Annotated in this window: 50 protein-coding genes (2 of these 50 only partly in view); 32 read left to right on the plus strand and 18 right to left on the minus strand. The window is 73.1% G+C overall.

The annotated features are described in order from the left end of the window. Together K8U61_RS00775 and K8U61_RS00780 are read right to left on the minus strand one after the other, a co-directional pair. On the minus strand, positions 1-597 hold the beginning of the coding sequence (locus tag K8U61_RS00775; protein ID WP_224121049.1) for a cation-translocating P-type ATPase. Its footprint begins 2,130 nt before the window's first position; only the first 597 of its 2,727 coding nucleotides appear in the window; it begins with the start codon at positions 595-597; the stop codon falls past the left edge of the window. A 69-nt stretch (positions 598-666) separates the two neighbouring features. Further along, positions 667-1,623 carry a zinc-binding alcohol dehydrogenase family protein gene (locus K8U61_RS00780; protein WP_224121050.1) on the minus strand — a complete coding sequence of 319 codons (957 nt, stop codon included), beginning with the start codon at positions 1,621-1,623 and terminating at the stop codon, positions 667-669. A 79-nt stretch (positions 1,624-1,702) separates the two neighbouring features. Here K8U61_RS00780 and K8U61_RS00785 point away from each other — a divergent pair, with 79 nt between their 5' ends. The 6 genes from K8U61_RS00785 (at position 1,703) to K8U61_RS00810 (ending at position 7,914) form a co-directional block, all read left to right on the plus strand. Beyond that, complete coding sequence (locus K8U61_RS00785) at positions 1,703-2,125, plus strand: MarR family winged helix-turn-helix transcriptional regulator (protein WP_224121051.1); 423 nt, start codon at positions 1,703-1,705, stop codon at positions 2,123-2,125. A gap of 30 nt (positions 2,126-2,155) precedes the next feature. Continuing rightward, on the plus strand, positions 2,156-2,959 hold the full coding sequence (locus tag K8U61_RS00790) for a GNAT family N-acetyltransferase (protein WP_224121052.1): 804 nt from the start codon (positions 2,156-2,158) through the stop codon (positions 2,957-2,959). A 47-nt stretch (positions 2,960-3,006) separates the two neighbouring features. Beyond that, positions 3,007-3,537: a Dps family protein gene (locus K8U61_RS00795; protein WP_224121053.1), complete on the plus strand. Its 531-nt coding sequence runs from the start codon at positions 3,007-3,009 to the stop codon at positions 3,535-3,537. A gap of 131 nt (positions 3,538-3,668) precedes the next feature. Beyond that, positions 3,669-4,919, plus strand: a complete 1,251-nt coding sequence (locus K8U61_RS25285; protein ID WP_224121054.1) for an EfeM/EfeO family lipoprotein — start codon at positions 3,669-3,671, stop codon at positions 4,917-4,919. Further along, positions 4,916-6,160, plus strand: a complete 1,245-nt coding sequence (gene efeB, locus K8U61_RS00805) for an iron uptake transporter deferrochelatase/peroxidase subunit (RefSeq protein ID WP_224121055.1) — start codon at positions 4,916-4,918, stop codon at positions 6,158-6,160. The genes K8U61_RS25285 and efeB overlap by 4 nt, the downstream gene beginning before the upstream one ends. Before the next feature lie 53 nt (positions 6,161-6,213). Next, positions 6,214-7,914: a phospholipase C gene (locus tag K8U61_RS00810; protein WP_224121056.1), complete on the plus strand. Its 1,701-nt coding sequence runs from the start codon at positions 6,214-6,216 to the stop codon at positions 7,912-7,914. Here K8U61_RS00810 and K8U61_RS00815 read toward each other — a convergent pair whose 3' ends face one another. The 3 genes from K8U61_RS00815 to K8U61_RS00825 are packed head-to-tail and all read right to left on the minus strand — an operon-like array spanning position 7,915 to position 10,303. Next, positions 7,915-8,472 carry an isochorismatase family protein gene (locus K8U61_RS00815; RefSeq protein WP_224121057.1) on the minus strand — a complete coding sequence of 186 codons (558 nt, stop codon included), beginning with the start codon at positions 8,470-8,472 and terminating at the stop codon, positions 7,915-7,917. Next, a complete protein-coding gene (locus K8U61_RS00820; RefSeq protein ID WP_224121058.1) occupies positions 8,472-9,878 on the minus strand; it encodes an MFS transporter in 1,407 nt (468 codons plus the stop codon). Before K8U61_RS00820 ends, K8U61_RS00815 begins: the two co-directional genes overlap by 1 nt. Continuing rightward, positions 9,875-10,303, minus strand: coding sequence for a MarR family winged helix-turn-helix transcriptional regulator (locus tag K8U61_RS00825; RefSeq protein WP_224121059.1), 429 nt, complete (start codon positions 10,301-10,303; stop codon positions 9,875-9,877). Before K8U61_RS00825 ends, K8U61_RS00820 begins: the two co-directional genes overlap by 4 nt. Positions 10,304-10,504: 201 nt before the next feature. Here K8U61_RS00825 and K8U61_RS00830 point away from each other — a divergent pair, with 201 nt between their 5' ends. Together K8U61_RS00830 and K8U61_RS00835 are read left to right on the plus strand one after the other, a co-directional pair. Then, a complete protein-coding gene (locus K8U61_RS00830; RefSeq protein ID WP_224121060.1) occupies positions 10,505-12,163 on the plus strand; it encodes an acyl-CoA synthetase in 1,659 nt (552 codons plus the stop codon). Positions 12,164-12,231: 68 nt separating this feature from the next. Continuing rightward, positions 12,232-12,657 (plus strand): VOC family protein, encoded by a 426-nt coding sequence (locus tag K8U61_RS00835; protein WP_224121061.1) that lies wholly within the window; start codon positions 12,232-12,234, stop codon positions 12,655-12,657. Here K8U61_RS00835 and K8U61_RS00840 read toward each other — a convergent pair. Beyond that, positions 12,629-14,095 (minus strand): flavin-containing monooxygenase, encoded by a 1,467-nt coding sequence (locus K8U61_RS00840; protein ID WP_224121062.1) that lies wholly within the window; start codon positions 14,093-14,095, stop codon positions 12,629-12,631. The two genes, K8U61_RS00835 and K8U61_RS00840, sit on opposite strands and share 29 nt — an antisense overlap. Positions 14,096-14,145: 50 nt before the next feature. Between K8U61_RS00840 and K8U61_RS00845 the strand changes: the two genes are divergently transcribed. After that, on the plus strand, positions 14,146-15,132 hold the full coding sequence (locus K8U61_RS00845; RefSeq protein ID WP_224121063.1) for a helix-turn-helix domain-containing protein: 987 nt from the start codon (positions 14,146-14,148) through the stop codon (positions 15,130-15,132). 62 nt (positions 15,133-15,194) lie between these two features. Further along, on the plus strand, positions 15,195-16,874 hold the full coding sequence (gene phoA / locus K8U61_RS00850) for an alkaline phosphatase (RefSeq protein ID WP_224121064.1): 1,680 nt from the start codon (positions 15,195-15,197) through the stop codon (positions 16,872-16,874). A gap of 66 nt (positions 16,875-16,940) precedes the next feature. Here phoA and K8U61_RS00855 read toward each other — a convergent pair whose 3' ends face one another. Genes K8U61_RS00855 through K8U61_RS00870 form a run of 4 tightly spaced genes read right to left on the minus strand, consistent with a single transcriptional unit; the run spans position 16,941 to position 21,188 of the window. After that, complete coding sequence (locus tag K8U61_RS00855; RefSeq protein ID WP_224121065.1) at positions 16,941-17,714, minus strand: SDR family NAD(P)-dependent oxidoreductase; 774 nt, start codon at positions 17,712-17,714, stop codon at positions 16,941-16,943. Beyond that, entirely contained in the window at positions 17,711-19,246 is a 1,536-nt protein-coding gene (locus tag K8U61_RS00860; protein ID WP_224121066.1) for an acyl-CoA synthetase, read from the minus strand. The genes K8U61_RS00855 and K8U61_RS00860 overlap by 4 nt, the downstream gene beginning before the upstream one ends. Before the next feature lie 15 nt (positions 19,247-19,261). Continuing rightward, positions 19,262-20,392 (minus strand): DUF5938 domain-containing protein, encoded by a 1,131-nt coding sequence (locus K8U61_RS00865; RefSeq protein WP_224121067.1) that lies wholly within the window; start codon positions 20,390-20,392, stop codon positions 19,262-19,264. A 1-nt stretch (position 20,393) separates the two neighbouring features. After that, positions 20,394-21,188, minus strand: a complete 795-nt coding sequence (locus K8U61_RS00870; RefSeq protein WP_224121068.1) for an SDR family NAD(P)-dependent oxidoreductase — start codon at positions 21,186-21,188, stop codon at positions 20,394-20,396. A gap of 195 nt (positions 21,189-21,383) precedes the next feature. Between K8U61_RS00870 and K8U61_RS00875 the strand changes: the two genes are divergently transcribed. The 6 genes from K8U61_RS00875 (at position 21,384) to holA (ending at position 29,821) form a co-directional block, all read left to right on the plus strand. Then, complete coding sequence (locus K8U61_RS00875) at positions 21,384-22,019, plus strand: TetR/AcrR family transcriptional regulator (RefSeq protein WP_224121069.1); 636 nt, start codon at positions 21,384-21,386, stop codon at positions 22,017-22,019. A 153-nt stretch (positions 22,020-22,172) separates the two neighbouring features. Next, positions 22,173-24,653, plus strand: a complete 2,481-nt coding sequence (gene leuS, locus K8U61_RS00880) for a leucine--tRNA ligase (protein WP_224121070.1) — start codon at positions 22,173-22,175, stop codon at positions 24,651-24,653. A 23-nt stretch (positions 24,654-24,676) separates the two neighbouring features. Beyond that, entirely contained in the window at positions 24,677-25,531 is an 855-nt protein-coding gene (locus K8U61_RS00885) for a DegV family protein (RefSeq protein WP_224121071.1), read from the plus strand. A 96-nt stretch (positions 25,532-25,627) separates the two neighbouring features. Further along, positions 25,628-26,521: a helix-hairpin-helix domain-containing protein gene (locus K8U61_RS00890; RefSeq protein ID WP_224121072.1), complete on the plus strand. Its 894-nt coding sequence runs from the start codon at positions 25,628-25,630 to the stop codon at positions 26,519-26,521. Positions 26,522-26,536: 15 nt separating this feature from the next. Then, on the plus strand, positions 26,537-28,822 hold the full coding sequence (locus K8U61_RS00895; protein ID WP_224121073.1) for a ComEC/Rec2 family competence protein: 2,286 nt from the start codon (positions 26,537-26,539) through the stop codon (positions 28,820-28,822). A 12-nt stretch (positions 28,823-28,834) separates the two neighbouring features. Beyond that, positions 28,835-29,821, plus strand: coding sequence for a DNA polymerase III subunit delta (gene holA / locus K8U61_RS00900; protein WP_224121074.1), 987 nt, complete (start codon positions 28,835-28,837; stop codon positions 29,819-29,821). Between the two features lie 84 nt (positions 29,822-29,905). Here holA and rpsT read toward each other — a convergent pair whose 3' ends face one another. Beyond that, positions 29,906-30,166 carry a 30S ribosomal protein S20 gene (rpsT, locus tag K8U61_RS00905; RefSeq protein WP_224121075.1) on the minus strand — a complete coding sequence of 87 codons (261 nt, stop codon included), beginning with the start codon at positions 30,164-30,166 and terminating at the stop codon, positions 29,906-29,908. 122 nt (positions 30,167-30,288) lie between these two features. Further along, positions 30,289-31,254 (minus strand): phosphotransferase family protein, encoded by a 966-nt coding sequence (locus K8U61_RS00910; protein WP_224121076.1) that lies wholly within the window; start codon positions 31,252-31,254, stop codon positions 30,289-30,291. 40 nt (positions 31,255-31,294) lie between these two features. Between K8U61_RS00910 and K8U61_RS00915 the strand changes: the two genes are divergently transcribed. The 12 genes from K8U61_RS00915 to K8U61_RS00970 all read left to right on the plus strand — a co-directional run bounded on the left by K8U61_RS00915 (position 31,295) and on the right by K8U61_RS00970 (position 48,945). Further along, complete coding sequence (locus tag K8U61_RS00915; protein WP_224121077.1) at positions 31,295-31,933, plus strand: TMEM175 family protein; 639 nt, start codon at positions 31,295-31,297, stop codon at positions 31,931-31,933. A gap of 34 nt (positions 31,934-31,967) precedes the next feature. Then, positions 31,968-33,842 (plus strand): translation elongation factor 4, encoded by a 1,875-nt coding sequence (lepA, locus tag K8U61_RS00920; protein WP_224121078.1) that lies wholly within the window; start codon positions 31,968-31,970, stop codon positions 33,840-33,842. Next, complete coding sequence (locus tag K8U61_RS00925; protein ID WP_224121079.1) at positions 33,839-34,339, plus strand: hypothetical protein; 501 nt, start codon at positions 33,839-33,841, stop codon at positions 34,337-34,339. The genes lepA and K8U61_RS00925 overlap by 4 nt, the downstream gene beginning before the upstream one ends. After that, positions 34,336-35,160 carry an aminoglycoside phosphotransferase family protein gene (locus K8U61_RS00930; RefSeq protein ID WP_224121080.1) on the plus strand — a complete coding sequence of 275 codons (825 nt, stop codon included), beginning with the start codon at positions 34,336-34,338 and terminating at the stop codon, positions 35,158-35,160. Before K8U61_RS00925 ends, K8U61_RS00930 begins: the two co-directional genes overlap by 4 nt. Beyond that, a complete protein-coding gene (locus K8U61_RS00935; protein WP_224121081.1) occupies positions 35,160-35,765 on the plus strand; it encodes an MOSC domain-containing protein in 606 nt (201 codons plus the stop codon). Before K8U61_RS00930 ends, K8U61_RS00935 begins: the two co-directional genes overlap by 1 nt. A 50-nt stretch (positions 35,766-35,815) precedes the next feature. Beyond that, positions 35,816-37,648: an AMP-dependent synthetase/ligase gene (locus K8U61_RS00940; protein ID WP_224121082.1), complete on the plus strand. Its 1,833-nt coding sequence runs from the start codon at positions 35,816-35,818 to the stop codon at positions 37,646-37,648. 30 nt (positions 37,649-37,678) lie between these two features. Beyond that, a complete protein-coding gene (imuA', locus tag K8U61_RS00945; protein ID WP_224121083.1) occupies positions 37,679-38,356 on the plus strand; it encodes a DnaE2-dependent mutagenesis accessory factor ImuA' in 678 nt (225 codons plus the stop codon). After that, a complete protein-coding gene (locus K8U61_RS00950) occupies positions 38,356-39,900 on the plus strand; it encodes a DNA polymerase Y family protein (protein ID WP_224121084.1) in 1,545 nt (514 codons plus the stop codon). Before imuA' ends, K8U61_RS00950 begins: the two co-directional genes overlap by 1 nt. Positions 39,901-39,912: 12 nt before the next feature. Continuing rightward, positions 39,913-43,317 (plus strand): error-prone DNA polymerase, encoded by a 3,405-nt coding sequence (locus tag K8U61_RS00955; protein WP_224121085.1) that lies wholly within the window; start codon positions 39,913-39,915, stop codon positions 43,315-43,317. Positions 43,318-43,703: 386 nt separating this feature from the next. Beyond that, a complete protein-coding gene (hemW, locus tag K8U61_RS00960; RefSeq protein WP_224121086.1) occupies positions 43,704-44,939 on the plus strand; it encodes a radical SAM family heme chaperone HemW in 1,236 nt (411 codons plus the stop codon). Positions 44,940-44,963: 24 nt separating this feature from the next. Next, positions 44,964-45,419 carry a TM2 domain-containing protein gene (locus K8U61_RS00965; RefSeq protein WP_224121087.1) on the plus strand — a complete coding sequence of 152 codons (456 nt, stop codon included), beginning with the start codon at positions 44,964-44,966 and terminating at the stop codon, positions 45,417-45,419. Positions 45,420-45,426: 7 nt separating this feature from the next. Beyond that, positions 45,427-48,945, plus strand: a complete 3,519-nt coding sequence (locus K8U61_RS00970; RefSeq protein WP_224121088.1) for an adenylate/guanylate cyclase domain-containing protein — start codon at positions 45,427-45,429, stop codon at positions 48,943-48,945. On the opposite strand, the gene K8U61_RS00975 is transcribed toward K8U61_RS00970, so the two are convergent. Together K8U61_RS00975 and K8U61_RS00980 are read right to left on the minus strand one after the other, a co-directional pair. After that, a complete protein-coding gene (locus K8U61_RS00975) occupies positions 48,934-49,587 on the minus strand; it encodes a Crp/Fnr family transcriptional regulator (RefSeq protein WP_224121089.1) in 654 nt (217 codons plus the stop codon). The genes K8U61_RS00970 and K8U61_RS00975 overlap by 12 nt on opposite strands. A 12-nt stretch (positions 49,588-49,599) precedes the next feature. Then, on the minus strand, positions 49,600-51,267 hold the full coding sequence (locus K8U61_RS00980; RefSeq protein ID WP_224121090.1) for an MFS transporter: 1,668 nt from the start codon (positions 51,265-51,267) through the stop codon (positions 49,600-49,602). Positions 51,268-51,316: 49 nt separating this feature from the next. Here K8U61_RS00980 and K8U61_RS25290 point away from each other — a divergent pair, with 49 nt between their 5' ends. Then, entirely contained in the window at positions 51,317-52,534 is a 1,218-nt protein-coding gene (locus K8U61_RS25290) for a S8 family serine peptidase (protein ID WP_224121091.1), read from the plus strand. A gap of 96 nt (positions 52,535-52,630) precedes the next feature. On the opposite strand, the gene K8U61_RS00990 is transcribed toward K8U61_RS25290, so the two are convergent. The 3 genes from K8U61_RS00990 to K8U61_RS01000 all read right to left on the minus strand — a co-directional run bounded on the left by K8U61_RS00990 (position 52,631) and on the right by K8U61_RS01000 (position 54,732). Further along, the gene (locus K8U61_RS00990; RefSeq protein WP_224121092.1) at positions 52,631-53,482 is read right to left on the minus strand and encodes a DUF3097 domain-containing protein; all 852 of its coding nucleotides are present in this window, start codon (positions 53,480-53,482) and stop codon (positions 52,631-52,633) included. Positions 53,483-53,530: 48 nt separating this feature from the next. After that, positions 53,531-53,713, minus strand: coding sequence for a hypothetical protein (locus K8U61_RS00995; protein ID WP_224121093.1), 183 nt, complete (start codon positions 53,711-53,713; stop codon positions 53,531-53,533). Positions 53,714-53,871: 158 nt separating this feature from the next. Next, on the minus strand, positions 53,872-54,732 hold the full coding sequence (locus K8U61_RS01000; protein ID WP_224121094.1) for an MBL fold metallo-hydrolase: 861 nt from the start codon (positions 54,730-54,732) through the stop codon (positions 53,872-53,874). A 116-nt stretch (positions 54,733-54,848) separates the two neighbouring features. Between K8U61_RS01000 and K8U61_RS01005 the strand changes: the two genes are divergently transcribed. Further along, positions 54,849-55,067, plus strand: a complete 219-nt coding sequence (locus tag K8U61_RS01005) for a hypothetical protein (protein ID WP_224121095.1) — start codon at positions 54,849-54,851, stop codon at positions 55,065-55,067. Positions 55,068-55,095: 28 nt separating this feature from the next. Here the strand turns inward: K8U61_RS01005 and K8U61_RS01010 are convergent, their stop codons facing one another. Continuing rightward, on the minus strand, positions 55,096-55,842 hold the full coding sequence (locus K8U61_RS01010) for a hypothetical protein (RefSeq protein ID WP_224121096.1): 747 nt from the start codon (positions 55,840-55,842) through the stop codon (positions 55,096-55,098). A gap of 169 nt (positions 55,843-56,011) precedes the next feature. Between K8U61_RS01010 and hrcA the strand changes: the two genes are divergently transcribed. Together hrcA and dnaJ are read left to right on the plus strand one after the other, a co-directional pair. Next, on the plus strand, positions 56,012-57,037 hold the full coding sequence (hrcA, locus tag K8U61_RS01015; RefSeq protein WP_224121097.1) for a heat-inducible transcriptional repressor HrcA: 1,026 nt from the start codon (positions 56,012-56,014) through the stop codon (positions 57,035-57,037). Positions 57,038-57,084: 47 nt separating this feature from the next. Further along, positions 57,085-57,671: the beginning of a molecular chaperone DnaJ gene (dnaJ, locus tag K8U61_RS01020; RefSeq protein WP_224121098.1), read on the plus strand. Its footprint extends 598 nt past the window's final position; the window shows 587 of its 1,185 coding nt (coding positions 1-587); it begins with the start codon at positions 57,085-57,087; the stop codon falls past the right edge of the window.

Here is a 57,671-nt window from a genome sequence, read left to right on the forward strand (position 1 = left end):
CGGCACGTCGGAGCCGGTCACCGGATCGGCCGTCTTGCCCACCGGCAGGCTCTCGCCCGTGAGGGCCGCCTCCTCGATCTCGAGGGTGGCGGCGAGTGAGACCCGTCCATCGGCCGGCACGCGGTTGCCGGCCTCGACCAGGACGACGTCGCCCGGGACCAGCTCGGAGGCGTCGACCTCGATGGCCTGCCCGTCGCGGCGCACGCGCGCGATCGTCCGCATCATCTGCGAGAGCGCCTTCACGCTCTCCTCCGCCTTGGCCTCCTGCCGGAGGCCGATCACCGCGTTGAAGACGGTGAGGCCGGCCAGCACGACCGTGGTGCCGGTGTCCTGGGTGACCAGCTGGTTGACGAGGGCCGCGGCGAGCAGCACCAGCTGCATGAAGTCCTCGTACTGGCGCAGGAAGGCGCGCCACGGCGGCTCCCGGTGGCCTCCCTCCAGCTCGTTGCGGCCGTACGACGCGAGCCGGGCGGCCGCCTCCTCCGCCGAGAGTCCCTGCGCGGGCGTGACGCCGAGGCGGGAGGCGACGTCCCCGGCCGGCGCCGAGACCGGATCCATCGCCTCCGGTACCGCGGCGAACCGGGTGTCGCTGGCCATCGGTCCCTCCGTCCGCGGGGTGGGGGCACACCGCGCTGCGAGGGTCCCGTCGGGGTGGGTGGTTCCGCCTCACCCCGCCCGGGGTGGTGACGGGGTGACCACCAGCCGCTGCCGCGAGGTCGCGGCGTCGACCCACGCCTGCTCGACGTCCGCGAGCGGGACGGCCACCGCGTCCACCGCGAACGTGCCGCGGCCGATCTCGGCGGCGAGCTCGCCCAGCTCGGCGACGATGTCGCGGGCGGCGACCGAGCCCTGGCCGCTGCCGACCAGCTCCAGGCGCGTGGCACGCAGCGCGGCGGAGGGGATCGGCGCCTCCAGTCCGGCGACCGAGCCGATCTGCACCCACGTCAGCCGCTGGGCGTCGTCGACGCGGCGCGGGACGATCGCGTACATCGCCTCCACGGTCGCTGGGCCCCACAGGTAGTCGAGGACGACGTCGGCGTCGCCGCCGGCCGCGCCCAGCGCGTCCCGGTCGGCGAGGAGCACGGCGTGGTCGACGCCCTCCAGCTCCGCGAGCAGCTCGGCGCGACGGCCGACCGCGGTCACCGCGCCGGCGCCGAGGTGCCGGGCGACCTCGACCGCCAGCCGTCCGGCGTTGCCGGTCGCGCCGAGCACGACCACCCGCTGGCCGGCCCGGAAGTCGATCCGCCGCCGCAGCGCCACCCACGACGACATGGCCGGGTTCATCGCGGCGGCGAGCAGGACCGGGTCGGCGTCGTCGGGCAGCGCGACGCTGCGGCGTACGTCGATCACGGTCCGCTCGGCCATCGAGCCGAGGGTCGTGTCCGGGAGGACGAAGTAGCGCAGCGTGCCGCCGGCGTCGCGGCCCACGCCGTCGATGCCGGGGACGAGGGGGAGCGTGTCGGTGCTCGTGTAGTGCGAGCCCGCCGCCTGCGACCGCACCCGCGGGTGCAGACCGGCGGCGAGGACGTCGACCACCGTCTCGTGCGGTCCGGTCGGCGTGGGGTCGGGGCAGTCCCGGTAGCGCGGGGCCTGGTCGAAGCTGGTGACGAGTGCTGCCCTCATGGCGGCCTCCGGAGAGAAGTAGTTGGTGATACCAATCAAAGTAGTTGGTACTCCCCATCAAATCAACTAGTCTTCCGGCGTGACCGACACCCAGGACGACCGGGCCCTGATGGATGCCGTCGTGCAGCTGTCCTTCGAGGTGATGGCGGTGCTGCACCAGGTCGGCGCGGCCCACGACCTCTCTGCCACCCAGCTGCGGCTGCTCGGCGTGCTCCGCGACCGCGAGCCGCGGATGGCCGACCTCGCGGACGGCCTCGGCCTCGACCGCTCGACCGTCAGCGGCCTCATCGACCGGGCGGCCGCGCGCGGCCTCGTCGAGCGGTTCCCCGACGAGCACGACCGGCGTTCGAGCCGGGTGCGGATGACGGCTGCCGGCCACGAGCTCGCCGTGCCGGTCGCCGCCGCGGTCGCCGAGCGGGTCGCCGCCCTCGTCGAGCCGCTGTCGCGGGCGGACCGCGCGACCTTGCGGGCGCTCGTCGAGCGCGCCCTCGCCGCCTGGTAATCCGCTCGACGCGGCCGCGAGGATGGAGGCGTGAGCACCGAGACCGCCGCCCTGCTCGCGGCGTACGACGAGCAGCTGCGCACCGACGCCGAGGTCGCGGGTGCGCTCGCCGTGCACCGCCTCGGACCCGTGCGACTGGCCACCTTCCCGGCCGGCCAGGGCTTCGTCACGACGCCGCGGCTGACCGGCGTCGGCGCGGACCAGGCCCGCGGCTGGGTGGCGGCCGCGGTCGAGCACTTCCGGCAGGACCCGGGGATCCGCGAGGTCGAGTGGAAGACCCGCCAGCACGACGACGCGCCCGGCCTCCACGACGCGCTGCTCGAGCACGGCTTCGAGCCGGACGAGCCGGAGTCGATCATGATCGGCCGTGCCGAGCTGCTGGCGGTCGACGTCCCGCTGCCCGACGGCGTCACCCTGCGCCGGATCGACACCGAGGCCGACGTCCGGGCGATGAGCGCGATGGCGGACGTCGCCTTCGGCGAGCCGGTCTCCGATGCCCATGCCGAGTTCGCCCTGAGCCGGCTCGCCTCCGGCGACGGCACCGAGCTCTGGGTGGCCGAGGCCGGCGGCGTGATGGTCAGCGCGGGCCGGCTGGAGCCGGTGCGGGACAGCGACTTCGCCGGCATCTGGGGCGGCTCGACCCTGGAGGGGTGGCGTGGCCGCGGGATCTACCGCGCGCTGACGGCCGCCCGCGCGCGGTCCGCGCTCGCGCTCGGCAAGACGCTGGTCAACAGCGACTCGACGGAGATGTCCCGGCCGATCCTGGAGCGCTCGGGGCTGGCGAAGGTGTCGACGACGACGCCGTACCTCTGGCGCCGGGGCGGTTCAGGCTAGCCTCACCTTTCTGGATCGGTTCAAGAAAAGGTGGTTGGGTAGGACCCATGACCGACATGCTGCACACCGAGAAGTCCACCCACGTCGCCCGACCCCCGTTCACCGCGTCCGACCAGCTCGCGACCCACCTGCAGCAGCTCTCCGTCGACCTGATCGACCTCCACCTGGTCGGCAAGCAGGCCCACTGGAACGTCGTCGGCCTCAACTTCCGCGACCTCCACCTCCAGCTCGACGAGGTCGTCGACGCCGCGCGCGAGTTCTCCGACCAGGTCGCCGAGCGGATGCGCGCGATCTACGTGACCCCCGACGGCCGGGCGCGGACCGTCGCCGAGCAGTCCAGCCTCCCGGACTTCCCGGCCACCGAGATCAACACCGCCGAGACCGTCGACCTCGTCACCGCCAGCCTGTACGCCGTCGCCGGCACCGCCCGCCGGATCCACGACGACGTGGACGCCGAGGACCCGACCACCGCGGACATCCTGCACGCGATCATCGAGCGCCTCGAGCAGCTCGCCTGGATGATCGATGCGGAGAACCGGGTCGCCAACGCGAGCCTGCCGCGCCCGATCCACCGCTGACCCGTCGCTGACCCGTCGCTGACCCGTCGCTGTTCACCTGACGGCCACCCGGCCGGCGCCGGCGCGTCGCCGAAGGAGCGGAGGCTCTCTCCGCTGGCGCGTGCCGGCACCGGACGGGAGCGAGGGCGAGCGTGGGGAGCTGGTGGACGCGGACCACGCGCCACGTCGCCCTGCTCGGCTGCGTCGCCCTCGCGCTGGTCGCCCTCGGCCCGGCGGTCCACGGCATCGGTCCGCGCGCCCACCGGATCCTGCACCGCCCCACCCGCGGCCTCCGCGAGACGGCCGACCTGGGTGACGACCCCGTCGTCGAGCTCGACGCCAGCGGGTGCGGCTCCGGGTGGACCGGCGGCGCTGCCGGTCCGGTGTCCCTCGACCTCCACAACGGCGGGCCCGCGACGATGGACGGCTACGTCGAGGACCTCGACGACGGGCGCATCTACCTCGACGCCGAGGCCGTCGGGCCGGGCGCGTCCCGCCCCGCCCGGGTGGTGCTCGGCGCGGGTCGCTACCGCATCGTGTGCGCCAGCACCGAGACCGGCTCGGTCGCAGGTCCGACGGTCGAGGTCACCGGCGACTACGCCGGGGACACCACGGTCGGCGTCCGACCCGTCACCAACGCCGACCTCGTGCGACCGGTGATCCGCTACCAGCACTGGGTGCACGGCCAGCTGCCGCGGCTGCAGCGACGGGTACGCCGGCTGACGCAGGACCTCGTCCACGGCGACTCCCGGGCCGCGCGACGGGACTGGCTGAGCGCCCACTGGACCTATGGCACGCTCGGTGCCGCGTACGACGCCTTCGGACGCTTCGACGCCGCCATCGACGGCCAGCCGACGAGCGGCATCCCGCCGCCCACCGACCCCGACCTGCACGGCTTCCACCAGATCGAGGCGCTCCTGTGGAGCGGTCGTCCGACCGCCCGGATCGTCCCGCCGGCCCGCCGTCTCGGACGTGCCGTCCGCGACCTGCGCCGGCACTTCGGCACCGATCTCGTGATGGCCCCGATCGACATCGGTCTGCGCGCCCACGAGATCCTGGAGGGCGCCCTCCAGCGCGAGGCGAACGGCGTCGCCGACGCCGGCAGCCACACCGAGCTCGCCACGGTCGACGCCAACATCGCCGGCACCCGCCAGGCCCTGCGGCCGCTGCTGCCGCTCCTCCGCTCCCGCGACCCCCGTCTCGCCGACCTCCAGCGCTCGCTGGACCGGCTCGAGGCCACCGTCCGGTCGCACCACGCCCACGGGCGCTGGACCCCGATGTCCGCGCTCGGCCGGACCGCCCGCGAGCGTCTCGACGCCGACCTGAGCCGCGCGGTCGAGCTGCTCTCCGACGTCGCCGTCATCACCGACCCCGTCATGCCGATGCCGGGAGGCGCGTCGTGAGCTGCCCTCACTCCGGAGCCCCGCAGGTCAGCCGCCGCGGTCTGCTCGGCACCGCCGTCGGTACGGCGGTCGGCGCGGCCGTCGCCGCGCCCCTCGTGCTCCGTGGGGCCGAGGCGGAGGGCGCTTCCGACCGGCACGCCGCCGCGTCGTACGCCTTCGAGGGCGAGCACCAGGCGGGCATCCTGACGCCCCTCCAGCGCCAGTCGAGCTACGTCGCGCTCGATGTCACGGCCCGCGGACGTGCCGAGCTCGGCCGGACCCTGCGCATCCTGACCGACCGGATCCGGGCGCTCACCGCCGGCGGCCCGACGCCGACCGGCGGCCTGGTCGCGACCGACGCCGACAGCGGCATCCTCGGCATCGACGCCCCGGCCGGCGGGCTCACCGTCACCGTGAGCGTCGGGGCGAGCCTCTTCGACGACCGGTTCGGCCTCGCCGACCGCAGGCCGGCCCGGCTGCGGACGATGCCGGCCTTCCCCAACGACGACCTCGACCCGCGCTGGTGCGGGGGAGACCTGCTGCTGCAGATCTGCGGCGACGAGCCCGACGTCGTGGTGCACGCCCTGCGCGACCTGATGCGGAGCACGCAGGGGCTGCTGCAGGTGCGGTGGCGGATGGACGGCTTCCAGTCGCCGCCACGCCCGTCGGGCACGCCGCGCAACCTGATGGGGTTCAAGGACGGCACCGGCAACCCGGACGTCGGCGACGCCGACCTGATGGACCAGCTGGTGTGGACCCACGGCGGGGGCGACGAGCCCGCCTGGGTCGAGGGCGGCACGTACCACGTGGTGCGGCTGATCCGGATGCTCGTCGAGTTCTGGGACCGGATATCCGTGCGGGAGCAGAACGCCATGTTCGGTCGGGACAAGGAGACCGGCGCACCCCTCACGGGGAGTGCCGAGTTCGACAGGCCCGACTACACCGGCCAGACGGGTGGGGGTGCGATCCGTTTCGACGCCCACATCCGTCTGGCCTCCCGCAGCGGGCAGGCCACCGACCAGCGGATCCTGCGCCGCTCCTACAACTACGACGCCGGCACCGACCTCAACGGCAACCTCGACATGGGGCACCTGTTCACCTGCTTCAACCAGGACCTCGACCGCCAGTTCGTCAACGTCCAGCAGCGCCTGGTCGACGAGCCCCTCGTCGACTACGTGACGCCCTTCGGCGGCGGCTACTTCTTCGCACTCCCCGGCGTCACCGGCGCCGACGACTGGCTGGGCCGCGTCCTGCTCGCGTGAGCGCCACCCACCCCGAGTTCCCACAAGGCAACGACTCAGAAAGGTCATCCAGCATGAGGACACCGAAGCTCACCCGCGCCCGCGGCGCGGGTGTCGGCCTGACGGCCGCCGCGCTCGTCGCCACCGCACTGGCGGCCGGCGGCGTGACCCAGGCGTCGGCCGCGGACCCCGTGGCCACCAGAGCCGCCGGCGCGGCCAGGGCCGCGGACGGCACGACGACGCCGATCAAGCACGTCGTCGTGATCTTCAGCGAGAACGTCTCGTTCGACCACTACTTCGGGACCTACCCGAAGGCCGCGAACACCGACGGGGTGCGCTTCACTGCCGGCAGGAGGACGCCGAGGGTCGACAACCTCCGGGCGCACCCGGAGCTGCTCAAGGCGAAGTCCGCGACCCACCCCGACGGCAACCCGAACTCGATGCCGCCCTTCCGCTACGGCCCGGACGAGGCCGTCACCTGCGACCAGGGACACAACTACACCCCCGAGGAGAAGGCGATCGACGGGGGCGCGATGGACAAGTTCGTCCAGAACGTCTCGGGCGACACCTGTGGCCTGCTCAACCGGGTCGGCCAGACCATGGGCTACTACGACGGCAACACGGTGACCGCGCTCTGGAACTACGCGCAGCACTACTCCATGAGCGACAACGCCTGGAGCGACACCTTCGGTCCCTCCACCCCCGGCGCCCTCGAGGTCGTCTCCGGGCAGACGCACGGCGTGATGAGCTACGACCCCGCCACCGGCACCGAGGACCCGACGCAGACCACCACCCCGGACACCTACGGCGTGCACGCGCCGGACGCCGACGGGGTCGGCACGGTGATCGCCGACCCCGACCCGGTCTACGACGACTGCGCCGACACCAACCACACCAGCAGCAACGCGCTCGCCGGCATGCAGGACAGCAACAAGAACATCGGTGACCTGATGAACGCCGGCGGAGTCAGCTGGGGCTGGTTCCAGGGCGGCTTCGCGCCCGACGTCGCGTACGCCGGGCCGGGCACCTACGCCCAGTGCACCCACACCTCGGAGAACATCACGGGCGCGCCGGACGTCGACTACAACCCGCACCACAACCCGTTCGAGTACTACAAGAGCACCTCGAACCCGCACCACCTCGCACCGGCGTCGATGGCCGAGATCGGTCACGACGGCCAGGCCAACCACCAGTACGACCTCAGCCTGTTCTACGACGCCCTCAAGGGCACGGGCGGCGCCACGATGCCGGCCGTCTCCTACGTGAAGGCCAAGAACGTCGAGGACGGGCACGCGGCGTACTCCGACCCGATCGACGAGCAGCACTTCATGGTGCGCACGATCAACGCGATCATGACCTCGAAGTACTGGAAGAACACGGCCGTCGTGATCGCCTACGACGACTCCGACGGCTGGTACGACCACGTCGCCCCGACGATCACCAACGCGTCGAGCACCGCGGACGACGTCAACACCTGCACGGACCCGGCCGGCTCCGGTGTCGCGATCCTCAGCGGCTACCAGGACCGGTGCGGCCCCGGGCAGCGGCTGCCCTTCCTGGTGATCTCGCCGTACGCGAAGCGGGACCACGTCGGGCACTCGCTCATCACCCAGGCGTCGGTCGTCCGCTTCATCGAGGACAACTGGGGCCTGGGCACGATCGGGGACGGCTCCTTCGCCGACACCGCCGGGAAGATCGACGGGCTCTTCGACTTCGGCAAGCACCACGACGCGGCGTACCTGCTGCGCGCGAACGGCACGCCGAAGAAGAAGTAGCTACAGCGCGGCCAGCACCTCGGCCGTCGTCGCGGTCTCCCCGAGCCGGGGGAAGACCGTGGCGACTGCCGTGTCGTGCGCGGCGGCGGACATGTCGGTCATCGCGTCGGTGGCGAGCACGACGTGGTAGCCGTGGTCGTACGCCGAGCGGGCCGACGACTCGACGCCGATGCTGGTCGCGACCCCGGTGAAGACCAGCTGGCTGACGCCGCGCGCGGCCAGCTGCTCGTGCAGGTCGGTGCCGATGAAGGCGCCCCAGCGCTGCTTGGTCACGAAGATGTCGCGGTCGGTGGCGCCGAGCTCGGGCACCAGGTCCGCCCAGTCCGGGGCGGGCGCCGGCCGCGGCGGGGCCGTGCGCTGCGCGTCGGTGCGACCCGGCGCCATGCCGCCGACGTTGACCAGCGCGACGGTCAGGTCGTGCTCGCGGAACGCCGCGGCGAGCCTGGCCGTGTTGCCGATGACCGATGCCACGGGGTGGGCGGTCTCGCGGGACACGATGCCATGCTGGAGGTCGATGACGACCAGGGCGGCGGTGGGCTCGATGTGGGTGAGGGGCATCAGGACTCCTGACGGGTAGGGGTGCCCACGCGACCCAGGCTGCGGTCGGCGAGGGCGAGGACGAGGGCGAGGGCGGCCGCGACGACCGCGCAGCCCGCGAGGCCGTGCAGGCCGGACGTGGTCGCACCGGCGTGCAGGAAGGTGCCGGTCGCGGCCGCGGCCAGCACCGCCCCGACGTACATGGAGGTGCGCAGGAGGCCTGCCGACGACGCGATCCGGGCGGCCGGTGCCTGGTGGTAGACGGCGTTCTGGTTGGCCAGGCTGACCAGGCCCTGCGGGACGCCGAGCGCGAGCGTCAGCAGGGCCAGCGCCCACAGCGGCGTGGCGCCCCCGACCAGCAGCAGGCCGGCGCAGACGCCCAGCTGGACCGCCGAGCCGACGAGCAGCTTCGCCCTGATCCGCGGGTTGCGGCCGGTCAGCGCCGAGACCGCGATCGCGGTGGCGAACATCGGCACGGACATCAGCCCGGCCGCGGCGGGACTCAGGTCGCGGCTCTCCTGGAGCCACTGGGTGAAGCCGTAGATGAAGGAGTAGGTGACGGTCGCCGACAGCATGTTGCGGGCGTACGTTGCGACCAGTGGCGGGGTGGCGCGCAGCAGCCGCAGGTCGACGAACGGGTCCGCGTGGCGCAGCTCGACGTACGCGAAGAGCGCGAGGCAGCCGGCCGCGACCACGAGCAGCGGCCACAGGTCGACCCGCCGCTCCATCAGGAAGAGCATGGTGGCGACCAGGGCGACGCCGAAGAGCAGCGTGCCGAGCAGGTCGAAGCGGCCGCGCTCGCGCGTCTCCTCGAGGGCGTCGTGCTCGGGCAGCCGCCGGGCGCCGAGCCAGAGGCAGGCGATCGCGATCGGGATGTTGACCGCGAAGGTCGCCCGCCACCCGGCCACGCCGATCAGCAGGCCGCCGAGGGTCGGGCCGACGACGGCGATCGTCTGGGCGGAGACGGCCAGGACGGTGAGGACGCCCGAGGGACTCTCCTGGCCGGTGCGCCGGCCCTCGGCGCGGATGAGGTACATCGCCGACGGGTAGCCGGCGCAGGTGCCGACCCCCAGCACCACCCGTGCGGCGACCAGCGTCCCGAGGTCCTGGGCGACGAGGCCGATGATCCCGGCCACGCCGACCAGGACCGCGCCGGCGAGGTAGAGGCGACGCGGGCCGAGCACGTCGACGAGCCGTCCGACCACCGGCTGGCCGATCGCGGTGGCGACGTACAGGGCCGAGACCAGCCAGGCGGTGCGCGCGGGGGAGGCGTCGAAGGCCCGGCCGATCGGGATCAGCGAGACCGTGATGATCGAGGAGTTGATCGGGTTGAGCATCGAGCCGAGGACCATCGGCGCGATCAGGCGCCGGTCGAACCTCGTGCTCTGCGCGGCCTCGGTCGAGGCGGGGGAGGACGTGCGGATCACATTCCCTTCGCGAGTCGTTCGAGCAGGGGTGCGGCGGCGAGCAGGGTGGCGCGCTCCTCGGCGGTGAAGTCGCGGGCGAGCACCTCCGCGACCCGCGCCCGCCGGGCGGACCGCTTGCTGCGCGCCTCGGCGTGGCCGGCCGCCGTCAGCTCGACGAGCATCCGGCGGCCGTCCGCGGGGTCGGGGCTGCGGGAGACGAGACCCTGCCGCTCGAGGCTGACGACGGTGGCGTGCATCGACTGCGGGCGGATGTTCTCGATGCGCGCGAGCTCGGCCGAGCTGGTCGCGCCGTTGCGTCGCAGGCTGGCCAGCGCGATCGACTCGGGCTGGCCGAGGTCCTCGGCCTCCCGGGTCTGACGCAGTCGCCGCGTGACGGCGCCGAGGGCGGTCACGAGCGCGTCGGCGGCCGGGTGAGGTGCGGACATGTCGTCAGGCTACCTGATCAGTCTCCCTGATCAACTCAGCCCCGGTGCCCCGCGGATGTAACGCGGAGTTATGGGGTCTGATGAGCCGGTAGAACGGCTCGGAAGACCCCATAACTCCGCGTTACATGCCGGGCCGGGGGCGCGGGGCTACGATCACCCAGAACGAGAACTTGTTCTACTTGTCTGGATGAGGTGCCGTCGATGCCCGTTCCCGAGCCCCAGGGCTTCAACCTCGCGTCGGTCTTCGGCGCGGTCGCGGCCGCGGTGCCCGACCAGGTGGTGCTGGTCTGGCGCGACCGCCGGGTCACCTACGCCGAGATGGACGCCCGGATCGACGGGTTCGCCCGCTACCTGGTCGGCCGGGGCCTCGGCGTCCGCACCGAGCGCGGCGACCTCCCCAACCACGAGTCCGGGCAGGACCACCTCGGCGTCTACCTGCGCAACGGGAACGAGTACCTCGAGGCGACGCTCGGCGCCCATCGCGCGCGGGTGGCGTCGTTCAACGTCAACTACCGGTACGTCGAGGAGGAGCTGCTCTACCTGCTCACCGACGCGCGGACCCGGGCGCTGGTCTACCACGCGGAGTTCGCGCCGACCGTCGCCTCGATCCGCGACCGGCTGCCCGAGCTGACCGTCCTCGTGCAGGTCGCCGACGACTCCGGCAACGCGCTGCTGCCCGGCGCGGTCGACTACGAGGAGACGCTGCGGGCGCCCGAGCCGGCCGGCGGGATGCCGACCCCCAGTGGCGAGGACCTCTACCTGCTCTACACCGGCGGCACCACGGGGATGCCCAAGGGTGTGCTCTGGAAGCACCACGACATCTACGTCTCGTCGATGGGCGGCACGCCGTTCGGCGCGGCCGAGCCGTTCGCGTCGTACGAGGAGCTGCAGGAGCACGCGCGCAACGCCCACGGCGGGCTCAGCCTGCTGATGGTGCCGCCCTTCATGCACGGTGCGGCGCAGTGGTCGACCTTCCACGCGATCAGCTCGGGCGGCAAGATCGCCATCCCGGACGACGTCCACTCCTTCGACCCGGTCAACGCGCTCGAGGTCGCCTCGCGCGAGCGGGTGATGAACATCGTCAGCGTCGGCGACGCCATCGCGAAGCCGATCATCGAGGAGGTCGAGCGCGGCTCCTACGACCTGTCCGGGCTGGTGAGCTTCGGCAACGGCGGCGCGGCACTGACCCCTGGTGTGCGCGAGCGGATCTTCGCGGCGCTCCCGAACGTGCTCGTGCTCGACTCGGCCGGCTCGTCGGAGACCGGGCTGCAGATGAGCCAGATGGCGGTGAAGGGCGGCGACGACGAGGCGATGGTCTTCACCCCGCAGCCCGACACGTGGGTGCTCGACGACCTGATGACCCGCCCGCTGGAGAGGGGCGAGGCCGGAGGCTGGCTGGCGCGGCGCGGCTACGTGCCGCTGGGCTACCTCGACGACCCCGACAAGTCGGCGCGGACCTTCCCGGTCGTCGACGGCGTGCGGTGGTCGGTCCCCGGCGACCGGGCGAGCGTGCTCGAGGACGGCCGGATCCGGCTGCTCGGCCGGGAGAGCGTCACCATCAACTCCGGCGGCGAGAAGATCTTCGCCGAGGAGGTCGAGCGCGCCGTCGCCGCGCACCCCGGCGTCCGGGACGTGGTCGTCGCCGGCCGTCCGTCGGAGCGCTGGGGCCACGAGGTGGTGGCCGTCGTCCAGCTCGAGGACGGCGCCGAGGTCAGCGACGAGGACCTGCTCGCCGAGGCGGCCCGGCACGTCGCGCGCTACAAGCTCCCGAAGGCGATCGTGCGCGTGCCCGCGGTCCAGCGCTCGCCGGCGGGCAAGGCCGACTACCGCTGGGCGAAGGAGCAGGCGACCGGCCGATGATTCCGGGCGCTGTCGGCGGTCGGTGACATCGTCGTCCCACAGCCGTACGCCGAGCAAAGGAGCTCCCGATGTCGACCTCGCTCAACCCCTACCTCAACTTCCGCGGCGAGGCGCGGGAGGCGATGACCTTCTACCAGTCCGTCCTGGGCGGCCAGCTCGACGTGATGACCTTCGCCGACATGGGCGGCATGGGCGTGCCCGACGCCGAGTCCGGCCAGGTCATGCACTCCGCCCTCACGGTCTCCGACTCCGTCGCCGTGTTCGGCGCCGACGTCCCGAGCCACATGGAGGGCGACTTCCCCAACGGCCGGATCGCGCTGAGCGGCGACGACGTCGACGTGCTCCGCGGCTGGTTCGACGGCCTCGCGGCCGGCGGCACCGTCAACGTCCCGCTCGACAAGGCCCCGTGGGGCGACTGGTTCGGCGACCTCACCGACGCGTACGGCGTCAGCTGGATGGTCAACATCAGCGGCGCGGGCGACTCGGGGGACTGACCTCCAGGTCCGCCCAGTCGACCCGGGCGAGCCGGGTGCGGTACTCGCCCACCGTGCCCGGCCAGTTGGTGGTGATCCGCGAGGCGTCGCGGTACCAGCTGTCGCAGCGCGACCAGATGCCCGCGCCGAGCCGCCCCTGCATCTCCTCGTCGTACGCCGCCCACACCTCGGGGCGGACCTCGACCGCCGGGCCGCGGCCGTCGGCGATCCCACGGACGGCCTGGGCGATCCAGCCGGCCTGGGCCTCGAGCATGCCGATGATCGAGCTGCCGCCGAGGTTGGTGTTGGGGCCGTAGACGCAGAAGAGGTTGGGGAAGCCGGCCACGGTGATGCCGAGGTGCGCGCGGGCGCCGCCGTCCCACACGTCGGCCAGCGCGACCCCGTCGACCCCGCGCACCGTGATCCCCGCGAGGAAGTCGGTGGCCGCGAAGCCGGTGCCCCACAGCAGCACGTCCGCCTCGTGCAGGCGCCCGTCGGCGGTGCGGACGCCGCCCGGCTCGATCGCGGAGATGGCCTCGTCGACGACCTGGACGTGGTCGCGGTCGAGGGCGGGGTACCAGTCGTTGGAGAAGAGCAGCCGCTTGCACCCCAGCGGGTAGTCCGGCACCAGCCGGCGGCGCAGCCCGGGGTCGCGGACCTGGCGGCGCAGGTGCAGCCGCCAGACCGCGCGGATCGCCGCCATCAGCGGCCTCCGGACCACGGAGGTGCCCTCGAGGGCGCGGTTGAAGAGCTCGGTGAGCTCGAAGGTCGCGCGCCGCTCGAAGGCCAGAGCGCGCGGGAAGCGCCGGAAGAGCCGGTGGTGGAGGCGGGAGTAGGCCCGGTCGGGGCGGAGCACGACGTACGGCGCGGACCGCTGGAATACCGTCATCGCCGCGACGTCGTCGACGATGCCCGGCACGAACTGCACCGCGCTGGCGCCGGTGCCGACGACCGCGACCCGCCGGCCGCGCAGGTCGACGTCGTGGCGCCACTGCGCCGAGTGGAAGGCCGGGCCGGCGAACGTGTCGGCGCCCGGGATCGCCGGGACGACCGGAGCCGAGAGCTGGCCGACGGCGGAGACCACGACGTCGGCGTCGTACGACCCGGTCGTGGTGTCCACCCGCCACCGGCCGTCGGTCCAGGTGAGCCCGGTGACGGTGACGCCGGTGCGGACCAGGTCACGGAGTCCTGTCTCCTGTGCGGTGCGCCGGACGTAGTCGAGGATCTCCGGCTGCGGGCTGTAGCGGCGCGACCAGTCGGGGTTGGTGGCCCACGACCAGGAGTAGAGCGGGGAGGGCACGTCGCAGGCGGCGCCGGGGTAGGTGTTCTCGCGCCAGACCCCGCCGACGTCGTCGGCGCGCTCCAGGACGGTCACGTCGTGGATGCCGGCCTCGAGGAGGGCGTGGGCGGCGCCGAGCCCGCCGAAGCCGGCACCGATGACGATCACGCGAGGGTCCATGGGGAGGACGCTAGATCCGGCGGCTCTCGAGCGGATCCATAATTTCGGCCATGGTCGACTTCGCGCCCGCGGCGGTGGGGGACTGGGACTACCAGCGCACCGGCGCCGGGGTGACGCTCCTCCTCGCCCACGGGATCGAGCGCGGGATGACGCCGAGGGCCGTGCTGGCCGGCTCCGGGCTCACGGGCTCCGACCCGGTCGTGACGGCGCGGCAGGAGCTGCGGGTGGTCCGCAACCTGCAGGCCTCCCTCGGCGAGGTCGGCGCCGAGGTCGGGCGCTGCTACCGCGCGGCGACGTTCGGGGCGTTCGGCTACGCCCTGCTCGCGAGCGCGACCGTGCTCGACGCGATGAACGTGGCGCTGCGCTTCCTCGACCTCAGCCACACCTTCGTGATCCCCGTCGCCGGCCTCGACGGTGACCGCGTGCGGATCGTCCTCGACGGCACACCCCTGCCCGCCGACGTACGCCGCTTCCTCGTCGAGCGGGACGCGGCGGCGATCCGGTCGGTGCTCGCGGAGCTCGTGGAGGGCGGGGTGCCGACCCGGCTGGTCGGCAGCGGTGCGATGCGGGAGATCGGCTTCGACGCGACCCTGCTCGACCGGCCGCTGCGCCGTTCCAGCCCCGACGGACGGGCGCTCGCCGAGGAGCTGTGCGCCGGGGTCGTCGCCCGCAGGCGGGACCGCTCGGGCCTCCCGGCCGAGGTGCGCGTGGTCGTCACCCAGCACCTCGGTCGCGGCGCCCCGATGCCGGAGGTCGCGGCCGCGCTCGGCCTCAGCGAGCGCACCCTGCGTCGTCGCCTCGGCGACGCGGGGACGTCGTACCGCCAGCTGGTCGACGAGGTCCGCGAGGCGCTGGCCGGCGAGCTGCTGGGCTCGGGTCGGCTGCTCGTCGCCGACGTCGCCGTCCGGCTGGGGTACGCCGAGGCCACCAGCTTCATCGCGGCGCACCGGCGCTGGACCGGCGCCACCCCGCGCTCGCGTCGCCGGGATGCCACGCGACAGACACCGGCGGAGGGCCGTCCGTTCACCCCGCACTGATCGGGTCGACGCGGACGCGCCGTGAACGGACACGGCGCGCACATGGGAAGGACCCGTTCAGCATGCATGCACGCACGACCCGGCCGTGGTTCGCGGCCGCCGGTATCGCGACCCTCGTCGTCGCCGCCTCTGCGACCTTCGCGGTCGCCAACGCCCCGGAGGCTGACCTGTCCGACCACGGAGGGGCGGCCCGCAACGACGGCGACCGCACCAACGCGGTCCGTTCGGCCGTCGTGGGCGGCCACGCCCGCAACGTCATCCTGCTCATCGGCGACGGCATGGGCGACTCCGAGATCACCTCGGCCCGCAACTACGCCGAGGGTGCCGCCGGCCGCTTCGCCGGCATCGACGCCCTGCCGCTGACCGGCCAGTACACGACGTACTCGCTCACCAAGAGCACCGGCCTGCCCGACTACGTGCCCGACTCGGCCGCGACCGGCTCGGCGTGGTCGACGGGCACGAAGACCTACGACAACGCGATCTCGGTGAACCTCGCCGGCGAGCCGCAGCAGACGCTCCTCGAGCTCGCGAAGCTCAACGGGCTCAAGACCGGCGACGTCACGACCTCCGAGCTCCAGGACGCCACCCCGGCGGTCCAGGTCTCGCACATCTCCGCGCGGTCCTGCTACGGCCCGGACCAGACGTCGACGACGTGCCCGGAGGCGGCGCTGGAGAACGGCGGCCTCGGCTCGATCACCGAGCAGCTGCTCGACACGCGTCCCGACGTCACCCTGGGTGGCGGCGCGACCACCTTCGCGCAGACCGCCAAGGGCGGCGAGTGGGCCGGCCAGACCCTGATGGAGCAGGCCGACGACCGCGGCTACCAGGTCGTGACGGACAAGTCCGGCCTCGCCGCGGTGTCCGACGCGGACCAGGATGCGCCGCTGCTCGGGCTCTTCGCCGCGGGCAACATGCCGGTGCGCTGGGTCGGCCCGGCCGCGACCGCCGGCGGCTCCAAGCTCCCCGCCGAGACGTGCACCGACAACCCGGCCCGCCCGGCCACGCAGCCGACCCTCGCCGAGATGACCGACAAGGCCATCGACCTCCTGGAGAACCCCGACGGCTTCTTCCTGCAGGTCGAGGGTGCGTCGATCGACAAGCAGGACCACGCCGCCGACGCCTGCGGGCAGTTCGGCGAGACCGTCGACCTCGACGAGGCCGTCCAGGTCGCCCTCGCGTACGCGAAGAAGGTCGGCAACACCTCGGTGTTCGTCACCGCCGACCACGCCCACACCAGCCAGATCATCGAGGTCGGCAGCGACTCGCCGGGCAAGACGGTCACGCTGACCACCGCCGACGGCGCGCCGATGGCGATCAACTACGGCACCTCGACCGGCAGCTCCCAGCAGCACACGGGCTCGCAGCTGCGGGTCGCGGGGTACGGACCGGGTGCGGCCAACATCGTCGGCCTGACCGACCAGACCGACCTCTACTTCACGATCCGCAACGCGCTCGGCCTGGTCGACGACACGGAGCACGGCAGCGACCACGGCAAGGTCAAGGCCCGGCCGGGCTCGGTGAAGCCGGGCCGGTCGGTGACCATCGCGATCACCGGCTTCGACGCCGACCGCCAGGTCTCGATCAAGGTGACCGGGGCGACGAAGGACAGCGCCACCCGCGACCTCTCCGGTGGTGACGCGACGCTCACCGTCAGCCCGAAGAAGACCGGGACCTACCACGTCACCGTCAAGGGCCTGCAGTCCGGTACGACGGCCACGACGTCGTTCAAGGTCAAGAAGTAGCCGACCCGGCACCAACGGAGCGCTGACCCGGCAGAGAGCTTCTGCCGGGTCAGCGCTGTCTCGAGATCAGGTGATCGTCAGCCCGCCGTCGACGGCGAGGGTCTGACCCGTGACATAGCCACCGGCGTCGGAGGCCAGGAACACCACGGCGGCGGTGAGCTCGGCGGGGTCGCCCTTGCGGCCGGCGGGAATCCGGAAGGCCATCTGGTCGAGGTAGCCGGGTGGGTACTGCTCGGTCATCTCCGAGGCGAAGAAGCCCGGGGCGATCGCGTTGACCCGGATGCCCTTGCGGCCGGTCCACTGCTGGGCCAGGTCGCGGGTCAGGCCGATCAGGCCGGCCTTCGACGCGGCGTACGCCGCCTGCGGGAGCCCGGCGGTGGTGAGGCCGAGGACCGAGCTGATGTTGATGATCGACGAGCCCGGCTGCATCACCCGGCCGCACGCCTGCGCCATCCAGTAGCAGCCGTTGAGGTTGACGTCGATGACGCCGCGGAACTCCTCGGGCTGCTCGCGGGTGGCCGGCACCGCGGTCCCGATGCCGGCGTTGTTGACCAGGACGTCGACCCGGCCGAACTCCTCCATCGCGAGCGCGACGAGGCGGGTGCACGAGTCGGGGTCGGAGACGTCGGTCTCGACCGTCAGCGCCCGTCGTCCGGCGCCCTCGACGAGCCGCGCCGTGTCGGCGAGCCGGTCGACGCGTCGGGCGCCGAGCGCGAGGTCGGCACCGGCCTCGGCGAGGCCCTGGGCGAAAGCGACCCCGAGGCCGCTGGACGCCCCGGTCACGACGGCCACCTTGCCGTCGAGGCGGAACAGGTCGGGGACGGTGCGGGTCTGGGTCATGCGAGCGACGATAGCGACGCCCGGATGTCGGACTTCAGCACCTTCCCGACCTTCGAGCGGGGCAGGTCGTCCCAGACCTCCACCTGCTTGGGCGTCTTCACGCTGCCGATCCGTTCCCTGACGAACGCCGTGATCTCGTCGGTGTCGCCGCGGGCACCGGGCCGCAGCTGGAGAACGGCGGTGACCCGCTCGCCCCACTTCTCGTCCGGCAGCCCGATCACCGCGCAGTCCTGGACGTCGGGGTGCGCCATCAGCGCCTGCTCCACCTCGGTCGAGTAGACGTTGAAGCCGCCGGTGATGACCATGTCCTTCGCCCGGTCGACGATGTAGAGGTAGTTGTCCTCGTCGAGGTAGCCGATGTCGCCCGTGTGGTGCCAGCCGTACGCCGACGCCTCGGCGGTCGCCTCCGGGTTGCGGTGGTAGCCGGCCATCACCAGCGAGCTGCGCACGACGATCTCGCCGCGCTCGCCGCGCTCCAGCAGGGCGCCGTCCTCGCCCATGATCGAGACCGTCACCAGCGGAGCCGGTCGCCCCGCTGATGACAGTCGCTCGGTGGCGACGCTCCCGTCGGGGCGGAAGTGGTCGCGGGGTGGCAGGGTCGAGATCATCATCGGCGCCTCGGTCTGCCCGAAGAGCTGCGCCATGACCGGGCCGATCCGCACCAGCGCCTCCTCGAGCCGGGTCGCCGACATCGGCGCCGCGCCGTACCAGAAGCACTGCAGCGAGGAGAGGTCGGTGGCGTCGAGCGCGTCGTGCGCCAGGACCATGTAGATCAGGGTCGGCGGCAGGAACGTGTGGGTGACGTGGTGGTGCTCGACGAGCTCGACGAACCGGCCGACGTCGGGGGAGCGCATCACCACGATCTCGCCGCCCAGCGCCAGGACCGGGAAGCACAGCACCCCGGCGGCGTGGGTCAGCGGCGCCAGCGCGAGGTAGACCGGCCGGCCCTCGAAGGGGTAGCTCATCAGCGTGATCGCGGTCATCGTCTCGAGGTTGGTGCCGGTCAGCATCACGCCCTTGGGTCGGCCCGTCGTCCCGCCCGTGCCGACGATCATGGCCACGTCATCGACGGGGGGAACGTCGACGACGTGGCCGGCCACGAAGTCCTCCCAGGAGAGCGCACCGGGCACCTGGGGGGAGGTGCCGTCGAGGCAGACCAGCGTGGCGAGTCGGGGGAGATCACCATGGATCTGCTGCACGAGCGGTGCGAACTTCTCCTGATAGAACAACGTGACGCACTCGAAGAGCTCGAGGAGCTCCTGGTTCTCGGCGGCCTCGTTGCGGGGGTTGATCGGGCACCACACGGCACCCGCGCGGCTGATCCCGAAGACGCAGGTGAAGGCCAGGGGGTCGTTGGCCGACAGGATCGCGACCTTCTCCCCGGGCCGGACGCCGCGCTCGACCAGCGCCGCGGCGATCCGGCCGCTGAGCTCCTGCACCTCGGCGTACGTCCAGGTCTCGCCGTCGGTCGTCAGGCAGGGCGCGTCCCGGGCCAGGGACGCCCCCTTGTCCAGATAGTCGACGAGTCGCACGTCCGGCCCTCTCGCTCAGCTCTCGATGGTGAGCACGGGCTCGGAGACGAGGCCGAAGCCGCGCAGCACCCCGAGCAGCTCGCGGTGGCCGAACGCCTGGCAGCCGGACGCGAAGCCGGCCCGCTTGGCCGGCTGCTGGAGCAGGGAGTACGCCGCGTAGGCCTGCAGCGCGCCCGTCTGCTTGTAGTTCTGGTTGCCGTGGATGACGCAGTGCGCACGCCCGAGCGGGCCGGAGGCGTGGACGGAGTCCATGGACTTGTTGACGCGCGGGTTCTCCCGCGGCGGCATCTCGCTCATCACCTGCGACGCGGTCGCGGTCAGGGCGGCGTACTTCTCGTCCGGCGGCATGTCCTTGGTCGCCTCGACGGCCGCGGCGACGATCTGCGGGACGCCCATCATGAGCGGCTTGTTGAAGACGCCGCCGAGCACCTTGCAGGTGGCGACACGAGGATCGCGCTTGTACCAGACCGGGTGGGAGGTGCCGCCCCACGGCAGCGCCAGCGCGAGCTCGTGCTGGCCGGGGATCGCGAGCTGGTAGAGCCCGGCCTCCGGGTCCCACGGCACGTACTGGTTCTGCTCGAGGTAGTAGGCGCCGGCGAGCGCGGCGTTGACCAGGATCGTCAGGGTCGAGGCGACCGTCGGGCTGCCACCCCAGAAGACGGCGATGTCGAGGGTGTCGAGGCCGGGCTTCTCGAGCGCCACCTCGGCGGCGATCTCGCCGGTCGTGTACATCTGCGCGATGCCGGGCGCGAGCAGCAGCCCCTTGGCGGCGTACGCCGCGCCGTACTGCTCGTCGCAGGTGATCAGCCAGTCCTGCTCGCCGGTGGTGTCGGTGTAGTGGACGCCGGCGGCGAGGGCGGCCTCGACGACCGCCGGGCCGAGCTGGCTGAACGGGCCGACCGTGTTGAGCACGACCGAGGCGCCGTCGAGCAGCTCGGCGAGGCCATCGGGACTGCCGTCGCAGGCGACGACCTCGTAGTCGGCGGTCTCGATGCCGGCGACGTTGGACTCCATCGAGCTCTTGAGCCGGCCCTCGTCGCGGCCGGCCGCGACGAAGGGGACGTGGTACTCGCGGAGGTACTCGCAGATCAGCCGGCCGGTGTAGCCGGAGGCGCCGTAGACGACGACAGGCTTGCTCGAGCTCATGTCACATCCCCATCCCGCCGTCGACCGGGAGGCCGATGCCGTTGACGAAGCGGGCCTGGTCGGAGGCCAGGAAGACGACGGCGTCGGCCATGTCGGCGACCTCGCCGAGCCGTCCGGAGGGCGTCAGCTCGACGACCGCGGCGACGGCCTCCTCGGGCGAGCCGAAGAGGCCGAGCTTCGCCATGTCGACGGCGAGGCCCTGGCCCATCGCGGTGGGCACCAGGCCGGGGTAGACGCAGTTGACGCGCACGCCGTACCCGAGCTTGCCGGCCTCCATCGCCGCGACGCGGGTCATCCGGTCGACGGCGGACTTGGTGGCGGAGTAGATCGGGATGCCGGGGAAGGCGATGGTCGCCGCGACCGACGCGATGTTGATGATGCTGCCGCCGTTGCCCGCGACGCCGTCGGGGCGCATGGCGCGCAGGCCCCACTTCAGGCCGAGGGCGGTGCCGAGGACGTTGACCTCGAGCATCGTGCGGATGTCCTTCGGGTCCACGTCGACGATGAGGCTGCTGATCTCGACGCCCGCGTTGTTGACCAGCACGTCGAGCCCGCCGAAGTCCTGGGTCGCCGCGGTGACCGCGTTCTCCCAGCTCGCCTCGTCGGTCACGTCGTGGTGGACGAAGCCGTGGCCCTCGCCCTCGAGGGCGTCGGCGACCTTCTCGCCGAGGTCGTCCTGGAGGTCGGCGACGACGACGCGCGCGCCGGCCGCCGCGAGCGCGTGGGCCATGCCCTCGCCGAGGCCCTGGGCGCCTCCGGTGACGAGGGCCGTGCGGCCGGTGAGATCGAGAGTCATGGGGTCTCCTCGGGAGGTCCGCGACGGAGCGCGGAGTGGTGGTCGTCACAAACGTAGGCCCGATCCCTTGACGACTGTCAAGACTTTGCTGGACATTCGTCAAGACAAATCCGGACACTCGTCAAGATCGACGACGGAGCGGGGCTCCGGGCGCGTACAGTGACGCCCGACCAGGGGCGAGGGAGGCGATCGGTGGTGCCCACCAAGGAGGCGCGTCGCGCGCCCGCGGACAAGTACGACGAGCGGCGCAACCAGCTCGCGGAGTCGGCGCTGCAGACGCTCGGCGAGCTCGGCTACGCCCGCACGAGCCTGCGCGAGATCGCCAACAACTCCGCGTTCAGCCACGGCGTCGTGCACTACTACTTCTCCGACAAGCTCGAGCTGATCATCTACTGCGTGCGCTACTACAAGGCGCGCTGCGTGACCCGCTACGACGCCGTCGTCGCCGAGTCGACCACGCCCGAGGAGCTGCTCGACGCCTTCGCGGCCAAGCTCGTCGAGACCGTGCAGGAGGAGGCGGCGATGCACCGCCTCTGGTACGACCTCCGCACCCAGAGCATGTTCGAGGAGAAGCTCCGCGAGGCCGTCCTGATGATCGACGCCACGCTCGAGGACATGATCTGGCGGATCGTCACCCGCTACGCCGAGCTGTCCGGCCGGCCGACGTCGATGACTCCCCACGCGGCGTACGGCGTGCTCGACGGGCTCTTCCAGCAGGCGCTCCTCGGCCACCTGACCGGCTCGGCCGACGCCGTGGACGCGATGGCCGCCCAGGTGCACGCGCTGATGCCGCTCATGCTCGCCCCGGCCGTGGACGCGGCCGGGGGCTGACCTTCGGGTACCCTGTGGGCATGCGCAGGACCCTGCTCCTTAGCCAGCCGCACTGATCACCTTCTCAGTGCGGCCACCCCTCACGCCCGAGGGGTTTTTTTGTGCCCCGGGCCAGGACGAGCAGGATCCCGACGAGACGTGGAGAGAGACGACATGACCGAGCACGACGAGACCGCGACGTACGACGTCGCCGCCGTCCAGGACAAGTGGCTGCCCGTCTGGGACGAGCTGCAGCCCTTCCGCGCCGACGACGACTCGCCGCGCGAGAAGAAGTACGCGCTGACGATGTTCCCCTACCCGAGCGGCGACCTGCACATGGGTCACGCCGAGGTGACGGCGCTGCACGACGTGATCGCGCGCTACTGGTGGCAGCGCGGCTACGAGGTCATGAACCCGATGGGCTGGGACTCCTTCGGGCTGCCCGCGGAGAACGCCGCGATCCGCAACGACGAGCACCCGGCGACGTACACCTACGCCAACATCGAGACGCAGTACGAGTCCTTCAAGCGCTACGGCATCTCCTTCGACTGGACCCGCCGGCTGCACACCTCCGACCCGGAGTACTACCGCTGGACCCAGTGGCTGTTCCTGAAGTTCCGCGAGCGCGGGCTGGCCTACCGCAAGAACAGCCCGGTCAACTGGTGCCCCAACGACCAGACCGTGCTGGCCAACGAGCAGGTCGTCGACGGCCACTGCGAGCGCTGTGGCGCGCAGGTGACCAAGCGCGAGCTGACCCAGTGGTACTTCAAGATCACCGAGTACGCCCAGGAGCTGCTGGACGACCTGGACCGGCTGGAGGCCACCTGGCCGACCCGCGTGGTCACCGCCCAGCGCAACTGGATCGGTCGCTCCGAGGGCGCCCACGTCTCGTTCGCGATCTCGGGTCGTGAGGAGCCGGTGACCGTCTACACGACGCGTCCCGACACGATCTTCGGTACGACGTTCATGGTGGTCGCCGTGGACTCCGCGCTGGCCGACGAGCTGGTGACCGACGCGCAGCGCCCGGCGTTCGAGGCCTACCGCGAGGAGATCCGCAAGGAGACCGAGATCGAGCGGCTGTCGACCGACCGCCCGAAGACCGGCGTCGACCTGGGCGTGACCGCGACCAACCCGGTCACCGGTACGCAGATCCCGGTCTGGGCGACCGACTACGTGCTGGCCGACTACGGCACCGGCGCGGTCATGGGTGTGCCCGGCGGCGACCAGCGCGACTGGGAGTTCGCCACGGTCATGGGGCTGGAGATCATCCGCACCACCCAGACCCCGGAGGGCTTCGACGGCGAGGCGTTCCACGGCGAGGGCCCGGCGATCAACTCGCCGGCGCCCGGCGTCGACGCGCCGCTGGACATCAACGGCCTGGGCGTCGCCGAGGCCAAGCGCGCGACCATCGACTTCCTGGAGCAGCAGGGCACCGGCCAGGGCGCGGTCAACTTCCGCCTGCGCGACTGGCTGCTGAGCCGCCAGCGCTACTGGGGCGTCCCGATCCCGGTCATCCACTGCGAGAAGGACGGCGAGGTCGCCGTCCCCTACGACCAGCTGCCGCTGACGCTGCCCGAGCTGCGCGGCGCCGACCTGAAGCCCAAGGGCGTCTCGCCGCTGGCCGCCGCGTCCGAGTGGGTCGACGTGGAGTGCCCGACCTGTGGCGGTCCGGCCAAGCGCGACAGCGACACGATGGACACCTTCGTCGACTCGTCGTGGTACTTCCTGCGCTACTGCTCCCCGTCGTACGACGAGGGCCCGTTCGACGTGGCGAAGGCGAACGCCTGGATGCCCGCCGACATCTACGTCGGCGGCGTCGAGCACGCGGTGCTGCACCTGCTGTACGCGCGCTTCTTCACCAAGGTGCTGGCCGACATGGGGATGCTGGAGACCCGCGAGCCCTTCGCGGCGCAGCTGAACCAGGGCTTCGTCATCAACCGCGGCAAGAAGATGAGCAAGTCGCTGGGCAACGGTGTCAGCCTGGGGGACCAGCTCGCGGAGTTCGGGGTGGACGCCGTACGGCTGACCCTGGTCTTCGCCGGCCCGCCGGAGGACGACATCGACTGGGCCGACGTGTCGCCGGCCGGGTCGCTGCGCTTCCTGCAGCGCGCCTGGCGGCTGTCGGGCGACGTCACCTCGGCGGCCGGCACCCCGGCCGAGGGCGGCGACGTCGCGCTGCGGCGCGTCACCGCGCGGACGGTGCACGACGCGGCCGAGCTGGTCGAGTCCTACCGCTTCAACGTCATGGTCGCCCGCGTCATGGAGCTGGTGAACGCCACCCGCAAGGCCATCGACTCCGGAGCCGGCCCGGCCGACCCCGCCGTACGCGAGGCTGCGGAGGCGGTGGCGATCCTGCTGTCGCTGGTCGCGCCGTACACCGCCGAGGAGATGTGGGAGCGGCTGGGCCACCAGCCCACCGTGGCCCGCGCCGGCTGGCCCGCCGTCGACCCGGCGCTGCTGGTCGAGGAGTCCGTGACCGCCGTCGTGCAGATCCAGGGCAAGGTGAAGGCGCGGCTGGAGGTCGCCCCCGACATCTCGGAGGCCGACCTGGAGCAGCTGGCGCTGGCCGACCCGGGCGTGGTGAAGGCGATCGACGGGCGGCCCGTGCGCAAGGTGATCGTGCGTGCGCCCAAGCTGGTCAACGTCGTCGTCTGACCCGGTCGTCTAACCTTCCCGGCATGCCGGTCGCGATCGTCACCGACTCGACCGCCAGCCTCCCTCCGGAGCTGGCGGCCGAGCGCGGGATCCTGGTCGTGCCGCTCCAGGTGGTGATCGGCGCGACCGTCTACGACGAGGGCGAGGGCGGGGCCACACCCGAGCTGGTCGCGGCCGCGCTCAAGGAGTGGAAGCCGGTCAGCACCTCGCGGCCCGGCCCCCGAGCGTTGCTCGAGGTCTACGAGCGCGCCGTCCGCGACGGGGCCACCGCGATCGTGTCGGTGCACCTCTCCGGCGACATGAGCGGCACCTACGAGTCCGCCCAGCTGGCCGCCCGCGACGCGTCGGTGCCGGTGATCCCCGTGGACACCCGGCAGGTCGGGGTCGCCACCGGGTACGCCGCGCTCGCTGCCGCCGACGTCGTCGCCGCGGGCGGGACCGCCGAGGAGGCCGCCGACGCCGCCCGAGCGCGCGCGGCCGCGTCGTCGTCGCTCTTCTACGTCGACACGCTGGAGTACCTCCGCCGCGGTGGCCGGATCGGCGCCGCCGCGGCCCTGCTCGGCGGCGCGCTCGCGGTCAAGCCGCTGCTGCAGATCGAGGACGGCCGGGTCGCCTCGCTCGAGCGGGTGCGCACCTCCGCGCGGGCCCTGTCGCGGCTCGAGGAGCTGGCCGTGCAGGCCGCCGGCGACGGTCCGGTCGACGTCTGCGTCGCCCATCTCGCCAGCCCCGAGCGGGCGGGCCAGCTCACCGAGAGGCTCGCCCAGCGCCTCGAGGCGAACCTCGACGGGCGCGAGGTCTGGTGCGGGGAGCTCGGCGCGGTCCTGGGCGCGCACGTCGGGCCCGGGATGATCGCCGTCTGCGTCGCGCCGGTGCTCTGACCACGTGTCGTCCACAGGGACGACCGGAACGGCGTTGTCCACAGGCGGGTGCCGGCGCACCGCGGACGGTCCCCGGATCGACCTAGCGTCGCCGACATGCCGAACCGCCGTCCCACCCCGGACCACCAGGAAGCCGTCAGCCGCCGGCTCGCGCTGCTGAGCGCCGAGCTCGCCGGCGAGCGGCGCCCCGTGGCCGAGCCCGCCGACGACTGGACCGCGGGGCACACCCGGATCCGGCCCGCGGCGCCTCCCGAGCCGGTGGAGCTCCCCGTGGTCCCGGTGCCGCCGGTCCCGGTGCCGGGTCGGCACGCGTCGCGGCGCGGGCCCGACGGCGCGCTCGCCTCGCTGCGCGGGCGGGTGGCACTCGGCCCGCCGCAGCTGGCCGTGCTGGCGCTCGGGGTGGCGGTGGCGCTGGCGGTCACCTGCTGGTGGTTGGTGCGTGGCGACCCCGAGCCGGTCGAGGCCCCGGTGCTCGAGCCGGCCGCGGCGACCGACGGCAGCGCGTTGCCCGGGGTCTCCCCGGTCGCGGCGACGACCTCGCCCGACGGCGGGTCGGGTGGGGGCTCGGTGACCGTCGACGTCGAGGGCAAGGTGCGGTCGACGGGCATCGTCGTCCTCGACGAGGGCGCCCGGGTGGTCGACGCCCTGGACGCCGCCGGGGGAGCGCGGCCCGGCGTGGACCTGACCGGGCTCAACCTCGCGCGCGTACTGGTCGACGGCGAGCAGATCGTGGTCGGGGTGACGCCACCGCCCGGGGTCGCGGCGGGCGCGACGCCGTCAGCGGGCGCGACGGCCGGCCCGCTGGTCGACCTCAACACGGCCTCCGAGACCGAGCTCGAGGCGCTCCCGGAGATCGGCCCGGTGACCGCGGCGGCGATCGTCGCCTGGCGCGAGGAGAACGGTGGGTTCAGCTCGGTCGACGACCTCCTCGACGTCGACGGCATCGGCGACGCGACCCTGGCCGAGGTCGCCCCGCTGGTCACGGTGTGAGCGACGGGTGAGGTGGTGGGAGCGCGGCCCGAGAGTCACGACCTGCGGATGCTCCTGGTCGCCGGCGCGGCGTGGGCGGGCGCCGGCGCGAGCCGCTGGCTCGGCTGGTGGTCGGTCCTCGTCCCGGCCGCGGCGCTGGTGCCGGCCTGGCTGGGCCGTCGTGCGGCGCCGAGCGTCGTCCGGACCCTCGCGGGGGCCCTGGTCGTCCTGGCCGCGGTGGCCGCCGTGACCACGGCGCGGCTCGAGCAGGTCGACCACGGCCCGGTCCGCGCGCTGGCCGAGGACCGCGCCGCCGTCCGGCTGGCCGGGACCGTCGTCTCGGACCCGCGCCTGGTCGAGAGTCAGTTCGACGACGTCGTCCTGGTCCGCCTGGAGGTCCGGCAGGTGACCGGGCGCGGGAGCACCACCGGGGTCGCGACGCCGGTGCTCGTCCTCGGTGACGACGGCTGGCTCGCCGTACCGCTCGGCGCGACCGTCACGGCGGCCGGGACGCTCGGCACGGCCGACGACCGCGGGCTGGCGGCCGTGCTCGCCGCCCGTGGCCCGCCGACCGTCGTCGCTGCCCCCGACGCCTGGTGGCGCGGGGCCGCGGCGGTGCGGCAGTCGATCCGCGACGCGGTCGCGCACCGGCCGGCGGCCGAGCGCGCCCTGGTGCCGGCGTTGGTCGACGGGGACGACGCGGGGCTCGACGACGGACTCGCGGCCGACTTCCGGACCACCGGCCTGACCCACCTGCTCGCCGTGTCGGGGACCAACCTGACGCTGGTCGTGGGCTTCCTGCTGCTGCTCGCCCGCTGGTGCGGGGTGCGCGGCCGGGGTCTGCTGGTCGTGGGCGCGCTGGGGATCGTCGGGTTCGTGCTGCTGGCCCGCACCGAGCCGAGCGTGCTCCGCGCCGCCGTGATGGGCGCGGTGGGGCTGGTCGCGATGGGGACCGACGGCCGCCGTCGCGGCGCGCGGGCGCTCGGGGTCGCGGTCGCGGTCCTGCTCCTGGTGGCGCCCGGGCTCGCGGTCGAGATCGGCTTCGCGCTGTCGGTCCTCGCGACGGCCGGCATCGTCCTGCTCGCGCCGGCCTGGCGCGACGCCCTGGGCCGGTGGCTGCCGCGGTCGGTGGCCGAGGCGATCGCCGTGCCGGCCGCCGCCCAGCTCGCCTGCACGCCCCTGGTCGCCGCCATCTCGGGGCAGGTCAGCCTCGTCGCGGTGGTCGCCAACCTGCTGGTCGCGCCGGTGGTCGGGCCGGCCACCGTGCTGGGACTGTCGGGTGGGCTGGTCGGCCTGGTCTGGCCGTGGGCGGGGCGCCTGCTCGGCACGCTGGCCGGGTGGTGCGTCGCCTGGATCGTCGCGGTGGCGACCCGCGGCGCGGACCTGCCGGGCGCGGCCGTGGGGTGGGGGACCGGCGCGGTGGCGCTCGCCGTCCTCACGGTCGTCGTGGCCGCGGTCGCGCTCGGGGGACCGTTCGCGCTCCGCCGCCCCAGCACGGGCATCGCCTGCTGCGCGCTGCTCGTGGTGTCGGTGCTCGTCCGGCTGCCGACGCCCGGGTGGCCGCCAGGCGGGTGGGTGCTGGTCGCCTGCGACGTCGGGCAGGGGGACGCGCTCGTGCTCAACGCCGGCCCGCACGCGGCCGTGGTGGTCGATGCAGGCCCGGACCCGACCCTGGTCGACGCCTGCCTGGACTCGCTCGGGATCGAGAGCGTGCCGCTGCTGGTGCTGACCCACTTCCACGCCGACCACGTGGACGGCATCACCGGTGTCTACGACGGGCGCTCGGTCGGCACGGTCGAGACGACCCGGCTGCTCGACCCGCCCGAGGGGGTCGCGGAGGTCGACGCGGTCGCGGGCGAACCCGTGCCGGCGCCGTACGCCGCGACGCAGCAGGTCGGCCAGGTCACGTTGCAGGCCCTGTGGCCGCTCCCGGACTCGCCGACCGTGGGGCCCGGCGACGGCAGCACCGCCAACGAGGCGAGCGTCGTGCTCCTGGCGCAGGTGCGCGGGGTCCGGATGCTGCTGACCGGTGACGTCGAGCCGGAGGGGCAGGCGGCGCTGGCGGCGGCGTACCCGGGGCTGCGGGTCGACGCGCTGAAGGTGCCGCACCACGGCAGCCGCTACCAGGACATGGACTGGCTGCTGTCCCTCGGCGCCCGGGTGGCGGTCACCTCGGTGGGCGCCGACAACGACTACGGCCACCCGGCAGCCTCCACCCTGGACCCCCTCGCAGCGGCCGGCACCCGGGTGCTGCGCACCGATCTCGACGGCGCCGTCGCGGTGGTCGAGGACGACGGCGGACTGTCGGTGGCCACGCGATAGCGTTTCCCCACGATGGCAGCCTCACCGCGCGCAGCAGACGTCCTCGGCCGAGTCACCCTGGTGACCGGCAAGGAGGAGTTCCTCAACGAGCGCACGGTCTCGGCCGTGCGGGCCGCGGTGCGGGCCTACGACGCCGACGCCGAGCAGTCCGAGACGATGGCCTCCGAGCTGACCCTGGCCAGCCTCGGCGAGCTCTCGGCGCCGTCGCTCTTCTCGAGCATCCGCTGCGTCGTGGTCCGCGGCCTGGAGAACCTCCCCGACGAGTCGGTCGAGGGCCTGCTCGGCTACGCCGCCGCGCCGGCGGAGGAGGTCGCGCTGGTGCTGGTGCACGGCGGCGGGCCCAAGGGCAGCGGCGTGCTCACCAAGCTTCGCAAGCTCGCCCCGGTCACCGAGTCGAAGTCGGGGGAGCTGCGGGCCTCGGAGTTCCCGGGCTTCGTGATGGCCGAGGTGCGCAGCCACGGCGCGACCCTCGACCAGGAGGCCGCCGACCAGCTGGTGCAGGCCGTCGGGCAGGACCTGCGCTCCCTGGCCGCGGCGGCCGACCAGCTCGCCAACGACTTCCCCGGGGGGTCCATCGGGGCCGAGAAGGTCAAGCAGTACTTCGGCGGCCGGGCCGAGGCCAAGTCCTTCGCCGTGGCCGACGCGGCGTTCTGGGGCCGGCGGGCCACCGCGCTCGAGGAGCTCCGCTGGGCACTCGACGGCGGCACCGCGCCGGTGCTGGTGACCTCGGCCTTCGCCGGTGGCGCGCGGGGAGTGGCGCGCTACAAGTCCGCGCCACGTGGGATGCGCGAGGCCGACCTGGCCCGCGAGGTCGGGGTGCCGCCGTGGAAGCTGCGCACCATCCGCGACCAGTCCCGCGGCTGGAGCGACGGGGGCATCGCCCGCGCGATCCGCGCGATCGCCCAGGCCGACGCCGACATCAAGGGCGCCGCCAGTGATGCGTCGTACACCCTCGAGCGACTGGTCCTCACCATCACCGATCTCCGCGACCCGCGCTGATCCGGGGCCGACCGCCCTTGGACATGCCAACGGCCCGCCAGACCGAGGTCTGGCGGGCCGTTGTGACGACCGATCTGGGTGGAATCAGAGAGCGGCGGACTTCTTCGAGATCGAGGACTTCCGGTTCGCGGCCTGGTTCTTGTGGATGACGCCCTTCGAGGCGGCCTTGTCCAGCTTGCGGGCGGCGGTCTGGCCGAGCTTGACGGCCTCGTCCTTGTTGCCGGCCTCGGCGGCCTCGTTGAACTTGCGGACCGCGGTCTTGAGCTCCGACTTCACGGACTTGTTGCGCTCGTGGCGCTTCTCGTTCTGCTTGTTGCGCTTGATCTGGGACTTGATGTTCGCCACTGTGCTGCCTTCGTCGTCGAGGATGATCGGTCGTCGTAAAAGATCGGGTGCGCGCGCAAGGAACGTGCCTCACACGCGACGGACAAGGCTAGCAGCGGCGCTCCGGACCGCCCAAATCGCGCTCAGGACCAGCCGCGTCGCTCCGCCAGCCAGCGCCAGCACACCTCGCCCTGCCACCACTGGGCGTCGCGGATGTACGGCGAGGTCGAGGGTACCGGCTGGGCCGCCGAGCGCAGGAAGTAGCCGGTGACCAGCGCGAGCACCACGTCGATCGACTCGGCGGGCACGTCCCGGGTGACCGGGGAGGCGGCGAGCGCGGCCTCGACGTCGAGCCCGTCGCCGCGCGGTCCGATGAGGAGGAAGAGGGTGTCCAGCCAGGGGGCACCGACGACCGGCCAGTTCCAGTCGCACAGCAGCACCCGGCCGTCCACGGTCAGCAGCAGGTTGTCGTCGCGGATGTCGGTGTGCACGAGGGTCGTGCCGACGGTGACCTCGGCGTACCGCGCTGCCAGCTCGGCCGCCTCGTCGACGTGCTCGGCGAAGCCGGGTACGTCGGGCGGGCTGGTGCGCAGCGCGTCCCAGAAGGCCGGCCAGTCGGCGAACTCGGTCGGGAAGTCGTCGCCGTCCAGCCCCTCCGGCGCCGGCGTGAGTGCCTGCGCCATCCGCTCGGTCATCCCCAGGCAGGCGTCGAGGTCGGCGGCCTGCCACGGTCGGACCGGCTGGCGGGCGTCGACGTGCTCGATGCCGAGGACCACCCACTCCTCGCCGACGTACTGCCACCGCAGCCGGGCCGCGGGCGCGTCGTCCGGGAGGGCGGCGAGCTTGCGGGCCTCCTCGCGGTAGGCCTCGGCGAACATCCGCTGCGCTCGCGTCGAGGCGGCCTTCACGAAGTGCCGGCTGCCGTCCTCGCACACCAGGACCGAGGCGAAGCCCGGCGTGAAGCCGGCGCCCTGCGAGACCGCCTCCACGACCGGCGAGCCGCAGCGGCGCTCGACCAGGTCCCGGACCGGTGGGGGCAGGTGCGGCCACTCCAGGCGGCGCGCCGTACGCCCGTGCGGGATGGATGTCGGGATGCGGACGGCGGGCATGGCGCCCATCATCCAGCACGGCCTTCACTACGCTGCGGCCGTGGCCGAATCGGACGCGGAGCGTGGCTTCGAGCGCTTCATCACCTTCCTGGACGCGATCGTCGCGATCGCGATCACCCTGCTCGTGCTGCCGCTGGTCGAGCTCACCGCGGACGTCGACGAGTACGACTCGGTCAACGCGTTGCTGCGGGAGAACAGGTCCGAGCTGTGGGCCTTCCTGCTCAGCTTCCTGGTCGTCTCACGCTTCTGGTTCGCCCAGCACGACAGCGCCCGGCACGTGGTGCGCTGGGACCGGCACGCCGCGAGCATCCTGATGCTGTGGGCGGTGACCATCGTCTTCCTGCCCTTCCCGACGGCCCTGATGGCCGAGGCCGAGGACAACGCGACCACGAAGATCCTCTACATCGGCACGCTGATCGCGACGATGCTCTTCCTCGCCGTCTTCGAGGGCTACCTGCGCGCCCATCCCGAGCTCACCGACGCCGACCCGGAGCACGACCTCGACCCGGTCGTCGGGGTCGTCAACGTGCTCATGCTGCTCATCGCGCTGGCCATCACCCTGGCGATCCCGGCGACGAGCTACTTCCCGATCCTCCTGCTGCTGGCGGCCGGGCCGATCGCCAACGCCTGGCGGCGGCTGCGCGGAGGCGGCCCGCGGCGTACCCCTGTGGGAGAATGAGCACCGTCCCCCGTACGTGATCCGAGAGACGTCTGTGCCCACGAACTCCAGCGCGCCCCAGCCCGGCCACACCGACCCGGCGATCATCCGCAACTTCTGCATCATCGCCCACATCGACCACGGCAAGTCGACCCTCGCCGACCGGATGCTCCAGCTGACCGGTGTGGTCGACGAGCGCGCGGCGCGCGCGCAGTACCTCGACCGGATGGACATCGAGCGCGAGCGCGGCATCACGATCAAGAGCCAGGCGGTCCGGATGCCGTGGACGGTCCCGGCCGGGAACGAGCAGGACGCCGAGCCGGGCACCTACGTGCTCAACATGATCGACACGCCCGGACACGTCGACTTCACCTACGAGGTGTCCCGCTCGCTCGAGGCCTGCGAGGCCGCGATCCTGCTGGTCGACGCCGCCCAGGGCATCGAGGCCCAGACGCTGGCCAACCTCTACCTCGCGATGGGCGCCGACCTCCACATCATCCCGGTGCTCAACAAGATCGACCTGCCCAGCGCCAACCCCGAGAAGTACGCCGCGGAGCTCGCCGGCCTGGTCGGCTGCGAGCCCGAGGACGTCCTCCGGGTGAGCGCCAAGACCGGTGTCGGCGTCGACGCGCTGCTCAACGAGATCGTCAAGCAGACCCCGGCCCCGGTCGGCGAGGCCGACAAGCCGGCCCGCGCGCTGATCTTCGACTCCGTCTACGACACCTACCGCGGCGTGGTCACCTACGTCCGGGTCGTCGACGGTGAGCTCACCCACCGCGACCGGATCAAGATGATGTCGACCGGTGCGACCCACGAGCTGCTCGAGCTCGGCGTGATCAGCCCCGAGCAGGTCAAGGCCGACAAGATCGGCGTCGGCGAGGTCGGCTACCTCATCACCGGCGTGAAGGACGTCCGCCAGTCCCGCGTCGGTGACACCGTCACCACGCAGCACGGCGGCGCGACCGACGCGCTCGGCGGCTACAAGCACCCCAACCCGATGGTCTACGCCGGTCTCTACCCGATCGACGGCGACCAGTTCGGCGACCTGCGCGAGGCGCTGGAGAAGCTCCAGCTCAACGATGCGGCGCTGACCTACGAGCCGGAGACCTCCGGAGCCCTCGGCTTCGGCTTCCGCTGCGGCTTCCTGGGCCTGCTGCACATGGAGATCACCCGCGACCGGCTCGAGCGGGAGTTCAACCTCGACCTCATCTCGACCGCCCCGAACGTGGTCTACAACGTGGTGATGGAGGACGGGACCGAGGTCGTGGTGACCAACCCGAGCGAGTTCCCCGACGGCAAGATCGACGAGGTCCGCGAGCCCGTCGTACGCGCCACCATCCTCAGCCCGTCCGACTTCATCGGCACGATCATGGAGCTCTGCCAGACCAAGCGCGGCAGCCTCCTCGGCATGGACTACCTCTCCGAGGACCGCGTCGAGATGCGCTACACGCTGCCGATGGGCGAGATCGTCTTCGACTTCTTCGACCAGCTGAAGTCGCGCACCAAGGGCTACGCCTCCCTCGACTACGAGCGCTCGGGCGAGCAGGCCGCGGCCCTGGTCAAGGTCGACGTCCTGCTCCAGGGCGAGCCGGTCGACGCGTTCTCGGCGATCGTGCACAAGGACGCGGCCTACTCCTACGGCGTGATGATGGCCGGCAAGCTCAAGGAGCTCATCCCGAGGCAGCAGTTCGAGGTGCCGATCCAGGCCGCCATCGGCGCCCGCGTGATCGCCCGCGAGAACATCCGCGCGATCCGCAAGGACGTGCTCGCCAAGTGCTACGGCGGCGACATCACCCGCAAGCGCAAGCTGCTCGAGAAGCAGAAGGCCGGAAAGAAGCGGATGAAGAACATCGGCACCGTCGAGGTGCCGCCCGAGGCGTTCGTCGCCGCGCTGTCGACCACCCAGCCCGCGGAGAAGTCCAAGAAGTGACGATCCGTCCGGTCGCGGACGACCAGTGGGAGGTCGTCGCCTGGCTCTGGCAGGCCTTCCGGCAGGACCTCGCGGACGGCGTGGTCAGCGAGAGCTTCCCCTACGCGGACGGGCGCTACAACGCCCGCCAGCTCGCCGACTACCCCGGCCCCGGCCGCGAGGGCTGGATCGCCTGGGCGCCGCACCCGCAGACGGGCGAGGACGCCCCGGTCGCCTTCTCGCTGGTCGGCGGGATCGGTACGCCGGACCAGGCGCTGCGGCAGTTCTTCGTGGTGCCCGCGGCGCGACGCTCGGGCGTGGGTGCCCGGCTGGCCGCCCACGTGCTCGCCCAGCACCCGCCGCCGTGGACGGTCGCCTTCCAGGACGCCAACGGCCCGGCCACCGCCTTCTGGCGGCGCGTCTTCACCGCGGCGTTCGGGGACGCCTGGGTCGAGACCGAGGAGCCCGTCCCCGGCCGGCCCGACGTCCCGGCGGACCACTGGATCCGCACCACGTGACCGAGGCGACGCTCCGCGAGCTGCTCGAGGAGTGGGAGCTGACGCCGGACGGCGCCGCGCGCTCGGGGCGGTGCGCGCGTGTCCTGCCGGTGCGTACGGCGTCGGGACGTCCGGCCGCGCTCAAGGTCAGCACGCCGCACTGGGAGGCGGAGCTCGAGCACCTCGCGCTCCAGCACTGGCGCGGCGACGGGGCGGTCCAGCTGCTGCGGGCGGACCCGCGTCGCTTCGCGCTCCTGCTCGAGCGGCTGCACCCCGACGAGGACCTCTCCGAGCACTGGGACGTCGAGGCCTGCGAGATCGTCGCCGGCTTCTACCAGCGGCTGCACGTCCCCGCCGGCCCGCAGTTCGTGACCCTGTCCTCCTGCGTACGGCGCTGGGTCGGCGAGCTGGGGGAGCTGCCACGTGACGCCGGTGTGCCACGTCGGATGGTCGAGCAGGCGATCTCGATCGGCCGCGACTTCCTCGCGGACGAGGCCACCGACGGCCGGCTGATCCACACCGACCTCCACTACGCCAACGTGCTCGCTGCCGACCGCGAGCCCTGGCTGGTGATCGACCCCAAGCCGTTGAGCGGCGACCCGCACTACGAGGTGGCGCCGCTGCTCTGGAACCGCTGGGACGAGCTCGCCGCCCCGAGTGGGCAGGGTGTACGCCGCGGCGTGCGCGCCCGCTTCCACGCGGCCATCGACGCGGCCGGTCTCGACGAGGAGCGCGCCCGCGACTGGGTGGTGCTCCGGATGGTCGTGAACGCGACGGACGACGGCGGCACCGACGACTGGGTGACCCGGTGCGTCACGGTCGCGAAGTCGGTGCAGGACTGATGGCCACCGTCCTCTCCGTCAACGTCGGCACGCCGCGACCGGTGGTGCTCGGGCGGACCCGCACCTCCTCGATCGAGAAGCACCCGGTCGCCGGGCCGGTCGCCGTCGGCGCGCTCGGGCTCGACGGCGACCGGGTCTCCAACACCAAGCACCACGGCGGCCTCGACAAGGCGGTCTACGCCTTCGCGCGGGAGGACCTGGACCACTGGGAGCGAGAGCTCGGGCGCGAGATCCGGGACGGGCTCTTCGGGGAGAACCTCACGACCCGGGGCATCGACGTCAACGCGGCCGAGATCGGGGAGCGGTGGCGGATCGGCGACGCCGTCCTCGAGGTGAGCAGCGTGCGGACGCCCTGCCGCGTCTTCCAGGCCTGGCTCAAGCAGGACGGGTTCGACACCACCTCGTGGGCGCGGCGGTTCACGGCCGCCGGCCGGCCGGGGCCGTACCTGCGGGTCGTCGAGGAGGGTGTGATCGAGGCCGGTGACACGGTCGAGGTGGTCCACCGACCGGGCCACGGGCTGACGGTCAGCGGGCTGTTCGCTGCGGTCACGGGTGGGGCCGACGGGACGAATCTCACCCTTGCTACCCGTGAGTTGCCTACGTGATCTAGGTTACTTCGCAACCCTGACCGTCTCGGCTGCCCAGCAGGAGTGTCATGACCGCCCAGGCCAGCAAGACCACGGACGCGAGCTTCGTGGACCACCTGACCCAGAACTTCGCCCTCCAGTTCCTGGACCGCGTCGCTGCCTCCGGCCCGCACGAGGCCTTCCGCTACCCCCGGGGCGAGACGTGGGAGTCCGTCACCTGGACCCAGGCGGGCGAGATCGTGCACCGCCTCGCGGCCGGCCTGCTCTCGCTCGGCATCCAGCCCGAGCAGCGCGTCGGGATCGCGTCCGGCACCCGCTACGAGTGGATCCTCGCCGACCTCGCGGTGATGTGCGCCGGCGGCGCGACCACCACGGTCTACCCGACGACCAACGCCGAGGACACGACGTACATCCTCGGCGACTCGGAGTGCCACGTCGTCTTCGCCGAGGACGACGACCAGCTGGCCAAGCTGACCGCCAACAAGGGCGAGCTCCCGCACGTCTCGAAGGTCATCACCTTCGACGGCAAGGCCGACGGCGACTGGATCATCGGGATGGACGCGCTCGCCGAGCTCGGCGACGCCTACCTCGCCGAGCACCCCGGCATCGTCGAGGAGACCGCGCGGGCGATCCCGGCCGACCAGCTCGCGACGCTCATCTACACCTCCGGTACGACGGGCCGTCCCAAGGGCGTGCGGCTGCTGCACCGGTCGTGGGTCTACGAGGGCACCGCTATCCAGGTGCAGGACATCCTCGACGAGAGCGACCTGCAGTTCCTGTGGCTGCCGATGGCGCACTCCTTCGGCAAGGTGCTGCTCTCCGCCCAGCTGGCCTGCGGCTTCGCGACCGCGATCGACGGCCGGGTCGACAAGATCGTCGACAACCTGGGCGTCGTGAAGCCGACCTTCATGGGTGCCGCGCCGCGCATCTTCGAGAAGGCCTACGCCCGCATCGTCACCATGCAGGCGGCCGAGGGCGGCGCGAAGGAGAAGATCTTCAAGAGGGCCTTCGAGGTCGGCATCAAGGTCGACGAGCTCCAGCGCGACGGCAAGTCCGTGCCGCTGCTGCTCAAGGTCCAGCACGCCCTCTTCGACCGACTCGTCTTCAGCAAGGTGCGCGAGCGCTTCGGCGGCCGGGTGCGCTTCTTCATCTCCGGCTCGGCGGCGCTCAACCCCGAGATCGGCGCGTGGTTCCACGCCGCCGGCATCCTCATCCTTGAGGGCTACGGCATGACCGAGAACGCCGCCGGCGCCACGGTCAACCACCCCGACGACTACAAGATGGGCACCGTCGGCCCCGCGCTGCCGGGCGCCGAGGTGAAGATCGGCGAGAACGACGAGGTCATGCTGCGCGGCCCGCACGTCATGGCCGGCTACCACAACCTCCCCGAGGAGACCGCCGCGACGCTGACCGAGGACGGCTGGCTGCACACCGGCGACAAGGGCAGCCTCGACGCCGACGGCTTCCTCACCATCACCGGCCGGATCAAGGACCTCTTCAAGACCTCGGGCGGCAAGTACGTCGCGCCGCCGGCGCTGGAGTCGAAGTTCAAGGCGATCTGCCCCTACGTCAGCCAGTTCCTGGTCTTCGGCAACGAGCGCAACTTCGTCTCCGCGCTGATCACCCTCGACCCCGACTCGATGGCCGGCTGGGCCGAGGAGAACGGCATGGTCGGCGCGTCGTACACCGACATCGTGCGCTCCGACGCCGTGGAGAAGATGGTGGGGGAGTACGTCGACGAGCTCAACGGCAAGCTCAACCGCTGGGAGACCGTGAAGAAGTGGAAGATCCTCGACCACGACCTCACCATCGAGTCCGGTGAGCTGACCCCCTCGATGAAGGTGAAGCGCAACGTCGTCGAGTCCAACTACCAGGACGTCATCGACTCCTTCTACAGTTGACCTGTTCGAACAAGTGTTCGATCATGGAGTGTGACCGCCGCTCCTGATGCCCTCGACACCCTGGCTGCCCTGCGCACCCAGATGTCGCGGCTGGAGGCGGGCACCATCGCACCGCCGCTGGAGACCCACCCGGCCCTGGCCGGGCTGGTCCAGCTGCGGGCGGGGGCGGCCTACTCCGTCGACAGCGCGACGCTGGCGCTGGCGCTGCTGGCCGGCCCGTCCCGGGCCGGGGCGTGGAGCGGCGTGGTGGGGGTGCGCGACTTCGGTGCCGAGGCGGCCGCCGCGCTCGGGGTCGACCTCGGCCGCACCGTGCTGGTGCCGGACCCGGGGGAGCAGTGGCTCGAGGTCACCGCGGCCCTCGTCGACGTCGCGACCGTGGTCGTCGTGCAGCCCGCCGGCCGGGTCGCGCCCGGCACCGCGGAGAAGCTCGCCGCCCGGCTCCGCAAGCGTGGCGCCGCGCTGGTCGCCCTCGAGCGCACCCGCGGCGACTGGCCGCGCTGCGAGGTGCGGCTGACCACCCGTGCGCCGGCGTGGAGCGGGGTGGGCGAGGGCCACGGCCACCTCCGGTCCCGGCGCCTCCTGGTCGAGGCGCAGCGGGGGACGGCGCCGCCGCGGCGGGGCGCGCTGTGGTTCCCCGCCGAGGACCAGACCTGGCGCCGGGCCGAGTCGCCCGTGGCGCTCGCGCCGGAGGTCGAGGTGGCCAGCTGATGGGCCGCGTGATGGTCGTCTGGTGCCCCGACTGGCCGGTGGTCGCGGCGCTCGCCGAGGCCGGGTTGCCGACCCACCTGCCGGCCGCGGTCTTCCATGCCAACACCGTCGTCGCCTGCACGGCCGCCGCCCGCTCCTCCGGCGTACGCCGGGGCATGCGCCGCCGCGACGCCCAGGGTCGCTGCCCCGAGCTGCTGGTCCACCCGGCCAACCCCGACCGCGACACCCGCGCCTTCGAGCCGGTGCTCGCGGCGGTCGAGGAGCAGCACCCCGGCGTCTCGCCGCTGCGTCCCGGGCTGGCCGCGCTCCGGGCGCCCGGTCGCTTCCACGGTGGCGAGGCGCCCGGTGCCGCGCTGCTCGCCGAGCGGCTGGTCGGGGTCGGGATCTGGGACTGCCGGTTCGGCGCCGCCGACGAGCTCTTCACCGCCGAGCAGGCCGCCCGTCGTGCCGAGCGGCAGGACTGCCTGGTCATCGAGCCGGGGGAGTCGGTGGGCTTCCTGCGCGGGCTGTCGGTCGAGTCGCTCGACGACCTCGAGGGCGGCCGCGACGCCGTCAGCCTGCTGCGCCGCCTGGGGATCCGGAGCCTGGGCGAGCTCGCGGACCTGTCCGCGACCGACGTCCGCGACCGGTTCGGGCGGCAGGTCGCCTGGGTGCACCGGGTGCTCGGCGGCGACGGCGCCGTCCCGCTCGCCACCCGCACCCCGCCGCCCGAGCTCGCCTGCCACGTCGACTTCGAGCCGCCGCTCGACAACGCCGAGACGATCGGCTTCAGCGTCCGGCAGACCGTCGACCGGTTCGTGGAGGGGCTGGCCGGCCACGGCCTGGTCTGCACCGAGGTGCTCGTCGAGGCGCGCTGCGAGGGTCACGCCGAGCCGGCATCCGCTCGGGTGTGGCTGCACCCGCGCTGGTTCGGGTCGGCCGAGCTGGTCGACCGGGTCCACTGGCAGCTCCAAGGAGGGTTCCGCGCCGGTGAGGTCACCGCGCCCGTCGACCGGGTCGCCTTCACCCCGCTGACCGTCGTGCCCGACGCCGTCCACGCCGACGGGCTCTGGGGCGGCACCGACGAGCGGGTCGAGCGCGGCATCGCCCGGGTGCAGGGGATGCTCGGCCACGAGGCCGTCGTCCGTCCGGTCGTCCAGGGCGGCCGCGGCCCCGCCGACCGGCAGGCGCTGGTGCCCTGGGGCGAGCGGCCCACCGGGCTGCGCGACCCGGGGCTGCCGTGGCCGGGCAGCATCCCGCCGCCCGCGCCGGCCCGGGTCTTCGCCGAGCCGCGCCCGGCAGGAATGGTCACCCACCTCCGCCAGCCGGTGAGCGTCGACCCGCGCGGCGCGGTCGTCGGCGAGCCCGCCCGCTTCCGCACCGACCCTGCCGCCGACTGGCAGCCGGTCGCCGCGTGGGCCGGCCCGTGGCCGGTCGAGGAGCTGTGGTGGGAGACCGACCCGAGACGGATCGCCCGCTTCCAGGTGGTCGGCGCCGACGGGCGCGCGTGGCTGCTGACCTGGTCGGAGCCCGATCAGTGGTGGACCGAGGCGGCGTATGACTGAGGGAGACGACTGATGGGCTTCGCCAACCCGCCGATCTCCTGGGGTGAGCTGGAGAAGAGGCTCTCCGGCCGCACCCACACGCCGCAGGACCCCGAGGCGCCGATCTCGACCCGCAAGCGCAAGCGGGTGGCCGAGGACCTGGACCGGCCGACCGGCCCGGTCACGCCGTACGCCGAGCTGCACTGCCACTCCAGCTTCAGCTTCCTCGACGGCGCGAGCGGCCCCGACCACCTGGTCAAGGAGGCGATCCGGCTCGGGCTGCACGCGCTCGCCCTCACCGACCACGACGGCTTCTACGGCGCGCCGCTCTTCGCCGAGACTGCCCAGCTGCACGGCGGGCTCGCGACGATCTACGGCGCCGAGCTCTCCCTCGGGCTCACCAAGCCGCAGAACGGCGTCGCCGACCCCGAGGGCAGCCACCTGCTCGTCCTGGCCCGTGGGGTCGAGGGCTACCACCGGCTGGCCGCCGCGATCACCGACGCGCAGCTGCGCGGCGACGAGAAGGGCCGGCCGCTCTACGACCTCGACGAGCTCGCCGACCGCGGCCGCGGGCACTGGCTGGTGCTCACCGGCTGCCGCAAGGGCGCCGTACGCCAGGCGCTGACGCGGCACGGGTCCGGCGGTCCGTCGTACGCCGCCGACGAGCTCGACCGGCTGACCGCCCGCTTCGGCCACGAGCACGTCGTCGTCGAGCTGACCGACCACGGCCACCCGACCGACTCGGCCCACAACGACCTGCTCGCCCGGCTCTCCGTCGACCACGGGCTGCCCTACGTCGCGACCAACAACGTCCACCACGCGCGGCCCGAGCAGCACCGCATCGCGGCGGCGATGGCCGCCGTACGGGCCCGGCGGAGCCTGGCCGAGATGGACGGCTGGCTGCCGGCCGCGGGCGCCGCGTGCCTGCGGTCGGGGGAGGAGATGGCGCGCCGGTTCGTCCGCTACCCCGGCGCGGTCGCGCGCAGCGTGCAGCTGGCCGACGAGGTCGCCTTCGACCTGCAGAAGGCGAGCCCGCGGCTGCCGAAGTTCGTCCCCGACGGGTGGACCCCGTCCGGCTGGCTGCGCGAGCTGACCGAGCGGGGCTTCGCCCAGCGCTACGCCGGCACCGGCCTGGAGGAGCGCGCCCGCGAGCGGGTCGAGCACGAGCTGCGGATCATCGCCGAGAAGGACTTCGACGGCTACTTCGTGATCGTCCACGACATCGTCGAGTTCGCGCGCAGCCAGGGGATCCTCTGCCAGGGCAGGGGATCGGCCGCCAGCTCCGCGGTCTGCTACGCCCTCGGCATCACCGCCGTCGACTCCGTCTTCTACGACCTGCCCTTCGAGCGGTTCATCTCCCAGCACCGCGAGGAGGAGCCCGACATCGACGTCGACTTCGACTCCGACCGGCGCGAGGAGGTGATCCAGTGGGTCTACGACAAGTACGGCCGCCACAACGCCGCGCAGGTCGCCAACGTCGTCGGCTACCGACCCAAGATGGCGGTCCGCGACGCCGCCAAGGCGCTCGGCCACTCGCCGGGCCAGCAGGACGCCTGGTCCAAGCAGGTCACCTCGTGGACGACCGTCGCCTCGCGCGACGGCGGCGAGCACGACGTACCCGCCGCCGTTGTGGAGCTGGCCAACGGCTTCCTCGGGGCGCCGCGCCACCTCGGCATCCACTCCGGCGGGATGGTGCTGACCGAGCGGCCGATCGGCGAGGTGGTGCCGATCGAGCGGGCGCGGATGGACAGGCGGACCGTGCTCCAGTGGGACAAGGACGCCTGCGAGTTCATGGGGCTGGTGAAGTTCGACCTGCTCGGGCTCGGGATGCTCAGCGCCCTCGACCACATGATGACGATCGTGCGCGATCACCTCGGCGAGCACTGGGACCTGATGACCATGCCGCGCGAGGAGGCGGCGGTCTACGACATGCTCTGCCGCGCCGACTCGGTCGGAGTCTTCCAGGTCGAGAGCCGGGCCCAGATCGGCACCCTGCCGCGGCTGCAGCCGCGCGAGTTCTACGACCTCGCGATCGAGATCGCGCTGATCCGGCCGGGCCCGATCCAGGGTGGCGCCGTCCATCCCTACGTACGCCGCGCCACCGGCCGCGAGGACATCACCTTCGCCCACCCGCTGCTCGAGCCGGTGCTCGGCCGCACCAAGGGCGTGCCGCTCTTCCAGGAGCAGCTGATGGAGATGGCGCGGGTGCTCGGCGACTGCGACCGCGACGAGGCCGACCTGCTGCGGCGGGCGATGGGCTCCAAGCGCGGCGTCGAGCGGATCGAGTCGGTCAAGGACAAGCTGATGTCCGGGATGGCCGCCAAGGGGCTCGCCGGTGCCAAGGCGGACGCGATCTACCAGCAGATCCTGTCCTTCGCGAACTTCGGCTTCGCCGAGAGCCACGCCCTCGCCTTCGCCAAGCTCGTCTACGCCAGCTCGTGGTGCAAGCTCCACTACCCGGGAGCGTTCCTCGCGGCGCTGCTGCGCGCGCAGCCGATGGGCTTCTACTCCCCGCAGTCGCTGACCCACGACGCCCGCCGGCACGGCGTCGAGGTGCTGCGGCCCGACCTGCTGGCCTCCGGCGCGACCGCCGACCTCGAGCTCGTGGGCGATCCGGGTCCCACGGGTCTCGACGCCTGCCTGACCGACGGCTCCCGCACCGAGTGGGTCCCCGGCACGCCCGACCCGACCCCGGAGCACCGGCGCGACACGTCGTACGCCGTCCGACTCGGCCTAGACGCGGTGCGCGGCATCAGCGTCGACGTCGCCCGGCGGATCGTCGCGGCGCGCGAGGAGCGGCCGTTCGCCGACCAGGCCGACCTGTCCCGGCGGGCCGGTCTCGACGCGCGGCAGCTCGAGGCGCTCGCGACGGCCGGTGTCGTCGACGAGGCGTTCACGCTGACCCGACGGCAGGCGCTGTGGAACGCCGGGTGGACCGAGGGTGAGGAGCACCTCGAGGGCATCCGGGTCGCCGGGCCGGCGCCGACGCTGCCCGACATGGACGACGTCGAGATCACCATGGCGGACCTGTGGGCCACCGGGATCACCCCGGGCGGGCACCCCTTCGAGCACCTGCGGCCGCGGCTGCGGTCGGCGGGGATCCTGTCGGTGACCGACACCATGACGTCCGAGGCCGGGCGCCGGGTGCACGTCGCCGGGCTGGTCACCCACCGCCAGCGGCCGGGCACCGCCGGTGGGGTCACCTTCCTCAACCTCGAGGACGAGACCGGGATGCTCAACGTCGTCTGCACGGTCGGGGTGTGGCGCCGCTACCGCGCGGTCGCGGCGAGCGCCGCGGGCATGGTGATCCGCGGGATGGTCGAGCGCCAGGACGGCGTCACCAACCTGGTCGCCGACCGGCTCTCCGCGATCGAGCAGGTGCACCCCGAGGCCGGCGCGGCCCTCCGCTCGCGGCACCGCTCCCGCGACTTCCACTAGCCACGCAGATGGTCGTCACAGGTTCGGCACAGGACCGGCGGGTTCTCTTCTCCCCGTGACCGGTTCCGAGCACCCGCCCGAACCCCTCGCCGGCGACCGGGCCCCCGAACCCGGGGTCCACGACCTCCCCCGAGTCGTGGACCGCGATCGCCGCCTGGGACGGCGCGGCATGCTCGGCGTCGCCGGCGCAGCCGGACTGGCCGCGCTGCTGGTGAGCTGCCTGACCGACGACCCGAGACGTCTGTCAGGCAGCTCCCAGACCCACCGACGATCTGGTGAGTAGAGGTTTTCCGCGGCTCGAGTCGCCACTTTCCGACGGTGACCGCGCGGAAAGCCTCGACTCGACCGACGGAAACCCTTGACTCGACTGTTCCTAGGATGGGGTGGTGCCGCCGCCCTCCGCCCTGCCCGCCGGGGATCCCGTGCCCGAGGACGGGGCGTTGCCGGCGGAGGCGCTGGCGGGTCTGGGGGACCGGCCGTTCGGGTTCTACGTGCACGTCCCCTTCTGCACGGTCCGGTGCGGCTACTGCGACTTCAACACCTACACCGCCGAGGAGCTCGGGCCGGCGGGCCGAGCTCCGGGCGCCTCGCGGGCGACGTACGCCGAGGCCGCGATCGCGGAGGTACGCCGCGCCCGGCAGGCGCTCGGCGACGCCGACGTCCCGGTGCAGACGGTCTTCTTCGGCGGCGGTACGCCGACGCTGCTGAGCCCGGCCGACCTGGGCAGCATCGTGGCCGCGATCGCCGGGGAGTTCGGGCTGGCCGACGACGCGGAGGTCACCACCGAGGCCAACCCCGACAGCGTCACCCGCTGGGGCCTCGAGGAGCTGCGCACGGTCGGCTTCACCCGGCTCTCCTTCGGCATGCAGTCGGCCGTCGACCACGTGCTCAAGGTCCTCGACCGCACCCACGACCCGCTCCGGGTCCCGGCGGTCGTCGACTGGGCGCGCCAGGCCGGCTTCGAGCAGCTCAGCCTCGACCTCATCTACGGCACGCCGGGGGAGTCGCTCGGGGACTGGGAGATCAGCCTCGAGGCCGCGCTGGCCTGCCGCCCCGACCACGTCTCGGCCTACTCCCTCATCGTCGAGGACGGCACCGCCCTGGCCCGCCGGGTCCGCCGCGGCGAGCTGCCGATGCCCGACGACGACGACCTCGCCGACAAGTACCTCCTCGCCGACCAGCGGCTCGGCGACGCCGGCCTCGGCTGGTACGAGGTCTCCAACTGGGCCCGCGACGACGCGAGCCGGTGCCGCCACAACCTCCTCTACTGGACCGGCGGCGACTGGTGGGGCGTCGGCCCCGGCGCCCACTCCCACGTCGGCGGCGTGCGCTGGTGGAACGTCAAGCACCCCGCGGCGTACGCCGATCGCATCGCCGCCGACCGCAGCCCGGCCCACGCCCGCGAGGTCCTCGACTCCGAGACCCGCCGGGTGGAGCGGGTGCTGCTCGAGCTGCGGCTCCGGGAGGGGCTCCCGCTCGACGTGCTGGACGCCGACGGACGCGCCGCCGTGCCGGCCCTCGTCGGCGACGGCCTGCTCCTCGAGCAGGGCGGCCGGCTGGTGCCGACCCAGCGCGGCCGGCTGCTCGCCGACGCCATCGTGCGCGACCTGCTGACCGCGTAGCCCGCCGCGCTCTACCCTGAGCGCATGACCCAAGGCCCCGAGTTCCCCGAGCAGCCGGAGCAGCCGCAGCAGCCCGAGGGACAGCAGCCCCCGCCGCCCTACGGCCAGCCCACCCCGCCGCCGTTCCCGCAGCAGGGCTACCAGCAGCCCGGCCAGCAGCCCGGCTACCCGCCGCCGCCCCAGCAGGGCTACCCGGGCATGCCCTGGGGCGCGAGCCCGCAGGCGCCGTACGGCGTCCACCCGGCCACCGGCCTGCCCTACTCCGACAAGCAGAAGCTGGTCGCCGGCCTGCTCCAGATCTTCATCGGCGGCTTCGGTGTCGGTCGCTTCTACATGGGCGACACCAAGACCGGGGTCTGGCAGATCGTGGTCACGGTCCTCACCTGCGGCGTCGGTGCCCTCTGGGGCCTGATCGACGGCATCATCATCCTGGCCGGCGACAGCGCCAAGGACGCCAACGGCCTCCCGCTGCGCCCCTGAGCCGCTCGTGACCACCTGCTCCAGCTGCGGCGTCCCGGGTCAGCCGGACGGCGCGCGCTTCTGCTTCTCCTGCGGCGCCGGCCTGCAGCCGTCGACGTGCGGCAACTGCCAGGCCGAGGTCGTGCCGGGCTCGCGCTTCTGCAGCTCCTGCGGCGCCGAGCTCGGTGCCCCCGCGGCCACGGCCGCGGTGCCGGTGGTCGCCCGGCGGGTCACGAGCGTGCTCTTCGGCGACATGGTCGGCTTCACCGCGCTCGCGGAGTCGCGTGACCAGGAGCAGGTGCGCGAGCTGCTCTCGCGCTACTTCGACGAGTGCCGCGCGATCATCGCCCGCTACGGCGGGACGGTCGAGAAGTTCATCGGCGACGCGGTGATGGCGGTCTGGGGCGTCCCGACCGCGCACGAGGACGACGCCGAGCGCGCGGTGCGCGCCGGTCTGGAGCTGGTCAACACGATCGCGGCGATGGGCTCCGACCTCGGGGCCGCCGGCCTCGCGATGCGGGTCGGCATCGTCACCGGCGAGGTCGCGGTCACCATCGGCGCCACCCACGAGGGCATGGTCGCGGGCGACGCGGTCAACACCGCCGCCCGCGTGCAGACCGCGGCCACGCCCGGTCAGGTGTGGGTCGACGAGACCACCCGGCTGCTCACCTCCTCGGCGATCACCTACGTCGACGCCGGCAGCCACCAGCTCAAGGGCAAGCTGGAGCCGGTGCCGCTCTGGTCGGTGCGCGCCGTCGTGGCCGCCGTCGGCGGCGCCCAGCGCGCCGACGGCCTCGAGGCGCCGCTGGTCGGCCGCGACCGCGAGATGCGGCTGGTCAAGGAGCTCTTCCACGGCGTCGAGGAGACCCAGCGCCCGGCCCTGCTGATCGTCGACGGCGAGGCCGGCGTCGGGAAGTCCCGCCTGGCCTGGGAGTTCGAGAAGTACGTCGACGGTCTCAGCGGCGACGTCCGGTGGCACACCGGTCGCTGCCTGTCGTACGGCGAGGGCGTGGCCTTCTACGCGCTCGCCGAGGCGATCCGCGCCCGGCTGCAGATCCTGGCCAACCACGGCGACGGGGTCGGGGTGGACGGCGACGACGACCAGGCGGCCCTGATCGCCGAGGGTCTCGACGAGCTCGGGCTCGATCCCGAGGAGCGCGCCTGGCTCGAGCCCCGGGTGGCCGTGCTGCTCGGCTCGGGCGGCGTCGCGTCGTACCCCCGTGAGGAGCTCTTCTCCGCCTGGACCACCTTCCTGCACCGCGTCAGCGAGACGGCGGTCGGCCCCTACGGCAAGGTCCCCGTGACGCTGCTGGTCGACGACGCGCAGTACGCCGACGACGGACTGCTCCGCTTCCTCGAGCACCTGCTCGCGGTCGGCACGTTCCCCTGCTTCGTGGCGCTGCTGACCCGGCCCGGCCTCGTCGAGGCCAACCCCGACCTGGTCACCAACCGCCGGGTCACGCTGGTCCACCTCGAGCCGCTCCCGGCGCCCGAGATGGGCCAGCTGCTCGAGGGCCTGGTCGCCGGCCTCGACACGACGGTCCGCGACGCCCTGGTCGGTCGCGCGGAGGGCATCCCGCTCTTCGCGGTCGAGACGGTCCGCTCGCTCATCGACCGTGACCTGGTCGTGCCGCGCGGCGGGCAGTACGTCCTCGCGGGCAGCGGCCCGCTCGACCTCGACGCCATCGGCGCACCCGCCTCGCTGCAGGCGCTGGTCGCGGCCCGCCTCGACAAGCTGACCGCCGAGCAGCGCCGGGTCCTGGACCGGGCCAGCATCGTGGGCCGCTCCTTCGACCGCGACGCGATCGCCGCGCTCGTGCCGGACGTCGCCGACGTCGACGAGGTGCTGGCGTCGCTGGTCCGGCTGCAGATGCTGCGCCGGGAGTCCAACCGCTTCAGCACCGAGCTCGGGATGTACCAGTTCGTGCAGGCGGTCGTGCAGCAGGTCGCCTACGGCACGCTGTCGCGCCGCGACCGCAAGGCCGGTCACCTCGCGGTGGTCGCGCTGTTCGGCGACGGTGGGCCGGCCGAGGACGTGTCGGCGATCGCCGCGCAGCACTACCTCGAGGCGATCGATGCCGTGCCGGAGGACGCCGACGTACCCGAGCTGACGGCGTCCGCGATCGCGCAGCTGCGCCGGGCCGCGGCCCGCGCCAACGGGCTCGGTGCGCCGGCCGAGGCGGCCGGTCACCTGCGCTCCGCGCTCGACCGTGCCGACGAGCCCGAGCTCCGCGCCCGCCTCGAGCTCGACCTCGCCCAGGCGCTGAAGGCCACCGGCGACATGGAGGGATCGCTCCAGCACGCCGGCCTCGCGCGCGTGGCCTTCGACGCGCTCGGCGACGAGAGCAACGCCGGCCTGGCGGTCACCGTCGAGGCCTACGCGACCGGCATCGGGATGTCGGACTTCGAGACCGGCATCGCCGCGGCCCGCGAGCGCTACGAGCGGCTCCGCGGCCGCGACGACACCGACCGGGCCGTGCTCGAGCTCAACAAGGTGCTGGTCCAGCTGCTGCTCCGCTCCGGCGGTGACTTCCGGGACCTGGTCGACGAGAAGGCCCGGATCGCCGAGCTGGTCGAGGACGACGGCGAGATCGCCGACAGCCACGTCGGCCTGGCCCTCCACCACATGCTCACCGGAAGCCGCGAGGCCGGCCGGGCCCTCTTCGAGTCGGCGGCGAGCATCGCCCGCCGGATCGGCCGCACCGACCTGCTCTCCCGCAGCCTGGCCAACCTCAACGTCACCTGGACGCCGGACGACGCCGCCCGCGCCGTCGGGGTCGGCGTCGACGCGCTCGCCGCGAGCCGCCAGTCCGGCGCGCTGCACCTGCACTCCAACGCGGCCGTCAACCTGGCCATGGCCGAGTACTTCCTCGGCGACTGGGACTCCGCGCTGTCGCACGCCGCCGAGGGCGCCTCCGACCGCGAGATCGTCGACCTGGTGGAAGGCCAGGTCGCCCGGGCCCGGGGCGAGCAGTGGCAGCCCACGCCCGAGCTCCAGCAGTCCGACGGCGGCGGCGACGAGAGCCTGCGCGCCTTCCTCGACCTGGCCCGGGCGCTGGCCACCGACGCCGGCCCCGACGCGCCCGCGGTCGCGCGGGCAGCGGCCGACCTCATGTACGACGCCACCGGCCTCTACGACGACTACACCTTCGTGTGGTGGCTCGCCTCGGAGGTCGCCCTCGAGGCGGGCGCGGTGGACGAGCTGGCCGCCATGTGCCAGCGGGTCGACGACCACCGCGACGGCCGGATCACCATCGGGCTCAAGGCCCGGAGGGCCCATGTCGCCGGTGTCCTGGCAGTCCGGGCAGGCGACGCCGACGAGGCCGAGCGCCAGCTCCGCACCGCGGTCGAGACCGGCCTGCGCTGGGGATCCGAGCCCACGGTGGCGCGGTGTCGGGCCGACCTGGCGGTGCTGCTGGCCGGGCAGGGGCGTGCCGACGAGGCACGGGTGCTGGCCGAGGAGGCGCGGGCGTCGTACGACCGGCTCGGCGCGGTCGTCTGGAGCCGTCGCCTCGACGAGGCGCTGGCGCCCGCGTCAGTGCAGTAGGTCCTCGAGCCGGTCCCGGTCGAGGACGGTCACCCGGCCGCGACCGAGCTCGATCACGCCGTCGGCGGCCAGCCGCTGGAGGATGGCGTTGACCGACGGACGGGTGCCGCCGACGAGCTCGGCGAGGTGCTCCTGGGTGAGCGGGACGGTCACTGCGCCCTGCGCGCCGTACATGGCGCTGAGCTCGAGCAGGCGGCGGTGCAGCCGCCGGTCGAGGGTGTCGTACGTCGCCTCGAGGAGCCGCGCCGACAGCTCGTCGATCCGGCGGGCCATCAGGCGCAGCAGGAGCTGGTCGGCGGCGGGGTGCCGCTGCCGGAGCTCGCGGAACGCCGAGGCCGAGAGTGCCATCGTCTCGGCGGGCTCGAGCGCGACGATCGTCGCGGTCCGCACCTGCTGCTGGCCGTCGATCAGCGACAGCTCGCCGAAGTAGTCGCCCGGGCCCAGCAGGTTGATCGTGGCGTTGTCGCCGTCGGCGGTCGAGACCCGCACGGCGAGCCGCCCGGTCGCGACCAGGTGGAGGCTGTCGGAGGGCTCGCCCTCGTGGACCAGGATCTCGCCACGGTCGTAGCGGTGCCGCCGTGCGCTGCCCAGCACCTGGGTGCGCTCGTCCTCGGTCAGCGAGGCGAGCAGCGGCCACTCCATGGAGGCAGTCAATCAGGCCTTCCACGCCTCGGTGAGCGTGTCGCCCGGGTTGGTCCGGGCGAGCCGGAGCCGGGCGCCGTCCACGAACGCCGCCGACGGTGTCGTCTCGGTGAGCGCGGCCAGGAAGGCCGGGCCGTCGACGCGGAGCAGCCGGCCGTCGGTCCTGGCGGTCACGGTCGCCGTCCGTGGGCTGCCGTTGAGCAGCCCGATCTCGCCGAACCACCCGCCCTCGCCCATCTGCGAGAGCAGCACGTCGCCCGCGCCGGTCGCGTCGTAGAGACCTGCGTCGACGACGTAGAACGCGTCCGCTGGCTCCCCGGCGCGGATCACGGTGTGGCCGGCCGCGACGTCGACGTACGCCGCGGCCCCGGCGAGCTCGGTCATCGCGCCGTCGCCGACGGCCTCGAAGACGGCGCAGCCATCGAGCAGGGAGATCGCGGGCGCGAGCGCGGCGCGGCGCTCGGCGGCCTGCCGGTCCATGCGCGCCAGCCACGGCCAGCCGGCGAGCGAGACGACGGCGATGCCGGCGCTCGCGAACCACAGCGCGCCGTCGAGACCCCACGCGTCGACCATCGGCGGCACCATCGAGGCACCGACCAGCACCGCCAGCAGGCAGATCGCGTTGAAGGCCCCGAAGACCCGGCCGAGCACGTCGACCGGGAGGCTGCGCTGGAGCGCGGTGATCGCGAGGACGTCGACGACGAGCGTGCTCGCGCCGCGGACGACCTGCAGTGCGAAGGCCACGCTCGGCCGGTCGACCACGAGGAAGGCCAGCGTGGGCAGGCAGTAGCCGACCATGCCGAGCAGCACCACGGGGGCGAGGCGGGGGAGCCGCTCGAGGCGGGTGACGACGGGTGCCGCGAGCACGCCGCCGACGCCGAGGCCGGCGAGCAGGTAGCCGTAGCCCTCCGGGCCGGTGCCGAGCCGCTCGTCGGAGAGCACCACGAAGAGCACGGTGTCGAGGCCGTAGACGAAGGTCGCCAGGACGCAGAAGCCGACCAGCACCAGCGCGGTCGACGAGGTGCCGATCGTCCGGACGCCGACGAGCATCTGCTGGACGGGGCCGGCGGTCCCGCCCTCGGTCACGTCGACCGGCTCGCTGCGGGTGCGCATCATCGCCACGAGCACGGCGGAGACCACGAACGAGGCCACGTTGAGCGCGACCGCGAGCCACGGGTCGGCCACGAGCAGGAGGACGGCGCCGATGCCCGGCCCCGCGACCACGCAGACGTTGTCGATGGTGTTGCGCAGCGCGTTGGCGGACCCGAGGTCCCGCTCGGGCACGAGCCGGGGCGTCATCGCCGCCGCGGCCGGCTCGTAGGCGATCCCGACGGTGGAGGTGATCGCGGCGCACAGCAGCACCGCCGCCGGCGGGGCGCCGACGGCCATGCAGAGCGCCATCGCGGCCATGGCGACCGCGCAGACCAGGTCGAGCACCACCATCAGCCGGGTCTGCTCGAAGCGCTCCGCGAGCACCCCGCCGTACGCCGAGAGCAGCAGCGCGGGCACGAACCGCACGACGGTCGCAGCGGCGATCCAGGTGGGGGAGCCGGTCTCGTGGACCAACCACACGGCGAGCGCGACGTTGTAGGCCCAGGAGCCGATCGCCGAGGTCGCGAACGCGCCGGAGAAGAGTGCGAAGTCGCGATGGCGCAGACCTGCGAGCAATCCCCCCGCCACGTCGGACTCCCTCCGGTCAGTGCCCCAATCTAGGGCTAACCTCGCCGCCGTGGAGGACTTCGACGAGGTCGTGGCCCAGGTGCGGAGCCGACTGGAGGCGGCCGCGTGCTCGTGCGCGCTGGTCACCGAGGACGGCGGCGTGGAGTACGTCGCCGCCGACGGTGAGGGCTCGGCCGAGATCCTCGGGGTGCGGCTGCCGGCCGGCCGCGGGCTCGCCGGCTGGGCCGCGACCTCGGGCCAGGCACTGGGCGTCCGCGACGTGCGGGCCGACCCGCGCTTCGCGCGCGACGTCGCCGAGTCCACCGGCTACGTGCCGGACGACCTGCTCGTCGCGCCGTTCTTCGCATCCGACGGGGCGGTCCGAGGGGTGCTCACCGTCCTCGACCCGGACCGCGACGTGTCGTCGGTGCTGCCGCTGCGCGACCTGGAGATCGCGGCCGGCCACCTCACCGACCCCGACCTGCCGGCGTGGTCGACGGAGTTCGAGGCCGGGCGCCTCGGCACCGTGCGCGGCCTGCCGATCCCCGACGTCCGCGCCTGGGCGCTCGACGGTGCGACCGGTGCCGGCGTCCGGGTCGCCGTGGTCGACAGCGGCGTCGACGCCGACCACCCGCGGGTCGGCGGGGTGGCGGGCGCGGTCGCGTTCGAGCCGGACGACGAGGCGCCGTACGGCTTCCGCACGATCGAGGGCCCGCACGAGGACCTGGTCGGCCACGGCACGGCGTGCGCCGCGATCATCCGCTCCCTGGCGCCGGACGCCGAGATCGTCAGCGTGCGGGTGCTCGGCTCGAACCTGAAGGGCCGCGGCTCGATCCTGCGCGCCGGCATCGCCTGGGCGGTCGAGCACGACATCGACGTCGCCAACCTCTCGCTGTCGAGCCGCAGCGCCACGATGTTCGGGCCGCTGCACGAGGTCGCCGACGCGGCGTTCTTCGCCGGCACGGTGCTGGTCTCGGCGGTCAACAACCTGCCCGGACCGTCCTACCCCTCGCAGTACTCCTCGGTGCTCTCCGTCGCCTCCGGTCCGGTCGCCGGGCCGGACCAGCTGCTGGCCAACCCGCGCCCGCCGGCCGAGTTCGGTGCGTACGGCGTCGACGTGGACGTCGCCTGGCTCGACCACGGCTCGACCGTCGCCACCGGCAACAGCTTCGCGGCCCCGCACGTCGCCGGCCTCGCCGCCCTCGTGCGCAGCAAGCACCCGCACCTCACGCCGTACGAGGTGAAGGCGGTGCTGCAGGCGCTCAGCGCGAACGCGACCGACGGTTAGACGACGCGGGTTTCGAGACGTCTCGCGCGTCCCTCGCAGGCTCGGTCCGCGCCGAGACCCTCAACCTCCCGACCTGGTAGCCCCGCCTTCGCAGGCTCAGGCCGGGCTGGTCGTGAAGTCGATCAGCTCCTCGACCCGGCCGAGGAGCGCGGGCTCGAGGTCCTGGTAGGAGCCCACCTTCGACAGGATGTGCTGCCAGGCGCGGGCGATGTCGGCCTGGTCGCGGTGCGGCCAGCCGAGCTGCTGGCAGATGCCCTTCTTCCACTCGATGCTGCGCGGCACGTCCGGCCAGCGCTGGAGCCCGAGGCGGTCGGGCTTCACGGCGGCCCAGATGTCGATGAAGGGGTGGCCCACGATCAGCACGTGCTGGCCGACCGCGGACCGCATGATGCCCTGCGCGATCCGGCTCTCCTTCGACCCGGGCACGAGGTGGTCGACGAGGACGCCGACCTTGCGCTCGGGGGCGGGCTTGAAGTCACGGAGCTCGTCGGCGAGGTCGTCGACGCCGCCGAGGTACTCGACCACGACGCCCTCGATGCGCAGGTCGTCGCCCCACACCTTCTCGACCAGCTCGGCGTCGTGCCGGCCCTCGACGAAGATCCGGCTCTGCCGGGCCACCCGCGCCTTGGCGCCGTGGACGGCGACCGAGCCGGACGCCGTCCGTGTCGGCTTCGCCGGTGCGCCCGCGCGGGCCGGGGCGGTCAGGATCACCGGGCGGCCCTCGAGCAGGAAGCCCGGGCCGAGCGGGAAGGTACGCCGCTTCTGCCGCCGGTCCTCGAGCGTGACGGTGTGGAGGTCGCGGTCGACCGCCACGATCTCGCCGCACCAGTCGGTGGTGACCTCCTCGACGACCGCGCCGATCTCGGCCGGTGCCTCGGTCGCGCGCCCGCGCTTCGGGGCGCGCCAGTCGCCGGAGAGGACGTCGGTGCCGTAGCGGTCGGAGGTCACCGGTCAACGCTAGGTCGGACCACCCGCGCGACCGGGGAGGGCACGCCGTCAGTCGCCGGAGTCGTCGTCCTGCTCGGCGGTCTTGCCGCCGAGCACGTCGAGCTCCTCGCGGGACTTGGTCCCCTCGGCGTCCTCGTCGAGGTCCTGGGCCAGCGGGTTGTCCTCGGTCGGCTGGAGGTCCTCGGGGAGGTCCTCGTCCGCGATGCCGGTCTCCGGCTCGTTCTCGCTCATGCCGGGTCCGTACCCCGTGATGGTCTCGATACGCAGGATTCACCGGTGCACCGGTGAATCCTGCGCTTCTCAGGCGTTGCAACGCCTGAGAAGCGACGGGGTCGCCTGAGAAGTACGCCGCCTGCGGGCGGTCAGCCCGACCGCGCTGTCTGGGCAGCTCAGATCAGCGGCAACCGCTTCTGGCTGCGGGGGAGGTGCTCGTAGCCGCGTCGTACGGCGGCCGCGAGCTCCTCGCGCGGGTAGGGCCAGTCGGCGGCTGCGAGTGCCTGGTCGACGGGGACACCGCGGCCGGCCAGGTCGCGGATCGTCTCGGCGACGATTCCGATGGCGTTGCGCTGGTCCTCGACGAAGTCGCGGTCGACGGGGGCCCCGTGGCCGGGGACGACGACGGTCGAGCCGGTGGTCAGGCTGAGCACGACGTCGAGGCTCAGCGGCCACTCCATGGGGTAGCAGTCTTCGCCGAACCCCGGGACCGCGTTGCGGGCCGCCGACTCCTCGACCAGGTCGCCGGCGAGCAGCACGTCGGCGTCCGGCACGCGCACCACCAGGTCGCCGCCGGTGTGGCCGCGTCCGGGGTGGACCAGCTCGACGAACCGGTCGCCGAGGTCGAGCGCCATCGCCGAGGAGAAGGTCCGGTCGGCGGGGACGATGGTCGTCGCCTGCACCTCGTCGCGGTGCGGGTCGTCGGGCTCGGCGTCGTAGAGGCCCTTGATCCGCTCGCCCGCGGCGACCGTCCGCTCGGCGGCGGTCTCGTGGGCGTGGATCGGGACCTCGCCGTACGACGTGCGGAACTCGCCGTTGCCGAAGGTGTGGTCGAAGTGCTCGTGGGTGTTGACGATCTCGACGACGTCGCCGACCCCGAGCCTGCGGACGTCGTCGATCACCTCGCGGGCGGCGAGACCCGAGGCATGGGTGTCGACCACCAGCAGCCCGCGCGCGCCTCCGACGAGGGTCACGTTGACGTCGAACCAGTCGTAGCGCGCGACCCAGATCCGGTCCGCGACCTCGGTGAACGGCACCCCACCACCGTAGGTGGTCCAGACCAGTTCCGTTGTGTCAGGAGTACGACAGAAGTCCCCACGGATCCGGGGGAGTCTTCCGGTGTTCGAAGCCGAGAAGCTCCCAGGAGGCAGTGATGACCAGCAACTTCCAGCCCGCGCCGGACGACCTCGACGACGTCACCGGCCACATCAAGCCCGGCCCGAAGGTCGAGGCCGACGACGACGTCACGGGCCACATGAAGCCCGGCCCGAAGGTCGAGGCCGACGACGACGTCGAGGGCCACGGCAAGGCGATCCCGCGCGTGGAGGCCGACGACGACGTCGAGGGCCACATCAAGCCCGGTCCCAAGTGACCGGTCGCTGAAGGGTTGTGCGCCCGGGTCAGCAGATCCCGGCGTGCAGCCCGCGGCGCAGCATCTCGCCCAGCTCGGTCAGCGTGCGCGCCGCCCGCGGGAAGGTCAGCACCTGTCGGTGGGCACCGTCCACGTCGACCCACTGGAGCTCGACGTTGCTCGGGGTGAGGTGGGCGAGCCGGACGCCGATCAGCTCGGCGGGCCGGGTGCTCGTGCCGAAGGACACCGCCTGGCGCAGCTCCTCCTGGTGGCACTCGTTGGCGTGCTCCACCGAACGCTGGAGATGGCCGCGGTTGAGCAGGTGCGCATGACTGCGGAACTGCTCGAGCGGGACCCGGTGCTGCCGGTCCGGGGTGCCGTGGGGGGTGCCCGGGACCGGGCGGGTCAGCAGCACGAAGCTGAGGTCGAGCGACACGACGTCGCGCACCTCGTCGCAGCAGTCGCACCGCTCGTAGCCGGTGCGCTCCAGCCGCCCGGCCAGGGTGAGCGAGTCGAGCCGGTCCGGTCCGCCCCGCGGGCCGAGCCCGCTGGTGACGGTGAGCAGCGCACTGGCGTTGCCGGCGGCCGCGCGGGCCACAGGGGAGTCCGTGCGGCACACGAACGTCGGCGTGCCGTGGTGGTCGGACACGGTCAGGTCGGCCTCGTCGTCGACGAGCCGGGCCTCGCCCTCGATCACCATGCTCACCGTGGCCGGGCAGGCCAGGATGCTGCGCGCGTCGGCGGCCAGGCGGGTCGGGTCGTCGGTCCCCTGCGTCGGGTGCTCGGTCGCGGTCACCGGTCCTCCTCGAGCTGCGGCTGCGGTGCTAGTAAGGCAAGGCTAACCTACGCGCCGATCCCGCGGCGCGCCGTACGGCGTCCACGATGTGGCCCGGAAGGCGGCCGGGTACGCTTGGCACTCCGGGCAAGCGAGTGCCAGTGACGGCTGGCGGGTCGAGGAGGCGAGCGTGCAGGAGGAGCGCAGGCTGGCCGTGCTCCGGGCCATCGTGGAGGACTACGTGGCCACCGAGGAGCCGGTCGGCTCCAAGACGCTCGTCGAGCGGCACGGGCTGGGCGTCTCGCCCGCCACGGTCCGCAACGACATGGCGGCGCTGGAGGACGAGGGCTACATCACCCAGCCCCACACCAGTGCCGGACGGGTGCCCACCGACAAGGGCTACCGGCTCTTCGTCGACCGCCTCACCACGGTCAAGCCGATGAGCGCCGCCGAGCGGCGGGCCATCGCGAGCCTGCTCGACGGCGCCGTCGACCTCGACGACGTGGTCCAGCGCTCGGTCCGGCTGCTCGCGCAGCTGACCCGGCAGGTCGCCGTCGTGCAGTACCCCACGCTCTCGCGCTCGACCGTGCGTCACGTCGAGCTGGTCGCGCTCGCGCCCAACCGGCTCCTGGTCGTGCTGATCCTCAGCACCGGCCGGGTCGAGCAGCGGCTCGTCGAGCTCGACACGGACGTCGAGGACGCGGCGCTCCTCGAGCTCAAGACCGAGGTCAACCGCGCCGCGCTCGGCGAGGTCATCGCCGACGCCGGCACCGCGCTCCGGGCGCTCGTGCCCGAGGACGACGCGAGCCCCGTGGCCCCGGTGACCCGCGCGGTCGTGGACACCCTCCTCGAGGCGATGTCCGACCACCGCTCCGACGAGCGGATCGCCGTCGGCGGTGCCGCCAACCTGGCGCGCTACGGCGACAGCTTCGACTCCGCCGTACGCCCGCTGCTCGAGGCGCTCGAGGAGCACGTCGTGCTCCTCAAGCTGCTCGGCGAGGCGAGCACGGGGGAGACGCTCACGGTCCGGATCGGCCACGAGGGCCCCTACCAGGAGCTCTCCTCGACCAGCGTCGTCGCCTCCGGCTACGGCCCGGGTGACGAGGCGTTCGCGCGGCTCGGCATCGTCGGGCCCACCCGCATGGACTACCCCGGCTCGATGGCCGCCGTACGCGCGGTCGCGCGCTACGTGTCGCGCATCCTCGACGGCGCCTGACCGGCGCCCGCCCCACCCCGTACCACCACCAGCAACGAAGGAACCACGTGAGTCAGGACCTGTACGAGCTTCTCGGTGTCGCCCGTGACGCGGACGCCGACACCATCAAGAAGGCCTACCGGCGACTGGCGCGGCAGTACCACCCCGACGTCAACCCGGACCCGGACGCCCAGGAGCGCTTCAAGGAGATCTCGCGCGCCTACGAGGTGCTCTCGGACCAGCAGAAGCGGGCGGCGTACGACCGCGGCGGCGACCCGTTCGGCGGCATGGGCGGCGGCGGCTTCGGCCAGGGTGCCGGCTTCTCCTTCACCGACATCATGGACGCCTTCTTCGGCGGTCAGGCCGGTGGCGGCCAGGGCCGTGGCCCGCGGCCACGCGAGCGGCGCGGCCAGGACGCGCTGATCCGGCTCGAGGTCGACCTCGCCGAGGCCGCGTTCGGCGTGACCCGCGAGCTCAAGGTCGACACGGCGGTGCTGTGCAGCACCTGCCACGGCGAGGGCGCCGCGCCGGGCACCCACCCGGTGCCGTGCGAGACCTGCCACGGCTCGGGCGAGGTCGCCCACGTGCAGCGGTCGTTCCTCGGCGAGATCCGCACCCTGCGTCCGTGCGCCGCCTGCCGCGGCTTCGGCACGAT

The sequence above is a fragment of the Nocardioides mangrovi genome (assembly GCF_020073815.1).
Lineage (GTDB): Bacteria > Actinomycetota > Actinomycetes > Propionibacteriales > Nocardioidaceae > Nocardioides > Nocardioides mangrovi.

Coding starts and splice junctions, on each gene's coding strand:
- K8U61_RS00780 (WP_224121050.1), bottom strand. CDS start 1,623: ATGAGGGCAGCACTCGTCACCAGCTTCGACCAGGCCCCGCGCTACCGG.
- K8U61_RS00870 (WP_224121068.1), bottom strand. CDS start 21,188: ATGACTCTCGATCTCACCGGCCGCACGGCCCTCGTCACCGGAGGCGCC.
- K8U61_RS00855 (WP_224121065.1), bottom strand. CDS start 17,714: ATGACCCAGACCCGCACCGTCCCCGACCTGTTCCGCCTCGACGGCAAG.
- K8U61_RS00975 (WP_224121089.1), bottom strand. CDS start 49,587: ATGGAGTGGCCGCTGCTCGCCTCGCTGACCGAGGACGAGCGCACCCAG.
- K8U61_RS00825 (WP_224121059.1), bottom strand. CDS start 10,303: ATGTCCGCACCTCACCCGGCCGCCGACGCGCTCGTGACCGCCCTCGGC.
- K8U61_RS00830 (WP_224121060.1), top strand. CDS start 10,505: ATGCCCGTTCCCGAGCCCCAGGGCTTCAACCTCGCGTCGGTCTTCGGC.
- K8U61_RS00795 (WP_224121053.1), top strand. CDS start 3,007: ATGACCGACATGCTGCACACCGAGAAGTCCACCCACGTCGCCCGACCC.
- K8U61_RS00810 (WP_224121056.1), top strand. CDS start 6,214: ATGAGGACACCGAAGCTCACCCGCGCCCGCGGCGCGGGTGTCGGCCTG.
- K8U61_RS00965 (WP_224121087.1), top strand. CDS start 44,964: ATGACCCAAGGCCCCGAGTTCCCCGAGCAGCCGGAGCAGCCGCAGCAG.
- holA (WP_224121074.1), top strand. CDS start 28,835: ATGGCAGCCTCACCGCGCGCAGCAGACGTCCTCGGCCGAGTCACCCTG.
- K8U61_RS00935 (WP_224121081.1), top strand. CDS start 35,160: ATGGCCACCGTCCTCTCCGTCAACGTCGGCACGCCGCGACCGGTGGTG.
- K8U61_RS00885 (WP_224121071.1), top strand. CDS start 24,677: ATGCCGGTCGCGATCGTCACCGACTCGACCGCCAGCCTCCCTCCGGAG.
- K8U61_RS00845 (WP_224121063.1), top strand. CDS start 14,146: ATGGTCGACTTCGCGCCCGCGGCGGTGGGGGACTGGGACTACCAGCGC.
- K8U61_RS00950 (WP_224121084.1), top strand. CDS start 38,356: ATGGGCCGCGTGATGGTCGTCTGGTGCCCCGACTGGCCGGTGGTCGCG.
- phoA (WP_224121064.1), top strand. CDS start 15,195: ATGCATGCACGCACGACCCGGCCGTGGTTCGCGGCCGCCGGTATCGCG.
- K8U61_RS00815 (WP_224121057.1), bottom strand. CDS start 8,472: ATGCCCCTCACCCACATCGAGCCCACCGCCGCCCTGGTCGTCATCGAC.
- K8U61_RS00940 (WP_224121082.1), top strand. CDS start 35,816: ATGACCGCCCAGGCCAGCAAGACCACGGACGCGAGCTTCGTGGACCAC.
- K8U61_RS00890 (WP_224121072.1), top strand. CDS start 25,628: ATGCCGAACCGCCGTCCCACCCCGGACCACCAGGAAGCCGTCAGCCGC.
- K8U61_RS00995 (WP_224121093.1), bottom strand. CDS start 53,713: ATGAGCGAGAACGAGCCGGAGACCGGCATCGCGGACGAGGACCTCCCC.
- K8U61_RS00840 (WP_224121062.1), bottom strand. CDS start 14,095: ATGGACCCTCGCGTGATCGTCATCGGTGCCGGCTTCGGCGGGCTCGGC.
- K8U61_RS00835 (WP_224121061.1), top strand. CDS start 12,232: ATGTCGACCTCGCTCAACCCCTACCTCAACTTCCGCGGCGAGGCGCGG.
- K8U61_RS00865 (WP_224121067.1), bottom strand. CDS start 20,392: ATGAGCTCGAGCAAGCCTGTCGTCGTCTACGGCGCCTCCGGCTACACC.
- leuS (WP_224121070.1), top strand. CDS start 22,173: ATGACCGAGCACGACGAGACCGCGACGTACGACGTCGCCGCCGTCCAG.
- K8U61_RS00955 (WP_224121085.1), top strand. CDS start 39,913: ATGGGCTTCGCCAACCCGCCGATCTCCTGGGGTGAGCTGGAGAAGAGG.
- K8U61_RS01005 (WP_224121095.1), top strand. CDS start 54,849: ATGACCAGCAACTTCCAGCCCGCGCCGGACGACCTCGACGACGTCACC.
- K8U61_RS00910 (WP_224121076.1), bottom strand. CDS start 31,254: ATGCCCGCCGTCCGCATCCCGACATCCATCCCGCACGGGCGTACGGCG.